The organism is Bacillus sp. HU-1818, from assembly GCF_022695965.1.
GTDB classification, from domain to species: domain Bacteria; phylum Bacillota; class Bacilli; order Bacillales; family Bacillaceae; genus Bacillus; species Bacillus atrophaeus.
Window position 1 is genome coordinate 461,374 of sequence record NZ_JAAPBE010000002.1, and the last position, 57,671, is coordinate 519,044.

55 protein-coding genes and 3 pseudogenes (1 of these 58 running past the window's edge) are annotated in these 57,671 nt (G+C 42.9%); 36 read left to right on the top strand and 22 right to left on the bottom strand.

What is annotated here, in order from left to right; genetic code table 11:
- The 4 genes from spoIIID to GXP75_RS07725 form a co-directional block, all read left to right on the top strand.
- A protein-coding gene (gene spoIIID, locus GXP75_RS07710; RefSeq protein ID WP_003221804.1) for a sporulation transcriptional regulator SpoIIID crosses the window boundary here: on the top strand, positions 1-115 show its 3' end. Its footprint begins 167 nt before the window's first position; only the last 115 of its 282 coding nucleotides appear in the window; its start codon lies off the left edge, out of view; the stop codon is at positions 113-115.
- A 179-nt stretch (positions 116-294) separates the two neighbouring features.
- On the top strand, positions 295-1,296 hold the full coding sequence (gene mbl / locus GXP75_RS07715) for a cell shape-determining protein Mbl (protein WP_003326608.1): 1,002 nt from the start codon (positions 295-297) through the stop codon (positions 1,294-1,296).
- Positions 1,297-1,453: 157 nt separating this feature from the next.
- Complete coding sequence (locus GXP75_RS07720; protein ID WP_242556508.1) at positions 1,454-2,269, top strand: flagellar hook-basal body complex protein FlhO; 816 nt, start codon at positions 1,454-1,456, stop codon at positions 2,267-2,269.
- A 32-nt stretch (positions 2,270-2,301) separates the two neighbouring features.
- Positions 2,302-3,126, top strand: a complete 825-nt coding sequence (locus GXP75_RS07725; protein ID WP_242556509.1) for a flagellar hook-basal body complex protein FlhP — start codon at positions 2,302-2,304, stop codon at positions 3,124-3,126.
- 26 nt (positions 3,127-3,152) lie between these two features.
- Here the strand turns inward: GXP75_RS07725 and rapD are convergent, their stop codons facing one another.
- Positions 3,153-4,217: an aspartate phosphatase RapD gene (rapD, locus tag GXP75_RS07730; RefSeq protein WP_061570886.1), complete on the bottom strand. Its 1,065-nt coding sequence runs from the start codon at positions 4,215-4,217 to the stop codon at positions 3,153-3,155.
- A gap of 191 nt (positions 4,218-4,408) precedes the next feature.
- Here rapD and fabZ point away from each other — a divergent pair, with 191 nt between their 5' ends.
- Together fabZ and mscL are read left to right on the top strand one after the other, a co-directional pair.
- A complete protein-coding gene (gene fabZ / locus GXP75_RS07735; protein ID WP_061570885.1) occupies positions 4,409-4,834 on the top strand; it encodes a 3-hydroxyacyl-ACP dehydratase FabZ in 426 nt (141 codons plus the stop codon).
- Positions 4,835-4,905: 71 nt separating this feature from the next.
- Positions 4,906-5,298 (top strand): large conductance mechanosensitive channel protein MscL, encoded by a 393-nt coding sequence (gene mscL / locus GXP75_RS07740; RefSeq protein WP_214916170.1) that lies wholly within the window; start codon positions 4,906-4,908, stop codon positions 5,296-5,298.
- Between the two features lie 60 nt (positions 5,299-5,358).
- Here the strand turns inward: mscL and GXP75_RS07745 are convergent, their stop codons facing one another.
- Complete coding sequence (locus tag GXP75_RS07745; RefSeq protein WP_313897118.1) at positions 5,359-6,441, bottom strand: response regulator; 1,083 nt, start codon at positions 6,439-6,441, stop codon at positions 5,359-5,361.
- A 120-nt stretch (positions 6,442-6,561) separates the two neighbouring features.
- A pseudogene (locus GXP75_RS07750) lies at positions 6,562-8,493 on the bottom strand (sensor histidine kinase); the annotation flags it as partial.
- 138 nt (positions 8,494-8,631) lie between these two features.
- On the opposite strand from GXP75_RS07750, the gene GXP75_RS07755 reads away from it, so the two are divergent.
- From GXP75_RS07755 to GXP75_RS07765, 3 genes are all read left to right on the top strand, one after another.
- Entirely contained in the window at positions 8,632-9,708 is a 1,077-nt protein-coding gene (locus tag GXP75_RS07755; RefSeq protein WP_106044685.1) for a response regulator, read from the top strand.
- A 369-nt stretch (positions 9,709-10,077) separates the two neighbouring features.
- Positions 10,078-16,053 carry a SpaA isopeptide-forming pilin-related protein gene (locus tag GXP75_RS07760; protein WP_242556510.1) on the top strand — a complete coding sequence of 1,992 codons (5,976 nt, stop codon included), beginning with the start codon at positions 10,078-10,080 and terminating at the stop codon, positions 16,051-16,053.
- Between the two features lie 83 nt (positions 16,054-16,136).
- Positions 16,137-16,796 carry a class A sortase gene (locus GXP75_RS07765; protein WP_242556511.1) on the top strand — a complete coding sequence of 220 codons (660 nt, stop codon included), beginning with the start codon at positions 16,137-16,139 and terminating at the stop codon, positions 16,794-16,796.
- A gap of 277 nt (positions 16,797-17,073) precedes the next feature.
- Here the strand turns inward: GXP75_RS07765 and GXP75_RS07770 are convergent, their stop codons facing one another.
- Positions 17,074-17,484: a YwpF-like family protein gene (locus GXP75_RS07770; protein ID WP_061570879.1), complete on the bottom strand. Its 411-nt coding sequence runs from the start codon at positions 17,482-17,484 to the stop codon at positions 17,074-17,076.
- Between the two features lie 174 nt (positions 17,485-17,658).
- Between GXP75_RS07770 and GXP75_RS07775 the strand changes: the two genes are divergently transcribed.
- The 4 genes from GXP75_RS07775 (at position 17,659) to GXP75_RS07790 (ending at position 20,327) form a co-directional block, all read left to right on the top strand.
- On the top strand, positions 17,659-18,042 hold the full coding sequence (locus GXP75_RS07775; RefSeq protein ID WP_214916181.1) for a hypothetical protein: 384 nt from the start codon (positions 17,659-17,661) through the stop codon (positions 18,040-18,042).
- A gap of 77 nt (positions 18,043-18,119) precedes the next feature.
- The gene (gene ssbB / locus GXP75_RS07780; protein ID WP_106044689.1) at positions 18,120-18,461 is read left to right on the top strand and encodes a single-stranded DNA-binding protein SsbB; all 342 of its coding nucleotides are present in this window, start codon (positions 18,120-18,122) and stop codon (positions 18,459-18,461) included.
- 226 nt (positions 18,462-18,687) lie between these two features.
- Complete coding sequence (locus GXP75_RS07785) at positions 18,688-19,464, top strand: transcriptional regulator GlcR (protein ID WP_061570962.1); 777 nt, start codon at positions 18,688-18,690, stop codon at positions 19,462-19,464.
- A gap of 5 nt (positions 19,465-19,469) precedes the next feature.
- A complete protein-coding gene (locus GXP75_RS07790; protein ID WP_242556512.1) occupies positions 19,470-20,327 on the top strand; it encodes a Cof-type HAD-IIB family hydrolase in 858 nt (285 codons plus the stop codon).
- 122 nt (positions 20,328-20,449) lie between these two features.
- On the opposite strand, the gene GXP75_RS07795 is transcribed toward GXP75_RS07790, so the two are convergent.
- Positions 20,450-23,224, bottom strand: coding sequence for a DEAD/DEAH box helicase (locus GXP75_RS07795; RefSeq protein WP_150224591.1), 2,775 nt, complete (start codon positions 23,222-23,224; stop codon positions 20,450-20,452).
- Positions 23,211-24,821, bottom strand: a complete 1,611-nt coding sequence (locus GXP75_RS07800; protein WP_242556513.1) for an SWIM zinc finger family protein — start codon at positions 24,819-24,821, stop codon at positions 23,211-23,213. Before GXP75_RS07800 ends, GXP75_RS07795 begins: the two co-directional genes overlap by 14 nt.
- Positions 24,822-25,026: 205 nt before the next feature.
- Between GXP75_RS07800 and GXP75_RS07805 the strand changes: the two genes are divergently transcribed.
- From GXP75_RS07805 to GXP75_RS07825, 5 genes are all read left to right on the top strand, one after another.
- Positions 25,027-25,170 carry a YwzD family small protein gene (locus GXP75_RS07805; protein ID WP_010790160.1) on the top strand — a complete coding sequence of 48 codons (144 nt, stop codon included), beginning with the start codon at positions 25,027-25,029 and terminating at the stop codon, positions 25,168-25,170.
- A 255-nt stretch (positions 25,171-25,425) separates the two neighbouring features.
- Positions 25,426-26,172 (top strand): protein-tyrosine kinase activator TkmA, encoded by a 747-nt coding sequence (gene tkmA, locus GXP75_RS07810; RefSeq protein WP_061570873.1) that lies wholly within the window; start codon positions 25,426-25,428, stop codon positions 26,170-26,172.
- Between the two features lie 19 nt (positions 26,173-26,191).
- On the top strand, positions 26,192-26,857 hold the full coding sequence (locus GXP75_RS07815; protein WP_034718218.1) for a CpsD/CapB family tyrosine-protein kinase: 666 nt from the start codon (positions 26,192-26,194) through the stop codon (positions 26,855-26,857).
- A gap of 97 nt (positions 26,858-26,954) precedes the next feature.
- Positions 26,955-27,725, top strand: coding sequence for a tyrosine-protein phosphatase (locus tag GXP75_RS07820; RefSeq protein WP_242556514.1), 771 nt, complete (start codon positions 26,955-26,957; stop codon positions 27,723-27,725).
- Between the two features lie 398 nt (positions 27,726-28,123).
- Positions 28,124-29,440, top strand: coding sequence for a UDP-glucose dehydrogenase family protein (locus GXP75_RS07825; RefSeq protein ID WP_242556515.1), 1,317 nt, complete (start codon positions 28,124-28,126; stop codon positions 29,438-29,440).
- A gap of 55 nt (positions 29,441-29,495) precedes the next feature.
- On the opposite strand, the gene GXP75_RS07830 is transcribed toward GXP75_RS07825, so the two are convergent.
- Complete coding sequence (locus GXP75_RS07830; RefSeq protein ID WP_242556516.1) at positions 29,496-29,714, bottom strand: hypothetical protein; 219 nt, start codon at positions 29,712-29,714, stop codon at positions 29,496-29,498.
- 368 nt (positions 29,715-30,082) lie between these two features.
- Between GXP75_RS07830 and GXP75_RS07835 the strand changes: the two genes are divergently transcribed.
- From GXP75_RS07835 to GXP75_RS07875, 10 genes and pseudogenes are all read left to right on the top strand, one after another.
- On the top strand, positions 30,083-30,505 hold the full coding sequence (locus tag GXP75_RS07835) for a YwqH-like family protein (RefSeq protein ID WP_242556517.1): 423 nt from the start codon (positions 30,083-30,085) through the stop codon (positions 30,503-30,505).
- A gap of 9 nt (positions 30,506-30,514) precedes the next feature.
- Positions 30,515-30,775, top strand: coding sequence for a YwqI/YxiC family protein (locus tag GXP75_RS07840; RefSeq protein ID WP_242556518.1), 261 nt, complete (start codon positions 30,515-30,517; stop codon positions 30,773-30,775).
- Between the two features lie 18 nt (positions 30,776-30,793).
- Positions 30,794-32,929, top strand: a complete 2,136-nt coding sequence (locus tag GXP75_RS21600) for a ribonuclease YeeF family protein (RefSeq protein ID WP_242556519.1) — start codon at positions 30,794-30,796, stop codon at positions 32,927-32,929.
- Positions 32,930-32,938: 9 nt separating this feature from the next.
- The gene (locus GXP75_RS07850) at positions 32,939-33,376 is read left to right on the top strand and encodes an SMI1/KNR4 family protein (RefSeq protein ID WP_239814085.1); all 438 of its coding nucleotides are present in this window, start codon (positions 32,939-32,941) and stop codon (positions 33,374-33,376) included.
- 119 nt (positions 33,377-33,495) lie between these two features.
- Positions 33,496-34,401 (top strand): annotated as a pseudogene (locus GXP75_RS07855) (pre-toxin TG domain-containing protein); the annotation flags it as partial.
- Between the two features lie 20 nt (positions 34,402-34,421).
- Positions 34,422-34,934: a hypothetical protein gene (locus GXP75_RS07860; RefSeq protein WP_242556520.1), complete on the top strand. Its 513-nt coding sequence runs from the start codon at positions 34,422-34,424 to the stop codon at positions 34,932-34,934.
- Positions 34,935-35,148: 214 nt separating this feature from the next.
- Positions 35,149-36,090: pseudogene (locus GXP75_RS21500) on the top strand (YwqJ-related putative deaminase); the annotation flags it as partial.
- Positions 36,077-36,553, top strand: a complete 477-nt coding sequence (locus tag GXP75_RS07870; protein ID WP_242556521.1) for a toxin-antitoxin system YwqK family antitoxin — start codon at positions 36,077-36,079, stop codon at positions 36,551-36,553. The pseudogene GXP75_RS21500 and the gene GXP75_RS07870, both read left to right, overlap by 14 nt.
- Positions 36,554-37,094: 541 nt before the next feature.
- The gene (locus GXP75_RS21410; RefSeq protein WP_268530870.1) at positions 37,095-37,223 is read left to right on the top strand and encodes a hypothetical protein; all 129 of its coding nucleotides are present in this window, start codon (positions 37,095-37,097) and stop codon (positions 37,221-37,223) included.
- 82 nt (positions 37,224-37,305) lie between these two features.
- Entirely contained in the window at positions 37,306-38,022 is a 717-nt protein-coding gene (locus GXP75_RS07875; protein WP_242556522.1) for an endonuclease V, read from the top strand.
- 66 nt (positions 38,023-38,088) lie between these two features.
- Here GXP75_RS07875 and GXP75_RS07880 read toward each other — a convergent pair whose 3' ends face one another.
- Entirely contained in the window at positions 38,089-38,325 is a 237-nt protein-coding gene (locus GXP75_RS07880; protein ID WP_242556523.1) for a helix-turn-helix domain-containing protein, read from the bottom strand.
- Between the two features lie 69 nt (positions 38,326-38,394).
- On the opposite strand from GXP75_RS07880, the gene GXP75_RS07885 reads away from it, so the two are divergent.
- Positions 38,395-39,054: a DUF6805 domain-containing protein gene (locus GXP75_RS07885; RefSeq protein ID WP_242556524.1), complete on the top strand. Its 660-nt coding sequence runs from the start codon at positions 38,395-38,397 to the stop codon at positions 39,052-39,054.
- A gap of 178 nt (positions 39,055-39,232) precedes the next feature.
- Here the strand turns inward: GXP75_RS07885 and GXP75_RS07890 are convergent, their stop codons facing one another.
- The gene (locus tag GXP75_RS07890; RefSeq protein ID WP_106044697.1) at positions 39,233-40,123 is read right to left on the bottom strand and encodes a LysR family transcriptional regulator; all 891 of its coding nucleotides are present in this window, start codon (positions 40,121-40,123) and stop codon (positions 39,233-39,235) included.
- A 122-nt stretch (positions 40,124-40,245) separates the two neighbouring features.
- Between GXP75_RS07890 and GXP75_RS07895 the strand changes: the two genes are divergently transcribed.
- The gene (locus GXP75_RS07895) at positions 40,246-40,791 is read left to right on the top strand and encodes a flavodoxin family protein (protein WP_150224583.1); all 546 of its coding nucleotides are present in this window, start codon (positions 40,246-40,248) and stop codon (positions 40,789-40,791) included.
- Positions 40,788-41,021 carry a hypothetical protein gene (locus GXP75_RS07900; RefSeq protein WP_242556525.1) on the top strand — a complete coding sequence of 78 codons (234 nt, stop codon included), beginning with the start codon at positions 40,788-40,790 and terminating at the stop codon, positions 41,019-41,021. Before GXP75_RS07895 ends, GXP75_RS07900 begins: the two co-directional genes overlap by 4 nt.
- Positions 41,022-41,045: 24 nt before the next feature.
- Here GXP75_RS07900 and chrA read toward each other — a convergent pair whose 3' ends face one another.
- Genes chrA through chrS form a run of 3 tightly spaced genes read right to left on the bottom strand, consistent with a single transcriptional unit; the run spans position 41,046 to position 42,662 of the window.
- A complete protein-coding gene (chrA, locus tag GXP75_RS07905) occupies positions 41,046-41,582 on the bottom strand; it encodes a chromate efflux transporter ChrA (protein WP_242556526.1) in 537 nt (178 codons plus the stop codon).
- A complete protein-coding gene (chrB, locus tag GXP75_RS07910) occupies positions 41,579-42,172 on the bottom strand; it encodes a chromate efflux transporter ChrB (protein ID WP_242556527.1) in 594 nt (197 codons plus the stop codon). The genes chrA and chrB overlap by 4 nt, the downstream gene beginning before the upstream one ends.
- Before the next feature lie 13 nt (positions 42,173-42,185).
- Positions 42,186-42,662: a chromate efflux transcriptional regulator ChrS gene (gene chrS / locus GXP75_RS07915; protein ID WP_214916222.1), complete on the bottom strand. Its 477-nt coding sequence runs from the start codon at positions 42,660-42,662 to the stop codon at positions 42,186-42,188.
- Positions 42,663-42,875: 213 nt separating this feature from the next.
- Between chrS and ggt the strand changes: the two genes are divergently transcribed.
- Entirely contained in the window at positions 42,876-44,453 is a 1,578-nt protein-coding gene (ggt, locus tag GXP75_RS07920) for a gamma-glutamyltransferase (RefSeq protein WP_214916224.1), read from the top strand.
- Between the two features lie 8 nt (positions 44,454-44,461).
- Here ggt and GXP75_RS07925 read toward each other — a convergent pair whose 3' ends face one another.
- The 7 genes from GXP75_RS07925 to GXP75_RS07955 all read right to left on the bottom strand — a co-directional run bounded on the left by GXP75_RS07925 (position 44,462) and on the right by GXP75_RS07955 (position 50,983).
- Positions 44,462-44,806, bottom strand: a complete 345-nt coding sequence (locus GXP75_RS07925; RefSeq protein WP_061570856.1) for a DUF4181 domain-containing protein — start codon at positions 44,804-44,806, stop codon at positions 44,462-44,464.
- A gap of 81 nt (positions 44,807-44,887) precedes the next feature.
- Positions 44,888-45,586, bottom strand: coding sequence for a D-allulose 6-phosphate 3-epimerase (alsE, locus tag GXP75_RS07930; protein ID WP_214916228.1), 699 nt, complete (start codon positions 45,584-45,586; stop codon positions 44,888-44,890).
- 15 nt (positions 45,587-45,601) lie between these two features.
- Complete coding sequence (locus GXP75_RS07935) at positions 45,602-46,864, bottom strand: PTS ascorbate transporter subunit IIC (protein ID WP_242556528.1); 1,263 nt, start codon at positions 46,862-46,864, stop codon at positions 45,602-45,604.
- Between the two features lie 32 nt (positions 46,865-46,896).
- Positions 46,897-47,163 carry a PTS sugar transporter subunit IIB gene (locus GXP75_RS07940; protein ID WP_063638109.1) on the bottom strand — a complete coding sequence of 89 codons (267 nt, stop codon included), beginning with the start codon at positions 47,161-47,163 and terminating at the stop codon, positions 46,897-46,899.
- A gap of 11 nt (positions 47,164-47,174) precedes the next feature.
- Positions 47,175-49,259, bottom strand: a complete 2,085-nt coding sequence (locus GXP75_RS07945) for a BglG family transcription antiterminator (RefSeq protein ID WP_242556529.1) — start codon at positions 49,257-49,259, stop codon at positions 47,175-47,177.
- Positions 49,260-49,519: 260 nt separating this feature from the next.
- Positions 49,520-50,140, bottom strand: coding sequence for a flavin reductase family protein (locus GXP75_RS07950; RefSeq protein ID WP_242556530.1), 621 nt, complete (start codon positions 50,138-50,140; stop codon positions 49,520-49,522).
- A 201-nt stretch (positions 50,141-50,341) separates the two neighbouring features.
- Positions 50,342-50,983 (bottom strand): CotG/ExsB N-terminal domain-containing protein, encoded by a 642-nt coding sequence (locus GXP75_RS07955; protein WP_242556531.1) that lies wholly within the window; start codon positions 50,981-50,983, stop codon positions 50,342-50,344.
- Positions 50,984-51,123: 140 nt separating this feature from the next.
- Here GXP75_RS07955 and cotH point away from each other — a divergent pair, with 140 nt between their 5' ends.
- Positions 51,124-52,215 (top strand): spore coat protein CotH, encoded by a 1,092-nt coding sequence (cotH, locus tag GXP75_RS07960; RefSeq protein WP_106044707.1) that lies wholly within the window; start codon positions 51,124-51,126, stop codon positions 52,213-52,215.
- 73 nt (positions 52,216-52,288) lie between these two features.
- Here cotH and alsR read toward each other — a convergent pair whose 3' ends face one another.
- Positions 52,289-53,185, bottom strand: coding sequence for an acetoin biosynthesis transcriptional regulator AlsR (gene alsR, locus GXP75_RS07965; RefSeq protein ID WP_214916242.1), 897 nt, complete (start codon positions 53,183-53,185; stop codon positions 52,289-52,291).
- A gap of 158 nt (positions 53,186-53,343) precedes the next feature.
- On the opposite strand from alsR, the gene alsS reads away from it, so the two are divergent.
- From alsS to GXP75_RS07980, 3 genes are all read left to right on the top strand, one after another.
- A complete protein-coding gene (alsS, locus tag GXP75_RS07970) occupies positions 53,344-55,056 on the top strand; it encodes an acetolactate synthase AlsS (protein WP_242556532.1) in 1,713 nt (570 codons plus the stop codon).
- A 64-nt stretch (positions 55,057-55,120) separates the two neighbouring features.
- Positions 55,121-55,888: an acetolactate decarboxylase gene (budA, locus tag GXP75_RS07975; RefSeq protein ID WP_214916247.1), complete on the top strand. Its 768-nt coding sequence runs from the start codon at positions 55,121-55,123 to the stop codon at positions 55,886-55,888.
- 95 nt (positions 55,889-55,983) lie between these two features.
- Positions 55,984-56,511: an NAD(P)H-dependent oxidoreductase gene (locus GXP75_RS07980; protein ID WP_214916249.1), complete on the top strand. Its 528-nt coding sequence runs from the start codon at positions 55,984-55,986 to the stop codon at positions 56,509-56,511.
- 39 nt (positions 56,512-56,550) lie between these two features.
- On the opposite strand, the gene GXP75_RS07985 is transcribed toward GXP75_RS07980, so the two are convergent.
- Both GXP75_RS07985 and GXP75_RS07990 read right to left on the bottom strand, forming a co-directional pair.
- Entirely contained in the window at positions 56,551-56,847 is a 297-nt protein-coding gene (locus tag GXP75_RS07985; RefSeq protein ID WP_150224571.1) for a DUF3892 domain-containing protein, read from the bottom strand.
- Between the two features lie 262 nt (positions 56,848-57,109).
- Positions 57,110-57,646 carry an SH3 domain-containing protein gene (locus tag GXP75_RS07990; protein WP_242556533.1) on the bottom strand — a complete coding sequence of 179 codons (537 nt, stop codon included), beginning with the start codon at positions 57,644-57,646 and terminating at the stop codon, positions 57,110-57,112.
- Positions 57,647-57,671 lie beyond the last annotated feature (25 nt).

Genomic DNA, 57,671 nt, shown 5'->3' on the forward strand with positions numbered 1-57,671 from the left:
GAAGGAAATACTCGATTATCATAAATCCATCAGGCACTTGCGGGGAGGAGAAGCAACAAAACTGAAATATAAAAAAGATGAAATTCTCGAAGGAGAGCCCGTTCAGCAATCGTAAAATATCCAGTGCTGATCAGCTTATGTTTGTCTTCCGACAATCTTCAGTGAAAATCCACAAAATTTTGTAAAGAACTTATGTTACTGCAACTTTTTTTCTAGAATTTATGATAATATATATAATTAGGGCACAATGTGGATATTTACTGTGAAACAGATTTTCAAGGAGGATATAAATAGATGTTTGCAAGGGATATTGGTATTGACCTCGGTACTGCAAATGTACTGATCCATGTAAAAGGTAAAGGAATAGTTTTGAATGAGCCATCCGTTGTCGCTCTCGACAAAAACAGCGGTAAAGTGCTGGCGGTTGGAGAAGAAGCAAGACGAATGGTTGGACGTACACCTGGGAATATTGTTGCGATTCGCCCGCTGAAAGACGGGGTTATCGCAGATTTTGAAGTAACTGAAGCGATGCTGAAACATTTTATCAACAAACTGAATGTGAAAGGCCTTTTCTCAAAGCCGCGCATGCTCATTTGCTGCCCGACAAACATTACGTCTGTTGAGCAAAAAGCAATTAAGGAAGCTGCTGAAAAAAGCGGCGGGAAGCATGTGTTTCTTGAAGAAGAACCCAAAGTTGCCGCTATCGGCGCGGGTATGGAAATATTCCAGCCAAGCGGTAACATGGTTGTAGACATCGGAGGCGGGACGACTGATATCGCAGTTATTTCAATGGGCGATATTGTCACCTCCTCTTCTATTAAAATGGCTGGGGACAAGTTTGACATGGAAATCTTAAATTATATCAAACGCGAGTACAAGCTGCTGATTGGCGAACGTACTGCTGAAGATATTAAGGTTAAAGTCGCAACGGTTTTCCCAGACGCACGTCAAGAGGAAATCTCCATTCGCGGTCGGGACATGGTTTCCGGTCTTCCAAGAACAATTACAGTAAACAGTAAAGAAGTTGAAGAAGCCCTTCGCGAATCTGTCGCTGTTATTGTGCAGGCAGCTAAACAAGTGCTTGAAAGAACACCGCCGGAACTTTCCGCAGACATTATTGACCGCGGCGTCATCATCACAGGTGGAGGCGCACTCTTAAACGGGCTTGATCAGCTGTTAGCCGAGGAGCTTAAAGTTCCCGTTCTTGTCGCTGAGAACCCGATGGATTGTGTGGCAGTGGGCACAGGTGTGATGCTTGATAATATGGACAAGCTTCCTAAACGCAAACTAAGCTGATGATCAACCTCATTCTGATAAAGAATGGGGTTTTTTTCTGAAAAGGCTTCACGATATCCTGATGCACGCCGATAATATTATAAAATAATGAAACTTATTATAGAACGAACGTTCCTATATGACAACTGGAAAAAATGTGATTTCTGAGGTGGGAAATTTGTTAAAAGGATTATATACCGCAACATCCGCAATGATCAGCCAGCAACGCCGGACGGAAATGCTTTCTAATAATATCGCGAATGCAAACACGTCGGGCTATAAAGAAGATCAAGGCTCTCTGCGCGCATTTCCTGACATGCTGCTAAGCAGAATAGAAGCAAAATCCCCGGGAGGAGTATCGAAGAAAGAAATCGGTTCTCTGAACACCGGCGTATATATGCAGGAGCTCAAGCCTCTTTTTACACAAGGAAGCCTTCAATCCACCGATCAGCCGACAGACATCGCGCTTGTGGAAAACCAGCTCCCTGTAAATGGAGAAACAAATGAAAACGCGGCTCTTTTTTACCCGGTAGAAACGGCGAACGGCGATGTGAGATATTCAAAAAGCAGCACATTTTCGTTAAATGAAAATAATCAGCTGACGATCAGCGGAAATCCTGTGTTATCAACTGACGGGCAGCCGATTACTGTGGATAATGAAAATTTCACTGTGTCCGAAAACGGCACGGTCACCACAAACGGAAGGACAGCCGGACAGATTGACATCAGAATGGAAGAGGATGTCCGCAATTTGAAAAGGGACGGCAATGATTTATACAGCACGGCTGTCGGCAATGATCTGCCAAGCGCAGCCGGCAATCCGGAAGTGTCTTATTCATTAAAGCAAGGCCTTTCCGAGCTTTCTAATGTAGATGTCACGAGCGCCTATACAGAAATGACCGAAGCGTACCGAACTTTTGAAGCGAACCAAAAGGTCATTCAGGCTTACGACAAAAGTATGGATAAAGCCGCAAATGAAATCGGTAAAATATAAGATAACGGAAGAAAAAACGGAGGGCTTCAACTATGCTCAGATCAATGCTCACGGCTTCAACGACGCTGAATCAACTGCAGCAGCAGATTGATACAATCAGCAGCAACCTTTCAAACAGCAGTACGACCGGCTATAAGGCGAAGAATACGAATTTTTCTGAGCTAGTCAGACAGCAGTTCGATCAGGTTGATGAAAAAAATGATAATGTGGCAAAAGCGCGGAAAACTCCGCCCGGACTGCGTCTTGGGGTAGGCGCCGCCATGAATGCGCGCCTTATATCCGATCAGGGGAGCATCGAGAAAACGGAACGTGATTTGGACATCGCGTTTACATCTCCTTATCAGTATCTTCAGGTGAATGTGAATGGAAATCGTCAGTATACAAGGGACGGGGCGCTTTATTTGACCCCTGCGGCCGGGAATGACAATCAGCTCCAACTGGTGACGGGGGATGGATATCCAGTTCTTGATGAAAACGGAAACCCAATCAACATTGATGATTCAATGAAACAGATCACTATCAGCGAAAACGGGACGCTGACGGCTTCAACCGGCAATGCTGGGGGTGCATCGCAGCAGTTTAATCTCGGTGTTGTCCAAGTGAATAATCCGCAAAAGTTGAAATCGGAAGGAAATAATCTTTTCTCCCTCAACGGGAATGCCGCAGCAGCCCTTGAAGAGCTGAACGGCGCAAACCGGCAAAGTATCGGGATTCAGCAGGGCGCGCTTGAAATGTCGAATGTGGATATTTCAAAACAAATGACAGATTTAATCAGCTCGCAGCGCTCCTATCAGCTGAACAGCCGGACGATTACAATGGGTGACCAAATGCTTGGTTTGGTTAACTCCGTCAGATAACCATAGAAAGACTCGGGCGTTTTCAATCAGCCGCGCATGATAAAAAATGCGGCTTTTTCGAAATCGCCCTTATTTTTGTAGTATCCAGCGATGTCTTCTAAAAGCACTTCCAAATCGACCCACGCTTCTATTTTTTCCAACTCGAAAACCAGCTCCTGCAAGGTGTCATACGGGTCTTCCTCACATGTGTAGAGAGCCTCCAGTATGTTCAGCTTCAATTTGATTGTTTCTATGTTCACTTTGTCAGATAATTCTTTCCCTTTTTGTAAAACGGATTTCCCTTCGCTTATGAGACCGGTTTTAAAAAAGGATCGAACTGATTCGTATATGCAGTGAAGATAGGATACAGGCGAATTCAGTTCAAATTCTCTGTTGTTCAGAACTTTTTTGAAATAAATCAAAGCTTCTTTGTCCTGTTTTTCGGTAGCCTTTAAAAATCCCAAGTTATAGTAAGCGTGGCACAGAAGATTATAATCATTCATTTCCGCGGTTTTCTTTATAATCTCTTTAAAGAGCTGTTCGGCTTCCTGATAGCGTAATTGGTCTATGTAGTTGACCGCGAGTAAAAGCTGGCAGCTTAATACTTTTTTGATATAACCGAATTGATGCTCATAGATCTGCATCGCTTTTGAAACATATTGAACAGAGAGCGGCGGCGATTTCATCAAATAATAAGCCCCGGCGGTTTTGTAATAAAATTCAGCGGCTTCAAACTTATTTTGGATGGCCGGCAGGTTTTTTTCAGCTTCTTTAAAATGAGAAACAGCGTTTTTGGGTGCGGCTTTCACCATTTCGTATAATCCAGAAAAAAAGTGTAAATAATATTTTAATTCATTGCTCATGTTGTCTTCTTGTTTTTTGAGATCATCAAATAATGCCTTCAGTCCGTCCCTGTTTTCAAAAAGAAGCTGAAAGCGCGACAAAAATAATTGGTAATGCATCCAAAGCTTTGTATTCTTTTTGATTTTGGGAAGGTTCTGATCGATTTTCTCTTTGAATGTGCAGGCGAGATCCAGCTGGCGTTTGCCCATTGATATATACCATTCATTTAACAGATTCTTTAGTCGTTTTTCAGTAAACTTCGAAATCATTTTCCTACCTCTTTACTTATGGTAAAATCTTTATTTATCATATCACAACTACAGACGGGTCTCATTACCAGCTGGTTACACTTGAACGCGGTTGAAAAAGAAATTGATTCATAATATACTTCCAAATGTACAGAATGGATCAGCTTATACTTTCTATACATACTATTGTCGATGAAGGAGATGTCAAGAGAATGCTTGATACTCAGCAAATTAAAGAAATTATTCCTCACCGTTATCCGTTTTTGCTTGTAGATAGAATTACGGAAGTGGAAGAAGGAAAACGGGCTGCAGGCTATAAAAACGTAACAGCTAATGAAGAGTTTTTTAATGGCCATTTTCCTGAATACCCGGTAATGCCCGGCGTATTAATCGTGGAGGCTCTTGCTCAGACCGGAGCTGTCGCTATGCTTATAAAAGAAGAAAACCGCGGCAGACTCGCATTTTTCGCTGGTATTGATAATTGCCGCTTTAAAAGACAAGTGAAGCCTGGCGATCAGCTTCAGCTGGAAGTTGATATTACTCGCGCGCGCGGTACAATCGGGCGCGGAAAAGGCGTTGCCAAAGTTGACGGAGAAGTGGTTTGCGAAGTTGAACTGACTTTTGCTCTCGGCGAATAAGTGAAAAAGGCAGGTGGGCTGCGGCACATTTGCCTTTTTTCTTTCAAAACATGAAATAAGCAGGTGATTGTATGTGGAAAGAGTTTAAGACCTTTGCTATGCGCGGGAATATTGTTGATCTTGCGATTGGTGTTGTGATAGGGGGCGCGTTCGGTAAGATCGTCACATCGCTTGTCAATGATATCATTATGCCTTTAGTTGGCTTGCTTCTAGGTGGGCTTGATTTTTCAGGGCTGTCATTTACATTCGGTGATGCGGTCGTCAAATACGGCAGCTTTATTCAAACCATTGTGAATTTCTTAATCATATCGTTCTCTATTTTTATTTTGATTCGGACTTTGAATCAATTGAGGCGCAAGAAAGAAGCGGAAGAAGAGGCCGAGGAGGAAGCGGCGGATGCGCAAGAAGAGTTATTGAAAGAAATCAGGGACTTGCTGAAGCAGCAGACAAGGTCTCCTGAATAAAAGAGACTGCCGCTGGAATGCGGCAGTCTTTTTTTATAGGTTATGGGATTCCCGTATTTCCTATTGTTTTGCATCCGGAGACGTGCTTAAGGGTTCAGGAGAATCTGTTGTTTCAGTAATGTGTATCACCATTGAGACAGCCGTGCCGGCATCCGGAGTGCTGCGGATGTTCAATTCACTGCCGCAGAAATGCTTGAGCCGCTGGTTAATATTTTTCAGCCCGACGCTGCAATCGAAGTCTTGAGACAGGATATCCTTTTGTTTTTCCGGGGCAATGCCAACCCCGTTATCTTCAACTTGGACGTAATATTCGTTTTTGCTTTGTTTTTTTGCTGTCAGCTTAACCCATCCCCCTCCTCTTTTTTTGCTGATGCCATGATGGACGGCATTTTCCACCAGAGGCTGAATCATTAAAGGCGGTAGTATAAAGTCAATGCCTTCATCAATATCGAAAAGGATGTTCAGCCGGTCGCCGAAGCGCGTCCTTTCTATAGAAAGATAGGAACTGATGATTGAAAGCTCATTTCTGAATGAACTGATGGCCGATGTGTTTCGGAAATCAAAACTCATGCGTAAGTAGTTGGTGAATTCAGCCGTTACTTCACGCGCTTTTTCAATATCCAAATGACTAAGAGCAATAATTGTGTTTAACACATTATAAAGAAAGTGTGGCTTGATTTGGGACTGCAGAAATGCCATCTCCATATTTGTCGCTTGATTTGCTGTATGTTTCATCATAATCAGGTTTTTAATACGCGCCATAAATTCAGAGTAATGATAAGGTTTTTGCAAGATGTCATTTGCTCCGGCATGAAAAGCTTTGTATTTGTCATGGCCGATAATGGCTGCTGTAATGATCAGGACAGGAAGGTCAACCATGCTGAATCTTTCCCGAATATTCATGCACACTTCGAAACCAGTCATATCAGGCATCATCAGATCCAATATAACCAAATCAAGCTTAGATCGGGAGACCACTTCTAATGCCTCTTTTCCGTTTTTTGCTGCAATTATGTTATAAGGAATACCTTGGAGCATATCGTTTAAAATTTTTAAGCTTTCGATATTATCATCTACAATCAATATCGTCGGAGCATCAATTTTCTCAGAAAAATAAGGCGTACTTAAGGAGATATTTGACATACCCCTTCCGGATTGCCATTCAGGCAGCCCATCTTTTACTTCAGGCACAACATCATCTTGAGCTGCAGGCAATGTGAAATGGAATGCCGATCCTTTCCCAACTTCTGATTCTACCCAAATGTCTCCGTTTTGGAGCTTAATCAGCTGTTTCACAATGCTTAAGCCCAGACCGGCCCCGTCGTCTTTATTCATTTCAGCCTGCTGAAAAGATTCAAATATGGATTGGCGATCGGTCTCTGGAATGCCGATTCCGGTATCCGCTACTGTAATCTTGATCGTCTTATCATTGAGCCTCACAGCAGAGAGAGTGATTTGTCCCTCAGGTGTATACTTTATGGCATTGTCTACAAGGTTGGTTAAGATTTGCCGAAAACGGTTTTCATCCGCAAGTACCATAGGAAGGCCGGATGGAATATGGTTCACAATGTTGAGGTTTTTATGTTTAGACAAAAGCCGGTAAAAGTTCATTTCGGAACAAATCACTGTATAAATGTCAACGGGAACCGGATGAATTTGCAGCATGTCTTGCTTTATTTTTTCTAGATCAAGGATGTCATTCACCAGATTGGACAGCCTGTAGCCCATGCGAATGACAAGCTGCATATTATCTTTCTCTTCTTCTATCGTTCTTTTTCTTCTGCCGGCCAGCAGGGTTTGGCATATATTAATAATGCTGTTCAGCGGCGTTTTAAATTCATGCGACGTTTTGGCAATGAACTCATCCTTTAGCCTGTCAATACTAAGTAATTTCCGCGTCAGGACTTCATTTTCGCGGAAAGCGCCGGCGAATTGCTGCGCCATCAATAGAACAATCGCCAGCAAAGCGATGACTGTTGGCAATGAATAAATCGAATTAAATGAAAAAGCCGTTTTGCCGCTGTAAGCGGAAATGGTGGTTAAAATGACAAAAGAGCTCATTGATATAGATGCAATTGTAAGATATAAGCTTCCTTCCATTTTGCGGATCGCAGCAATAGTAAAAATATACGTAATATAAATCAGAGTCGAAACGGCTAACACAGAATGTAATATGTATGAGACATGGTCTATAAAACGCCCGGATAAAAAATCTGTGGCCAGAATGATCCCAGAGACAACAGTCGCTGCGAGTATAAATCTTTTTGAAACAATCTCCCTGTAAGCAAAATAGAGGTAGAGAAAAACAGCAATGCTGACAAGCACCGTAGTGACTGCCGTCAAAGATTTATACAATACAAATGAAATTGAGGGGCAGAGAAGATAGATGACCCGTTCTTTTCCGATCAAAAGAATAATGAACGAAAAAAGAAGACACATCACAGCAAAAAACAATAAATGTTTATCCTTTTTTCTTTGCAGGAAAAAGCCGAGAAAATATAATCCAGTGATGAAAAAAGCCGTAATCATAACAGAATCATTAAGAAAGGAAATCTTATTTTCACGTAATATTTGCTCCTGGGTTCCAAAAGTGATCGGTTTTGCAATCCCCCATCCCGGCGATTTTCCGAAGTTTGAGTATTGTAAAATGAGTTCATTTTCGCCCTTATGAATCTTAAAATAGCTCGTATACGGTCTGTTTTGCGCCGTGAAATCTGGTTTGTTTGAAGGGCTGCCGCTTTGGCCGATTAACTCTCCATTAAGATAGATACGATTTGAACTGTAAATAAAAGAGGTGCTGATTCCGAACATCTGATTGTCTTGATTCGATCGGATGATCAGCTTATATGTGCCATAATCTACATTGATACCCTGTTTCACGATTTTTACATTGCTGGGGACATCGACAAATATTGAGTCCTTCCCTTTGACTGAATGGATATCTTTTGGTGACAGCAGCTGATTTGGATATAATGTCCACTTTCCGTTCAGATGCACGTTTCCATCCTTCTGAAAATCCCAATTCTCCAGATGAATAACCCCGTCTCTCGCTTCAGGAAGAGATGATCCAGACAGGTGATTCATCACTGTAAATAAAATAAAGAAAGCTGCATAACCGGAAATAATCGAAATAAAAATAAATGTCTTTTTCAATACCAAGTCTCCCTTATTAAATAGGATCGTTCTGATCCTCATTTTCTTGTAAATATTGTAATCTAAAGCTATCAAAAACTACAATAGAAAGAAAAATAATTCAAATAAAGGAGCTATTTGGCATGATATAATAGAATTATTTACTGATATCTTGATTTGAATATAGGGTGGGATGTTGTTTTGAACGCGTTAATTGTTGATGATGAGCATCTGGCATTGCTTCATTTTAAGAATATGCTTGAACGGACAAACGCCTTTCAATCCATTATGGCATTTCAAGATCCGATTGAAGCTCTGGAGCATGCGGCGATTCCTGCTGTAGATGCGGTGTTTCTTGATATTGAAATGCCCGGAATAAATGGCATTGAGCTTGCTGAAGCGATTCAAGCGCAGAATGAAAACGTCCAAGTCGTTTTTATCACGGCTTATAATGAGTTTGCTATCAAAGCGTTTGAGCTGAATGCCATTGATTACTTGCTGAAGCCTGTCATTTACAAGCGGCTTGAGACAACCGTTGGACGTATCAGAACGAATAACAAGCTCAGGGCACCTGCAGAAAATACCGAGGCGCATTTTTTCATTCAATGTTTTGGAAGCCTGCAGTTTCATCAAACCTTAAATAGTGTCAAGACAAACATACCGGTCAAGTGGAGAACGTCCAAGGCGCGTGAAATCTATGCTTTTTTACTTCATAATCAAGGACGTGTCGTTAGTAAAGACATGTTAATCGACCTATTTTGGCCCAATTATGATGTTTCAAAAGCAAGCACCCAGCTTTACTCAACCATTTATCAAATACGGAAATTAATCGGTCAGGTTCCTTTCAGCCAATCAATCGAGAAGACCGACACAGGATATACTCTTCGATTTTCAAACGTAAAAATTGATGTTGTTGAATGGGAAAGGTCACTGAAAGAGGCTCCGCCGCTTAATACATCTACGTTACATCAGCACATGGATATGTTAATGTCATACGAAAACCATTACTTTATGGAGCACGGCTACTTGTGGGCAGAACCGGAAAAAACGCGTCTTGCCCAACTGTGGATCGGCAAGGCTTATGAACTGATTGATTTTTTCATTCATGAAATGAACTACAGTCAAGCGATGGACATTTGCCTGCAGGTTGAGAAAATTGAACCTTTCGATCATAAAATTATGCAATACAAAATGCAGGTATTTAACAAAAACGGGAAGGTAGAAGAGGCGATAAAGGAATATCAGCGCTACAAACAAATGAAAGATCAGATCAATTGAAGAATAGATACAGGATGCTGGTCTCCCAGTGGTCAGCATACAGGAAAAATCAATCAGCAACCAGTGTGTTTCGAGATTTAATCGAGCACACTGGTTGTTTTTTTGCGTTTTTGCGCATTTGGATCTTCAAGAACTTGCCCTCATGCTAAGTCAGCTGAAGCATATTTATATGTACAGAAATTGTATAGTTCCATTTCATACAATATAGTTTGGTTCGAATGAACAGGATGTGACTCCATCCGGTCAATATTTCATGACTTTGAAAACTCATTCGACATTGCAGATGTTTTCGGGGGAAGAGGCAGTGAGACCCATCGTCTCGAGAATCTGCCGGAACGTAAAAATGAATAAAAGGGGAGGAATGAGATTTTGAGAGCGAGGAATTTTCCATCCGGCCTAAAGAAAAACAGAAGGCTAAAGACATTTTTGACGACATGCTTTGCGCTGCTTTTCTTCTTCAGTCAGGTTGTAAGCTATACTCCTATAGCAAAGGCTGCCGGTACGTCGACAAGTGTAAGCCCATTCTTTGATTCAGTGAAAGTCAAAGACGGCAATGATCAGGTTGTTGACGGGTCAACGGGCAACGAACCTGCGTTAACACAGGGAGATAAAGTGACACTGACATACGAATGGTCATTGAAAAACAACGAAGAAGCCGCAAGCGACCAAGACATCACCCTAGAGATACCTAAAAGTTTTGAATTTGATAAAGATGCCGAAGGTGAATTGAAGTCAGCTGAACAGGTTATCGGCAGCTATAAAGCGGCAGCAGGCGGCAGCACACTTACGGTGAAATTGAACAATTCAGCCGCAGGTTCCGCAAAAGGGGAAATGACACTGCCTGCAACGTTTATCGCCGATACGAAAAGCGTACATTCCGTAGAAACCCTTTTTCAACTGGGAGAAGGCAAGACTCAGCAGGTGATTATTCCTGTAAAGCACGATAAGACATCTGATTCTGACTCAGAAGAGCCAAAAGCGGATTCTTCAGAACCTAAAGATGATCAGGCAGGTGCAGATGACAAAACAGAATCTCCAGTCAGCGCTGATCAAAAAGAAGAGAAAACAAAGCCTTCCGCTGACTCTAAGAGCGATGATTCTAATAAGAGCAGCGATTCAAAAATCACATCCTCAAGCGAATCGGCATTCAGAAGTCTTGAAGCCGGTGATGGCCAAATTACCCAAAATATTTTGACCGGCGTGACATTGACAGATGAGAACGGAGAACCATTTGACAAAAGCAATCGTGCCAATACGAATTCTCCGGCGAAAATTTTAATTGACTGGGCCATTCCCGATGAGTTGGGAAAAACGGTAAAAAACGGCGATAAGTATGAATTTGATTTGCCTAAAGAATTTGTTATGCACAATGACATTGTGAACCAGCCGTTAAGCGCCGGCGGCAACACGTACGGCACTTTTTCAATTAATACAACCGGCCATGTGGTCATGACCTTTAACGGCGATGTAAAAACAGCTACAAATGTCAAAGGAACATTGTTCGTAAATACGCAATTTAATGAGAAAAAAATTAAAGGGTCTACAACACAAACCATTACATTCCCTGTTCATTCAGATACGCCGGAAGTAACGATTTATTTTAAACCGAAAGTGAGTAAAACCATTGATAAATCAGGAACTTTGGATAAAGGCATTAACCCGGGGAAAGTAACATGGACGGTTGATATCAATAAAAAATTAGATCGCGTAAAACATGCAAAACTCGCAGAAAGCCTACCAGAAGGATTGAACTACCGTTCGGTTAAGGTATATGAACTCGATGTGAACATTGATGGTTCGGTAACGAAGGGCAGCGAAGTATCTTCAGGCTACAGTGTAGATGCAAAAGGGAATGTCACGTTCGATGGGACAATTGATTCAGCCTACCGCCTTGTATACGAAACTGATATTGACAACAGTGCCAAGCCGAGCGAAGGCGGAAATGTGACGCTGACCAACAAGGCGGCATTCAGCGGTGACAATGTGGAACCAATTTCTGCAGAAGCTACAGTCACGGCCAAATATGGAAAAATGATTGAAAAATCTTCAACCGGCTACAATGGGGAATCTCAAACGTTCAGCTGGGCGATTCTCTACAATTACGGTGAGAAAAAGATAGACCAATCAAAAGCCAGCATCAAGGACACTTTTGGATCAGACGATTTGCATCTCGTTTCTGACTCATTGAAGGTCATTCCTGTTACATTTGGCCAAAACGGCAGCGAGCAAACCGGAGTCCCTTTAAAGGAAGGCACGGACTACACGCTGACCGACAATGGAAGCGGCTTTGACATCAAATTTAATCAAGCTGTTACCGGTGCTTACAAAATTACGTATCAAACACAGGTCAACAGCGGAGTGATCATTGATAAACCTACAAAATACACCAACACTGCGGTGACCGGTACGGGAGAAACGAAGGAAGATACTGGAACAGCCGATCAGCAGAATCTGGTCAAAGGTTATTCAAACGTTGATTATGAGAAGAAGAAAGTTGATTGGACGATCACAATTAATAAAAACCGCTATACAATGAACAATTGGACTTTAGATGATCAATTCGACAGCGGCGGACTGACGCTGGTTGACGAATCATTTAACATTCAAGACACGACGAATAACAAAACTTTGCAGGAAGGCAAAGATTACACGTGGACAAAAAAACCCGACCATAAAGGCTTTACATTGGCATTGATCGGGGATTACAAAAAAACAGACAGTCAGTTTAAGATCACTTACAAAACAACATTTAATGCTGATTATTCTAACGAAAGCGTCAAGAATACAGCACATTCAACATGGACTGATCAAAACGGCAATGACCGCACAAATAAGGTATCAAGCGGTTTTACACCGAATCATCAGACTTCAAATAATGGTTTCAAAAACGGATCATACAACGGGGTATCAAAGGAAATCACGTGGAAAGTCGGCATCAATTATAATGGCGAACCCACAAAAAATCCATATATAAAAGATGTTATAGCAGATCCTCAGCAATTTGTGCCGGGTTCTGTTGTGGTAAAGAGCTATACGATCAATAAAAACGGCTCCATCACAGAAGGAGACGCGCTTGACCCTTCCAAGTATGACGTGGAAGAGCCTTCAGCCGACAATAAACGTACGCTGACTGTACATCTTAAAACAGACGATTCTGTACCTTTTTTGATTGAGTTTAAAACATCGCTTAAAGGACAGGTGATTAAGCAAAGTCAGTACACAAATAAAGCAACGTACCATAATGACGGCTATTCAGACCGCACTTTGACTGGCTCCGTTTCGGTTGCGAACGGAGGAAACCTGATTTTCAAGGGCGGCAAACAGAATGGAAGCTATATTGATTGGAACATTAATGTCAACTCCAGCCAATCGACACTGAATGACGTCAAAGTCATGGACACTCCTGATGAAAATCAAATATTAGATGCAGATTCTTTTAAAGTGTATCAGGCAAAATATGATGAAAACGGTGTGATTAAGGACAGCAGCGGAAATCTTGTCGCAGATGATACCGAGCTTCAAAAAGACAAGGACTATACATTAGACATCAAAACCGACAATACAACGGGTGAACAATCATTTGTCCTTAAATTTACTGGAAGCTACAAGCAAATTGACCGCGCCTATGTCATCCAATACCGTTCGATGATTAATATAGCCGGCACCAGCGGCCACGTCAGCAATAAAGTGTCGATTTCAGGTGCGAATGTAGAAGAACAGACGCAGGAAAACAGCAGCTCGATCTATGTTGCAATTTCAAGCGGCGGCGGTTCCGGATCAGGAGAAAAAGGTAGTCTGACGATCTTTAAAACCGGAGAGGACGATACACCTCTAGACGGAGCTGAGTTTCAGTTATGGACCGAAGACGCCAAACAGCTTCTGCGTACAGGCACAACAGATGCCGATGGTAAGCTTACATTTGGAAATATTCGCTACGGCTCTTACGTATTAAAAGAAGTAAAAGCGCCGGACGGATATACCATCAGTAACGCTTATGTAAATGGAGTTTCTATTAAGATAGACAGCAATTCCTCCAAGGCAGGGGCGCTGCACAAAGTCGTAAATCAACAGAACAAGGTGACGCTTATCAAAAAAGACGAACAAAAAAATCCTTTAGCTGGTGCTGTTTTCAAGCTGGAGAAAAAGGCAAACAACGGCACCTATACCTTAATAGAAACGAATATCAAAAGCGATGAAAACGGAAAAATTGAAATGAATGGTTTGCCGGCGGGCTATTACCGCCTGACAGAAACGAAAGCTCCTGCTGGCTTTATCGTGAATACAAAAGCGATTCATTTCTCAATCGCAAAGAATGATAAGAATCAAGTGTCTGACGTAGAATTAGGAGAAATGGTCAATTATCAAGGAAGGGCCTATTTAACGAAGGAAGATGCCGCAGGGCACAAACTTGAAGGAGCCGTCTTCAAGATTATCGATGACAAAGGCCATACGGTTCAAGAAGAGCTGACTTCGGATAAAGACGGAAAAGTCGAGGCTTCGGGCCTTGCCCCGGGACGCTACGCTTTTGTCGAAACGAAAGCCCCGAACGGATATGTATTAAACATCGAGAAACAAGAGTTTACCATCTCTGAATCAGCAGAAGGAAAGCCGGAATCAACTAATGCTGGGATAGCCGTTAACTATAAAGGCTCCGTTCAGCTGGTGAAGGAAGATGCTGAAGGCCAGAAACTTGAAGGAGCCGTCTTCAAGATTGTCGATGACGAAGGCCATACGGTTCAAGAAGAGTTGACTTCGGATAAAGACGGAAAGATCACAGCTTCAGGCCTCGTACCTGGACGCTACGCTTTTGTTGAAACGAAAGCGCCTGAAGGATATGTGCTGAACACTGAGAGAAAAGAGTTCACCATCTCCGAATCAGCAGAAGGAAAGCCGGAATCAGCTGATGCCGGGATAGCCGTTAACTATAAAGGCTCCGTTCAGCTGGTGAAGGAAGATGCTGAAGGGCAGAAACTTGAAGGAGCCGTCTTCAAGATTGTTGATCATGAAGGCCATACAGTTCAAGAAGAGCTGACCTCTGATAAAGAAGGAAAAGTCACAGCTTCAGGTCTCGTACCTGGACGCTACGCCTTTGTCGAAACGAAAGCGCCTGAAGGATATGTGCTGAACACTGAGAGAAAAGAGTTCACCATCTCCGAATCAGCAGAAGGAAAACCGGAATCTACTGATGCCGGGATAGCCATTAACTATAAAGGCTCAGTTCAGTTAACGAAAGTAGACCAAGATGAAAAAGGATTAGCCGGTGCAATTTTCAAAATCGTTGACAACAATGGAAACACAGTAAGAGATGACCTTGTCTCAAAAGAAGGCGGCAAAATTGAGGTTGACGGTTTGGCTCCGGGAAGCTATCAATTTGTTGAAAAACAGGCGCCAGACGGATATCTCCTATCCGAAAGCCCGGTGCCGTTCACTATTAAGGCTGAACATGACGGCCAACCAGAACAAGTTGAAGTAACAGCTGTCAACACCGAGAACCGTGTCGTTCTCACAAAAGTGGATCAACATGATAAAGAGAAAGTTCTCCAAGGAGCAGAATTCAATCTGACAGATGCCAACGGCAAAGTTCTGAAATCCGGCCTGACAACTGATGACAAAGGACAGATTACCGTACACGGTCTCAAAGCGGGAGAATATCAGTTTATCGAAACAAAAGCGCCAGTGAATTACAGTTTGGATAAAACGCCAATATCGTTCAAGATCACCAATACTGAAACAAAGCCAGTCGAAATCAACGTAGAGAACATACTGACACCAGGCGACGTGAAACTGACAAAAGTGGATCAAGACGATAAAAAAGCCGTTTTGGAGGGTGCTGAATTCAAGTTATTGGATGCCAGCGGCAAGCCTGTAAAAACCGACGGCTATGGCAAAGGACTTCCGGAATTCTGGAAAACAAATCAAAATGGACAATTCACTATCAAAGGCCTTGCGCCGGGACGCTACCAGCTTATCGAAACGAAGGCGCCTGATGGCTATAAACTGGATGAAACACCAATTGTATTCACAATTGAAAAAGGACAGCCAAAACCTGTTGAGATTGTCGCTTCTAATCAAAAATTAAAAACGCCAACGCCGAGCAATGATACACCGGATAAAAATGTGAAGGGAGATGGACAGCATCCAAGAACCGATGGTACGGATGGTCATGTGAAAACAGACGACTCACATCCAAAAGCCGATGATACAGCTGGCCATACGAAAACACACAATTCCCTTCCGAAAACCGGTGATACAGACAGTACGGTGCCGGTTATGATCGGCATTCTGCTGCTCTTAGCAGGCGGAGCTATGGCTCATGTCTCAAGAAAGAAACAAAGAAAGGCATAAATGTGATGGCACCTGATCATTGAAGATTTGATCAGGTGCTTTTTTAAACACATAGCATGACACATTAGAAAGGAATGTACTGCATGTATAAAAAGATAATCATTGCGGTGTTTATTCTTTCCGGCCTGCTGCTTATCTTTTCTCCTTTCATAAAAGGAAGCCTCATCGCCTACTTTAGCAAAAACCAGTATGAGTCTGAATTGACTGTGGGCCAACTGCAAGAAAATAATGAGGAAGAAGCAGAATTTGATTTCGATTCCATTCAGCCGCCTACGCTAACGGAAGCTATAAAGGCGGGCTTCGATCAGGATGCGAAGGCAATAATCGGCAGGATCACCATTGAAAGTGTGGATCTGAAGCTCCCCATATTAAAAGGCACCACCAATGAAAACTTGCTTATCGGGGCGGCAACAATGCGTCCGGATCAGAAAATGGGCGAGGGAAACTATCCATTGGCAGGCCATCACCTGAAGCAGAAGAGTCTTTTATTCGGACCACTGGCCAACATAAAAAAAGGCGCCAAAATTGTGATCACAGATTTCAAAAAAGATTATATTTACTCTGTGACATCAATAAAAATGATTTCTGAAATAGATGCAGATGTGATTCAGGATACAACAGAAAAAGAAATTACATTAATCACATGCGACAAAGCTGTGGAAACCGAAGGACGTATCGCAGTGAAAGGAAAATTAATTGAAACTGTCGGTCATACAAATGACAGATCGATTAGCGGAATGTGAAGATGTGTGTGTGCCATTTATTTTCCAAAACCGCTTCAAATCGTTCTTTTAATTACAAGAAAATGAAAAAAGACTGTCTTGTGATAAAAGGCAGTCTTTTTTCTAATGCAGAATATATTTGTTTAATATGTCCATTGTTTCGCGCGTTGATCTTCGTAGACGAATGTTTTTTCGTTTTTTAGATCACGTAAGATATAAGTTCCGTCGTGATCAGAAAAACTCATCGACAGAATGGATCCAAATGTAAAATAAGAGAGGGGATGATTTCCACTCTCTTTTATATCTTCTGCTTAAACGCCTCAATCAAATTCGCTCCTGTATAGCCCTCTTCCACAAGAGATTCCAAAATGGTTGCAGTGCCTTGCTGTTTTCTTGTTACCATTTGTCCGTAAATTAAAACCGAAATGCTTTCTTCCAGTTCAGCAATGTTCTTCACAGCTGCAGTAAGCTGGGCGGGACGGTTGCTTTTTTTTGTAATCGTCACAAACACTTTGACTTCATCTTGTTTTTTTTGAAGCTGGTCAAAAAAAGACAGGTGCTCCTTCGGAACAAGCGCTTCAATCAGCCAGTGATTTTCGCCGTCTTCTTTATTTATAATCAGTCCGTCAATAAGGGGAAACTGTTCAATTGACTTTTCTTCCTTGTCCACTCGTTCCACGTTCAAGTCAACCAGTTTAAAGGTTTTCATTTTTATCTCACCCCATTTACTTACAAAGAATTCTTAAAATGAATTATAACACATATTCATTTTCCCGTGAAAACGCTGTAATGCAGGGGAAAGTTTTTTTGTACTGGTACAACATTTAATAATTTCTATTTTTTCATTATACTGTAACTGAATATGGATTACGGAGAGGTGTGTATGAATCGATTTCATTTAAAGGAAATTTATATTGACGGCACTCCGGCGGATCAGCGTTTGATTCAATGGAACGAAACTTATATGTTAAGCCGTAAAGATATTTTTGAGGTTCATCTATATAGAAAAGAGAGGATGACTTTTTTATACGAAACATATGATGGGATGGAACAGTACAAAATCCAGTTGTCGCTCCCGGAAAAGAAGCTCAGCTTTCAGTGGTTTGCATGGGACGGCTCTTCTTATGTCTGTATGAATACGCAGCATCGGTTGACATCTAATTTGTTTTTCCGGTTTTTAAAAAATACATATTTCTTTAGAGAGAAAAAACAAAAGCTGTTTTTAGCTGAGGGAAAAATGAAAACGAAAGATAAAAACAGAGGCTGAAATCAGATTTTAAGCGTTTTTCTTTTCTCGATGCACCGTCTACAATACATGTAACCGCAAGGAGAGGAGGAATCGCATTGTTCAATCAGGTCATGCTTGTCGGACGTTTAACAAAAGACCCTGAGCTTCGGTACACTTCCGCAGGCGCGGCAGTCACACACATTACAATCGCGGTAAACCGCAGCTTCAAAAATGCTTCAGGAGAAATTGAAGCGGATTACGTCAATTGCACGCTTTGGAGAAAAACGGCCGAAAACACGGCGTTATATTGCCAAAAAGGCTCTCTCGTCGGCATAAGCGGACGGATTCAGACAAGGAGCTATGAAAATGCGGAAGGTGCCAAAGTGTACGTAACTGAAGTGATGGCTGACACTGTTCGTTTTATGGATTCTAAAGCCCGGGAAAAAGCTGCCGATTGATATCCCCCGGCTCCTCCCGCTTTATATCCCATTCGCAATTACTTTTCTTCGCATCATCCCCTCTGTATTGACCAGTCGACCAGACTGGTTTTTTCTTTTTGTTTGATCTAGGAAAAACTGGTTCTTACGATGCATCTTTACTTAATTTCACTTGAAAATATTGATTGTTATTATATAAAAACTTATAATCGCTTAAGGATAACGTTATATGAAAAGGAATGAGGGTGTGTACCAAGAAGAAAGATTAGTAGCGATTGTGGATTATTTAAAAGAGCATAACCGCATTACAACAGAGCAGATCTGTACGCTCCTTCAAGTGTCCAGAGATACAGCAAGGCGGGATCTTGTGAAGCTGGAGGAACAGAATGCTATTATCCGCACAAGAGGCGGCGCCATTCTGCCGTCTGTGCATCAGAAAATCCAAGGGTATTCCGGCCGGCTGAAAACAGTGTCCGAGGAAAAAAACAAGATTGGCAAACTCGCAGCATCACTGATCCAAAATGGCGACCGGGTTATTTTAGACGCGTCTACAACCGTTCAGGCGTGCGCTAAGCACTTGAATGCAGACGACTGTACGGTTATCACCAACTCCATTAATCTCGCGGAAGTGCTCTCAGACAAAGACGGTATCGAGATCTATCTTCTCGGTGGCAAGCTTGAAAAGGAGCACCGTTTTTTGTACGGGGCCTCTGTGATTGAAAAGCTCTCAAGCTATCACGTCGATAAAGCGCTGATCGGTGTTGTCGGCATTTCTGAACATGGCATTACGATCGAGCATGAAGAAGATGGGCTGGTGAAACGAAAAATGATTCAGCAGGCGAAGCAGGTGATCGCTCTTGCGGATTATTCAAAGCTGGGAAGCACCGGTTTTTATCAGTATGCCGAGCTGAGTGAAATTGATCTCTTGATCACAGACCGGCTGCCGGATCGAGCGTTTTGCGACTTGCTTGACCTTAATGGCGTGGAACTTCTCGTGACAGACCAGGATGAAAGAAAGGGCTGATAAACATGAAATTGATTGCGATCGACTTAGACGGAACCTTGCTGAACAGTAAGCATCAAGTAAGCTCAGAAAATGAAAAAGCTCTGCGGCAGGCGCAGCGGGACGGGGTTGAGGTTGTTGTATCAACGGGGCGCGCTTATTTTGATGTCGTGTCAATTTTTGAACCGCTCGGGATCAAAACGTGGGTCATCAGTGCGAACGGCGCCGTCATTCACGACCCTGACGGCAGGCTTTACCATCAGGAAACAATCGATAAAAAACGGGCTTATGACATTCTCTCATGGCTCGAGTCAGAAAACTATTATTACGAGGTTTTTACAGACTCAGCCATTTATACGCCGCAAAACGGCAGGCAGCTCCTTGATGTTGAGCTTGACCGGGTCAAAAGTGCAAATCCAGAGGCTGACCTTTCCGTTCTTATGCAGGCAGCCGAGGTGCAATACAGTCAATCGGGCTTCGCTTATATCAACACGTTTCAAGAGCTCTTTGAGGAGGATAAACAGATTGATTTTTACAACATTCTTGGTTTTTCTTTCTTCAAAGAAAAGCTGGAGGCCGGGTGGCAGAGATACCAGTATGATAAAGATCTGACACTTGTCAGCTCTGCTGATCATAACTTTGAGCTTTCCTCCAAAAAGGCATCCAAGGGGCAGGCGCTTGAAAGGCTGGCAAAGCGGCTTAACATCCCAATGAATGAGACCGCAGCCGTGGGCGACAGCTTAAATGACAGATCCATGCTGGAGGCGGCCGGAAAAGGCATAGCGATGGGCAATGCGCGGGAGGACATCAAAGCGATAGCCGACGCTGTAACCCTGACCAATGATGAACACGGTATTGCCCATATGATTCGGCATTTGCTATAAGGTTTATTTATCGAAAAAAAGTGCATCCTGAACATAACCGGCGTAACGGATTCTGTGAAATTCGGCGTGACGGCTATGAACGGAAAAAAGCTGGCTCTTTTAAGGAGCCAGCTTTTTTGTGGTTATTGTGCCTGCGCTGAGGCGCTTAATGTGAATAATTCTTCGAGCTCATCTGTGGACAACTCGGTAATCCAGTTTTCGCTTTGGATAATTTGGTCATTCAGCGTTTGCTTCGTTTCAAGCATCATATCAATTTTTTCTTCAATTGTTCCCGTTGTAATCATTTTATGAACATGGACAAATCGCTCCTGCCCGATGCGGTATGCCCGGTCAGTGGCTTGGTTTTCAACAGCCGGATTCCACCATCTGTCATAATGAATGACGTGATTGGCGGCTGTCAGATTGAGCCCGGTGCCGCCCGCTTTCAGCGAAAGAATCAGAGTCGGATATTCTTTCTTTTGAAACTTTTCGACGAGAGAGTCGCGGTCTTGTTTGGACAAGCTTCCGTTTAGGAATTGAACTGGCTCACCGAAGGTTTTTTCAAGCAATCGCTTCATCATGTTCCCCATTTGAATATATTGCGTGAAAATTAAGCAGCTTTCGTTTTGATCGCGGATCGCGGTCATCAGCTCAAGCAATTTTTCCAGCTTGACCGATCTTCCCGCCAGCAGCTCCGTCTGGTCTTCTTTTAAGTAAAGCGCCGGGTGATCGCATATTTGCTTCAGCCGTCCGAGCATGCTGAGAATCAGTGCTTTACGCTGCATCCCGGTCAGTGACGACATATGTTCAAATGTATCTTTCACAAGCTGTTCATATAGGGACGCCTGTTCGGCTGACAGCGGAATAAACTCTTTTTGCTCGAGTTTGTCAGGAAGATTAAGCGCCACTTCTTCATCTCGTTTTGTACGCCGCAATAAAAACGGCCTGATTAACTGCTGAAGCTGTTCAATTCGTTTTTCGTCGCGGTCCTTCTCAATCGGGAGCACATAACGTTTATGAAAACCTGTCAAACTGCCGAGATAGCCTTTATTCATGAAATCAAAGATAGACCAGAGCTCAGTCAGGCGGTTCTCCATCGGTGTGCCGCTGAGGGCAATATGATGAAGCCCTTTGAGTTTTCTGATGGCCCTTGATTGTTTTGTGTGCGCGTTTTTAATATTTTGCGCTTCATCAAGACAAATCGTGCTCCATGTGACAGAGGACAATTCATCCGCGTCTGTGTGAGACAGGCCGTAAGAGGTAAGGACAACGTCAGCATCTTTGTAGTATTCGGCAAATCCTTCGCCTTTCTTGCGGCGCGGGCCGTAATGCAGCGCCACGGAAAGCTGGGGAGCGAAGGTTTGCAGCTCCCTCTGCCAGTTGCCGAGCACGGAAGTCGGCGCAATAATCAAAGACGGCGTCTGTTGCTGTCCGTTCTCTTTAATGTGAATGAAATAGGCAATCATTTGAATCGTTTTCCCTAATCCCATATCGTCGGCAAGGCAGGCGCCGAAGCCGCTTTCCCGCAGGAACAGCAGCCAATTCATGCCGTATGTTTGATAGGGGCGGAGCGTGCCCTGAAACGCGGGGCTGACCTCATGTTCAGGCAGATTTTCGGCGGCTGTGAGCTTACGAATCAATGATCTGAGCTGCTTAGACAGTTCGAATTGGATGCCGGCAAAAGCTGACGAATCAATTAGCTCAGCGTCTTCGGGGCCATGTTCCTGCTGGTCCATCAGCTCCCGCGACAGCACATCGGACATATGAAGGCCTTCTGATTCTGCCTGCTCCATCAGCCGTTTCATTTGTTTAATGAAGTTCGGATCAATCTTCACCCACTGTCCGCGAATATTAACAAGCCGTCTGTTGTTTGCGACAAGCTCGTTGAATTCATCTTCTGTCAGCTCAATCCCGTTTGTCGCAAACCGCCAGTTAAAGTCAAGCAATGCATTCATACCGACAAATGATTCGCCGCGCGGTGTAGAAGATACTTTAGCTTTCAGCATCATGTTGCTTTCTCTGACAATCTGCCACCATGACGGCAGAAGGATTTCAACGCCCATATCGACAAGCGTCTCACTTGCTTCAGATAAAAAAATCCAAGCCTCTTCCTCAGAGATAAGCGTGGTGCCTGAATCAAACGACAGCCAAGGGACTGTTTTATGAAAACGGTCCTGCTCCCGCGCGATTTTATCGCTGAACTGCTGCCAAGATTTTTTAAGGCTCTTCAGCCCGTCAAAAAACTGTATGCTGCCGTTTTTCTTATCACGCAAAAACATTTCAATTTTCCAATCATCTCCGTCAAATTCAGGTTCGTTCAGACGGAGGCCGACGGTAAACGGAGAAGGATCATCAGACCAGCCAATGCCCTCAAGAAAATCCTTTTCATCAAGAAAATGACCGCGGAAAGTGGTGACTGCCGGATATTGTGCTTCGATTTTCTGCCATTTCTCGTTTAATTCGTCATCATATCGGATGTAATCGTGAACCGCTGCTGAAAACCAGTCCGCTGTGAAGCCTTCAAGAATGCCATCCCGATCCTTCCATCGAAATACGCCCTTTGTCCAAGCTTCATAATCGGGAAGAAAATCGCCGTCAGCAATAAATTCATAAATCGTGGAGGCCGCTTCTATTAATGGCTCTGTTTCTTCAGTTAGCTGCACGGAGCTGAACGTGTTGAACGAGTTCTTACCGAGAAGCTCTACAGCCATCCATGGCGAAAGCAGCACAGCCGTTGTGCCGATGAAGCTGACATCTTCCAGAAACGTTCCGTAAAATGAAGACTCATGCCATTGGAACAGGTGCTTTTTCATTTGGCTGAGAGAAAGAGGCTGTTCTTTTTCATCAAAGCTTGACAGCGTAAAAGCCCAATCTTCCATTTGTTCGACATGAATAAGAATTTCATTAAGACTCGCCATCAATTAATTTTCCTTTCTGCAGTTCTTCTTGAAGGGCGCGCAGGCGCCTGTAATTTCCGCTTAACTGCTTGATATACCGATCCCATACTTTTTGTTTCTTAGCTTTTTTATATAAGGTGCGGAGCTTTTTCAAATGGCGTGCCGCTTCTTTATACGCGCTGCGGTTTTTCTGATCAATATAAAAGGCCACTTCGCGGTGGTAGGAAGGAATGAGCGCTTCGGGGTCGCTCGCTGAAATTTCCTTAATCATCTCTTTTTCCATTTCCCACACAGAAAATCCGACAAGGCTGTGAATCTCTATCCACTCGGCAAACCGCCGTTTTTCATACAAATAATGGCTGTATTCCGTGAAGGTATATGGAAGGCAGCCTGCGGCATAACGCTCAAACAGCGCATGGTCATTAGTTTGCTTCACATAGACATTCAAAACAAAGAACAGCTCGCTGATCACATCGCGGATTTCCTTAAAAGGTTTATCAAGCTTCGTATATCCGATGGCGATCGGTTCGATACGCTGATACCATGTTTTGAGGCGCTTCCAGTCCTTTTTCGCACTTATTTCACTCAGCCATTGGAATGTATAAGGCAGCGACTCGGGCGGAAAGTGTTCTGCCTCCCTGAAAATCACTTCATCATTTTTCTGTAAAAATTCAAGGTGCAGCTTGCCGAATTGCACCTCAGGAGAAAACCGTCTCCCTGCTTCTTTTGTTAAAACCTCATGCTCGCGCGCCACCCATTTTGGCCGGGACAACAGCGAGCTCCAGATTTCCCCAAACACACGCAGCCGTTCATACTGAAAGTAATCTTCTTTTAACAATAATCTGCGGACCACATCCGGTGTTTTTTCTAAAAAAGGATCAAGCGCAAAGGACAGGGCGTACGTTTTCAGTTTATCTATCGAATCGTATATCGTATCCATCAGCTGCTCTACGTAAGGGTTGAGAGAATAAAAATCCTTCTCAGGGTCAATCCTCCCTGATTCAATTAATGAGAACATGTGAAGCCATACGGCGAGCGCTGAATGGATTTGATATAAGCTTTTCAGCTCCGGTTTTTTCGGGGCATGTTTTTTCAGTGCCGACAAGTAGCCGTAGTACAGTCCCTGCATGGTTTGGCTTCCTTCAGGCGTCCGCGTTTCCCATAAGGAAAACTCCGCCTCGAAGAAAGCGAGCCAGCTGGAAAGGGAATTTTCATTAGGAAGAAGTTTTTCCTGGAACTGCCGCCGGACAAGCTCTTTGCTTTCCTCAAGCTTTTCCCTTTCCAGCCAATCATCAGTAAAGGTACCCACCCGTTCAAATGTTGCATATACATATAAAAAAGCAGCCAGCACATGGCGGCAGATTTTTTCAGAAGGACATGAACAGCCGCTTTTGACCATAAGGAACAAGTTCAGCGTGACCCGCACAGGCACAACATCCTGCACATAAGCAGATACTTCGGTCGGGCTTTCCGCTTTTACACGATAGACCGAATCCTGCCGATATAAAATAAGCGCCCTTTTCATCAGCTGAACGTTATCCTCGTCATAAGGAAGAAGCTGTCTGATCTGTTCAGCCGCTGCCAGCACATCGTCTTTAGAAATCATATCCTGAAGCATGATTATCGCTCCTAACCGAGTCACTTAATAAAAAGATTCCAATTCCTCTATTATATCGCAACACGTCGGCTCGAAAAAGTTTTTCCTAAAAAAGGACATAAAAAACTAGAACTGTCGAATGATGTATTAGACTATTGCAAAACAACAACCGACATCATATAATAATCCTGTTTTCAACTTAATGGAAGCTGAAAGGAACCGAACGATGAATAACAAGAAGTTAAATCAAGAAGAGTTTCTGAAAATTTTGATGCATGCGCATGACATGGGAGAACAATCAACCGAGATTACCACAAAGGAAATGCTTGAAAATTTAATTTCTTATATTAAAAAAGGATATGTGACGTAACTCCGTGAGAATCATCGCGGAGTTTTTTTATTTCAGCCGATTCTTCCAAAGGTAATACCGAGTATGCGCTTTGGCAGCACAGTAATTTAAGCGTTTACAAAAGGGGTGTAAAAATAACCAAATGTCATCTAATGTCGTTTTTTGTCATGTGAAATGATTAGAAATGCTGTACCAAAGTTGTATAATCATAGTTGGAAAAAAATAAATTGGCAGCAACAGAATTTCGAATCAATTATCAACTGATTTGGAGGTATCATGGGAGAAACTACTAGTTTAAAAGAAATATTCATAACCTTGAAAAAACGCATACTTTTCATCATCTCAATCACTGCAGCAGCAACAGTTTTGAGCGGAGTCATCAGCTTCTATGCCCTCACACCAGTCTACCAAAACTCAACTCAGATTCTGGTCAACCAATCAAACAGCGAACAAAAAGAGGTTCAATATAATGAAGTGCAGACAAATCTGCAATTGATTAACACGTACAATGTCATCATAAAAAGCCCGGTTATATTAGATGATGTGATTAAAGAGATGAATCTCTCAATGTCATCCGGAGAACTGAATGAAAAAATCACTGTTTCCAGTGAGCAGGATTCCCAGGTGGTTAATATTACAGTAAAGGACGAGAATGCTGAATTGGCCGCTGATATCGCCAATAATGTCGCTTCTGTCTTTAAGGATAAAGTCACTTCCATCATGAATGTGGACAATGTAAGCATTCTTTCCAAAGCGGAAGTTTCAGCCAATCCGTCTCCAGTGGAACCAAGGCCTATGCTGAACATCGCCATTGCGTTTGTTGTCGGGTTAATGGGAGGAATCGCACTTGCCTTCCTGCTGGAATACTTGGACAATACCATTAAATCAGAAGACCAGCTCGAATCTTTGCTGGACATTCCGATACTGGGCACCGTTTCAACCATAGAAAACAGGCTGAACGCAAACAAACATGTCAACGGGATCCAATCTGATAAAGGAGGGAGCGGACGTTTTGGCGCGTAAAAAAACAATACGTTCTCTGATGAGCATAAGAAATATCATTACGATGACAGAGCCAAAGTCGTTGAACTCAGAGCAGTACAGAACAATTCGAACAAATATTGAATATTCATCAATAGACAGCCAGGTGAAATCGCTGATCATCACATCAGCCGGTCCGGGAGAAGGAAAATCAACGACAGCTGCCAATCTCGCTGTTGTTTTCGCCCAACAGGGAAAAAAAGTTCTTTTAGTTGACGCAGATTTACGTAAACCGACCGTACATTTCACATTCAGGCTAGATAATGCGGATGGGTTAACATCTATTTTGTTAAAACAAATCTCATTTGAACAGGCTGTGCACCCTTCCGAAGAGAACAATCTGGATATATTGACGAGCGGCCCCATCCCGCCGAACCCGGCAGAGCTGCTGTCTTCAAAAGGAATGGAAGACCTGCTGGAAAACATATATGAATGCTATGACATGGTTATTTTTGATACACCGCCTCTATTAGCGGTGGCAGATCCGCAAATTTTAGGAAACTATGTCGATGGTTCAATCATGGTGGTTTCGAGCGGAAAAACTGATAAAGAAAAAGCGGCAAAAGCAAAAGAGGTGCTGGCAACATGCAAAAGCAAGCTGCTTGGAGCGGTGATGAACGGAAAGAAAATAACTAAGAATTCGTACTACGCCTACTATGGTAACTGATCATTCAGCATAAAGAATAAAAATAAATAGCGTGCGATGCCCGTTATTTATTTTTGGAATAACAGTAGGTCTATTATCCTATTAGGAGGACATTCGCATGATTGATATCCATTGTCACATCCTCCCGTCAATGGATGATGGGGCAAAGCAATATTCAGAAAGTTTAGAGATGGCGAGAGCGGCGTCCAGTCAAGGAATCGCCACGATCATTGCGACACCGCATCATAAAAATGGAAAATATGAAAACGATCCAAAGGCAGTCAGACAAGCAGTCGGGCATTTGAACAAGCTTTTAATAAGGGAACAAGTGCCGCTGAACGTCCTGCCGGGCCAAGAAATCAGATTGTACGGAGAGTTGGCGGAGGACATGACGGCACATCAGCTTCTTTCACTGAATGCTACGAAATATATTTTAATAGAGTTTCCATCAGAGCAAGTCCCCAGATATGCCGAACAGCTTTTTTATGATTTGCAGGTAAAGGGTTATATTCCTGTCATCGCCCACCCCGAACGAAATAGAGAGATTCACGAAAACCCGTCCTTGCTGCATAACCTTGTGAAAAAAGGCGCGGCAGCCCAAATTACAGCAGGCAGTCTTGCGGGGGCTTTTGGAAAACGGATAAAGAATTTCTCGCTACAGCTGGCAGAAGCACACTTGGTTCATTTTATAGCGTCAGATGCGCATAATTTGAAAGCCAGAGATTTTCGGTATCAGGACGGGCTCGATGTTCTTCGTAAAAAATTAGGCGCTGAGTACACATATATGATGACGGAAAACGCTGAGCTGCTGCTCCAAAACAAAACGATATACAAAGAAACCCCGGTACATGTTAAACGAAGGCATTTTTTAGGATTGTTTTCGTTGTGAAAAAGTGACACCGCGAGAAAAACAGGAGGGGGACACAGGCTGCATATTGCGGTAAAGGCTGTCGTGCCGTTAGCCGGACGATATTGGCTGATTGGGGTAATGGGCTCCGTTTTGGGTCTCGCTGTGCGTATTGTTTATCGCGGTGGTGATTTTAATTAAGCTGGAAGATCCGAAAGGGCCTGTTATTTTCACACAAGAACGAAGTGACTGGGGTCGGCGATCATGTGACCATCGCCAGCGGGGTGAATTTGATCACGCATGATGGAGGGCATGAATCCTCAGGGATTAATTTAAGAAACACCCATATTCTTATTCTTGTTGCGGAATTCATGATAGGATTTTTTCATAAGATAATAGCATAAGCTGCAAAACAGCAATTGAACTGGTGGAGGGAAACAATGAAGATAACAGTGATCGGCACAGGCTACGTCGGGCTTGTGACAGGTGTTTCTCTTTCTGAAATCGGCCACCAAGTGACGTGTATTGATATTGACACACGGAAGGTCGAGGAAATGAGGAAAGGAATTTCACCTATTTTTGAGCCCGGACTTGAAGAAATGATGAAAAAAAATATAGCAGAAAAACGGCTGAGCTTTGAAACAAGCTATAAAAAAGGACTGTCCCAGTCTGAAATCATATTTATAGCCGTCGGCACACCGCAAAAAATCGACGGTCATAGCAATCTTGAATATATTGAAAAAGCGGCCGCAAGTATTGCCGAGCATGTGAAACAAGATGCCATTGTGGTTACGAAAAGCACGGTGCCTGTCGGAACAAATGATGATATAAAGAAACAGATAGCGGAACACCTTGTATCCCCCGTGAATATTTCAATCGCTTCCAATCCGGAGTTTTTGCGCGAGGGCTCGGCGTTAAAAGATACATTCCACGGAGACCGTATCGTGGTCGGAGCTGACGATGATCAGACCGCTGAGACGCTGGAGCAGGTATTTCTCCCGTTTGGCGTTCCGATTTATAAAACGGATATCAGAAGTGCGGAAATGATTAAATATGCGTCTAATGCTTTCTTGGCAACGAAGATCAGCTTCATTAATGAAATATCAAATATTTGTGAGAAAGTTGGCGCTGATATTGAATCTGTCGCCTGCGGAATGGGCCAGGACAAACGAATCGGAAGCCAGTTTTTGAGAGCGGGCATTGGATATGGCGGTTCTTGTTTTCCGAAAGACACAAACGCTCTAGTTCAAATTGCCGGAAATGTAGAGCATGACTTTGAAATTCTGAAATCGGTCATCAAAGTCAACAACAACCAGCAGGAGATGCTTGTTGATAAGGTGCTGAACCGGCTCGGCGGGGTAACGGGCAAAACCATTGCTCTTTTAGGGCTTTCCTTTAAGCCGAATACGGATGATATGAGAGACGCACCGTCGATTGTTATTGCTAACCGATTGGCTGCGCTTGACGCCAATATCAAAGCATATGATCCGATTGCCGTCAGCCAGGCGAAACGGCTTCTTCCTGAGGCGGTGACCTATACGAAAACCATAGAAGAGGCTGTAAAAGACGCGGATGCTGTGATGATTTTAACGGATTGGCAAGAGATTAAGCAATTTTCTTTATCAACTTATAAGGATGTAATGAAAGAAGCAATTATATTTGACGGCCGGAATTGCCATGAGCTGGACGAAGCAGTCAAGGCCGGTGTGGAATATGTATCAGTGGGGAGAAAGACGGTTGTTCCCGGGACAAAGTGAAAGTGAGACTGGCAGCTTGCCGTCCCACTTTCTTTTTTTGCGGCTATGAATCGTTTTATATCAATGAGAATGCTGCTGCGATCCGGTTCATTCCGGAATCAGTTTGTAAATCAGCCAAGTAATCGCCCCGCAGATAAATGTAATAAAGGGAAAGATGATCAGCCAACTGATTAATTGAGAATCCCCCGACCCGGCGGTATACAATGGCGAAGAGAAATGGAAAAACAATGAAAAACATCATCATGGGACTGAATAGCTCATTCGTTGACCTCATTTCAATGAATGATATTCAATTATTATATGGAAATATCCATTTTTTCCAAATGGGTAAGAACTAATAGACAAAAGAGACTGGTCATTTCATGAGGCCTCTGTTTTTATTGTCAAGCGCCTTTTGTACCGTGACTTTCACCCTTTTACTAAATATTTTCTGCCTGTTTCGGGATATCAAGTGGAAAAACAAGTCTTTATACCTTATTTTTAGGCTATTTTTGAGCATATAAGCTGGGTAAAATAAGCATTTTACCCTATTTAAGCAGCCTTCTAACTATTTTAAAATATAATATATGGAAATAAAACGTGAAAAAGCCTATCATCACAAAGCATTCCGTAAGGCTTTTTGAGTATGAAGAGGTGATGCAGATGAGTTATGCAAGCTATTTAGCTGATATCAAAAGTTCGCTTAACGGAAAAATTTCCGACGTAGAAGACAAGATTGAAAAACTGAAAAAAGCAAAAAAGGATATAGACACGCTGCAAGAAGAAGCAATTACTGAAATTAAGGAAATTGTAAAACCGGAATTGGGACAGCACTGGAAAGGAACAAAAGCGGATGATTTTGATAAGGGAAGAGAAGATGCCGAGTCGGAAGCATCCAAGATTGTGAATGATAAATATAACGAGTATATGTCTTCCATACAGATGAAGGTTGTGGGACTTGAAGCGGATAAACTTCTTTATACCGGAGAATTGTACGCAGCAAACCTTGCTGGCGAAACGCTTGCTAAGGGAGAAGAGTTCTTAGATGAAGCAGCCAAACAAATAAATAAACTGAAATGGTGGTGATTCTTTCTCATGTCTGAAATTAAGCTGAAGTACGATACAGTGATCAAAACATTGGAGTCTGTCAAAGATGCGCTTGCCGATGTGACAATCGGTGCCGCCGGCTCCAATGGGAAAAACAAACTCGACTATACGTCAAAGTACAATGAACGAGAAGAAAACATCCGTACCATGCTCGGAGATTACAAGAAAGCGGTGCACAAAAACATCGAGGATACGAAAGACAATGTTGATTCACTCAAGGAACAAGACGAGGCGATAGCCGTAAAATAGCGTAGAAAGGGCAGTGCGATGAGCAAAGTATTTGAATCACAATCTTTAATAGATGAAGCGGAGAAGAGAAAAAAGCAATATGAAACGTTTGAAGAGCAGCTGAATACGCTGAAAAAAGCGTTTCAAGGCGTTGCTGATTTAGGTGATGATTTTAAAGGAAAAGGCGCAGACAATATTAAAGATTTCTTTCAAGGACAAGCGGAAATCGTTGACAGCTGGCTGACGCTTGTCTCCTCTCAAATTGCGTTTTTAAAAGGCATTTCAGGCGACATTAAAGATCAAGAACTCAGTGATTCTTATGTAGAGACTTCGTTTTTGGATCATGAGCTGCCTAACGGAGATCTAAAAGCGTCAGAGATTGTCTCCGCCCACAAAGCGGAAATCGATTCCATTTTGTCAGGCATCAGCGATATTATCGATCTGGACATGTATTCGCTTGATCATTACGCCGATAAGATGGACAATGCCCAGAAGATCAGACGGGATACGATTACGGCAGTCGATCAACTTGATGAATCACTGACAACTGAGTATCAAAATTTAGAATCTCTGGATAACGCAGTGCTCAGCAAGTATTCTGTTTTAATGCAGGCAACCAGCAACGGAAAAAGCGCAACCCCTATGTACTATGACAAAAAAGCCTTCCACAGCAATGAAGTCTATAAAAGCGTAATCGAAGTGGAGAAACAGGGAACCTCTTATATTGAGGCAAAAGAGCAGCAAGCCGAAGCAAGACGGCTTCAGGAAAAAGCAGAAGAAGAAGCGAACAAACCGTGGTATGAAAAAACATGGGACGGAATTTGCACCTTTACGGGTGAAGTCTCCGGCTATTATGATTATAAAAGAGCCACAGAAGGCGTCGATCCGGTCACTGGCGAAAAACTCTCCGCCGCAGAACGTGTGACAGCAGGAGCGATGGCCGCGGCTGGATTCATACCGGTCGTCGGTTGGGCAGGCCGCGCCTTCAAAGGCGGAAAAGCCATCTACAAAACCGGCAAAGCTGCAATCGCGGCAGAACACGCTTTGGACGCCTACAAAACAGGCAAATCCTTAGACATTCTCAAAATGTCAGAAATGGGCGCATACGGCCTTATTGCTTCAAACGGATTCTCAGAAGCTGTTACAGGACGGGATATGTTTGGGAATAAAGTGTCTGAGGAGAAACGGAAGCAAGGTACGCTGGAAGCTGTATTGGGAATGGTTGGTGCAGGCAGTCTGGCAAAATCCGTTGATCATAGTGTATCAATGTATCGGAATGTGGATAAAGGATCGACACTTAAAACGAAACTATCAGATATACGGCATGTTGTGAATCCAACCCATGTGAAAAAAGTAGCTCATCAAACATATCAATCAGTCAAAAAAAGATCTTTATCGGTGATAGAGTCAGCTGGTGAAACCGTACGTTTCGCAAAACAGCTGATGGGATCATCAAAGAACCAACTAGCATATGCCTATGCGAAAAGCGGCCATCATACTGAGAGTATGATAAATAAAGAGGCTGTAAAGAAAATCGCACAGTATCCAGTGAACTACCTTAAACAAGTGGCTGATGACCATATTCACTATATTACACAAACCGGGAAGGTATTCTATGATGCCACGTCGAAAGTGTTTCGCACAAGTGATGGAAAATTTGCGAAAAAACCGAAAACAGAGTATGTAGAAGAGTCTAAGGTGCGGAAAGTTGCAGACGTTCATAGTGAAAGTCCTAAAGCTACTGGTGAACTTAATAAGGACTTGGCGAAAGCTTATCTAAGAGATATAGAGGCTAAAACTGGGCGAAAGGTTTATAAAGAGCAGATTGACCATATAAAAGAAGCTTTGAGAAACAATAACTATGAAAAATTAACACCAAAAGAGACAGCTAAGCATAGGAGCAAATTTACATCGAGTTTGAAAGATAGATTGATTGCAGAATGGGAAGAAAAAACCGGTCAAAAGTGGCCTAGATATACAGAAGCGGTGTTTGATAAGAATGGAGAAATTGCCCGAAGTGTTGGTCAACCGTATGATGCTCATCATATCATAGAGAACAACTTTGGTGGCCCTCATGAGTGGTGGAATATTCATCCGGCAAAATACCCTGATGAACATCAAGCGGGTATACATGGAAAGGGAGCACCATCAGGAAAACTATTTCCAAGGAGGTAAAAATAGCATATGGCTGATTTTAAATTTATTAATGATTTAGAAAATAAAACCTATAAGGTACCTGAAGAGGATATATTAAAAGCTGAGCAAAGAATGAACGTGAATATTCCAAATGATTTAAAACAATTATATTTAGAAGTCGGTTATGGTTTTATTAAAGGTAGAAGTGATAATGCAATAAATAGGATATTGGGTCCAGGGGCGGTAGCTGACATTAGACTAAGAGAAGGTATTTTTGAGTTTGACCCAGATTTAGATGAACTCTATGATGATGAAAATAAACTTATTTTTTTTGAAGTAAACGAAGGTGTTTATATTTCTATAGACTTGCAATTGGTAAATAATCCAGTATTTTATTTTGATACTCAAATAGCTGAATCGTTAGAGGATTTTTTAAAAAAGTTTCTCAATGATAACGAATATTATATAGATTTAATTGAGGATTAGACTTATAAGTGGGAATGGTTAGAAGAATTAATTGACCTTGATTGGCTACTGAAGCCTTTCAAGGTTTTTTTATAAATGAATTGTTGTTTTCTGTTTTATAAAGTTTAAATAATCTGTTTACTTTAAGCTACGACCCTGTTACAGGAGAAAAACTCTCCACAGCCGAACGCGTCACAGCCGGCGACATGGCAGCCGCGGGGTCCATACCGGTCGTCGGCTGGGCAGGCCGCGCCTTCAAAGGCGGAAAAGCCATTTACAAAACCGGCAAAGCTGCGATCGCGGCAGAACATGCTTTGGACGCCTACAAAACAGGCAAATCCTTAGACATTCTCAAAATGTCAGAAATGGGCGCATATGGCCTTATTGCTTCAAACGGATTCTCAGAAGCTGTTACAGGACGGGATATGTTTGGAAACAAAGTGTCTGAGGAGAAACGGAAGCAAGGAGCGCTGGAAGCAGCTTTAAGCTTAGTTGGCGCAAGTGCATTGGCGAAACACATTGACAAAGGCATCCCGCTTGCAAAATCACCACAAGTGATAAAAGCTGCAAAAGGGAAAAGGATTCTTGACCAAGTAAAAGAATTCAAAGTGCCAACGAATGTGAAAATTCGCGTTCATAAGACAGTCACACCGGATGGGGCGATTTTCCCGATTGTTCATGCAGATGTGAAAACGAAAGCTGTTAAAGATCTTGGGATTGTGAAGATGGCGAGTAGTGGTGGCGGGAATAGCAAGAAACTTTTCGGTGAAAATGGAACCCAAATTGCAAGTAAGACAACATGGCAAAATGGAAAGACAGAAAGAATAGATATTGAAAACCCTAACCCAGGGCAAAGAGAAGGTCAAATTCACTATCATGAGCCCAATAATAAAAAATGGTATTTTGATGTTGAAACAAAGAGGTTTTTTGACCAAAAAACAGGTGAAGATGCACCTAGTAAAATTCAAAAAGTGCTTAAAGATAAAAACGTTCAGAAAGCTATAAATAAAGGATTGAAATTTTTAGGTGAGGGTCCTGTATTTTAGTTATAGGAGTGTAATTATACATGGAATATACAAATAAAAATATGAAAAGACTACAAGAACAACGCCTTAAAGATCTGAGCAATACAAAAAAAGTTGACTTATCTAATTTAAAGGATGTTATTTCTCCCAATATAGTTAAAGTAGACGATTGCTTTATTCTGGACCTAGAGTATGAGTTAACTGATAGTCCAACTATAAATTGGAATAGAATTTTGAAAATGTATGGTGATAAAACGGGGTATGAAGCATCCTGTAATGAGCTCCGCATAAACGATTATTTAGACTACAGTGATTTGTCCGATGAAGAGATTTTAATTTACGCGCTTCAGGTTATGGATGGCTGGGAACATCATTTAAATGAGAAATTTCCTGAGCATAAATTTGTTGTGGTATTAAGTATCGGTGAAGGTTTTGCGACACTTAGATTTTATAAATATAGAAAAGAGGAAAGCAGTTGGCTAAAGGAGGATATTGAAGAGTACGGAAACGAAGCTATCCTAGTAAAAGAAATTAACTGTCATAATGATATTTAACCGTAAAAGCCTTGGACAGGATTAGTATTCAAACTATTTCAAAACGGTAAGCTAATGTATTTTTGTTTCTAATAAGAATGAACGAAACGCATCGATTGGTTTTATTTTTCACCTTGATTGGCTACTGAAGCCTTTCAAGGTTTTTTATGTTTAGAATATTGTTTTCTGTTCTATAAAGCTTAAATACCTGCTGGGCTTAGGGCTACAACCAAGAGAAAAACTCTCCGCCGCAGAACGTGTGACAGCAGGAGCGATGGCCGCGGCTGGATTCATACCGGTCGTCGGCTGGGCAGGCCGCGCCTTCAAAGGCGGAAAAGCCATCTACAAAACAGGAAAAGCCGCCATCGCCGCAGAACACGCTTTGGACGCCTACAAAACCGGCAAATCCTTAGACATTCTCAAAATGTCAGAAATGGGCGCATACGGCCTTATTGCTTCAAACGGATTCTCAGAAGCTGTGACAGGACGGGATATGTTTGGGAATAAAGTGTCTGAGGAGAAACGGAAGCAAGGAGCGCTGGAAGCGGCTTTAAGCTTAGTTGGAATTAGTTCTGCTCGTTATGTTGATAAATTGCAAAGAGTAAATGCTCCATATAATAATGTATCAATGCCCATTACAAAAAATAAGGATATTCCACAAAGAAATAGTAGAATTGAATACTTGCGAAATAAATATGGAAAATTATCGAAAGAGGAAATCCATCAAAGAATTAATTTAAGAGGAGAAGTACATCAAGAGCTGAATAGATTGATTAGTAAAGGAATAGGTAAGAAGCAAAGAGGACCTGCTATTGCTGGCGTACTTGATAAAAAAACTGGTAAGTACTTTTTTGGTATCAATGAAGCTAAAGGATACTCTCCGGAAATACAACATGGAATTATAAGAAATAGAATAGAAAATATGCCAATTGATTTAAAAACAGGTTACGAAAAAACTTTAGGTGCGGGTTCTCATGCTGAAGTCTATGCTTTAAATGATGCTCTATTGTCAAGACCTGATGCAAAGTTAGATGAATTTATGGTATATGTAATAAGTGCAAGGAAGATTAATAAGTTCATGCCACAAGGGTCGCCGATGCCAAGATGTCCGCACTGCGAATACATTACGGATAAGGCTCATTATATACCAGAGGTGCTTAATTATGGAAGAAAATGATAAATACACTAAAGACTTTGTTATTAAAAATGGTGTTAACTTTGATGATTTATGGTATACATCATACAGTGATGAGGTTCTGGATAATCCAGAAGATGAAGGGGGAAAACCTTTTACGGGATTAGCATACGAATTGTTCGGGAATGGTAGTCTAATGTATTTTTGTCACTATAAAGATGGTTTAGCTCATGGCTTAAATCGTGAGTTTTATAAAAGCGGTAATTTAAAGTGTGAAGAACATTTAAAGTATGGGTTAGTTAATGGTAAGAGTGTTTGCTGGCACGAGAATGGGAATATTAAATCAATAAGTGAAGTTGAACTTTCAGTTAATTTAGTTTATAAAGAATGGGATGAAAACGGAAAACTTCTAAATGAAAAAATATTAGAGCAAGATAAAAATAATGCTCAATATGTGACGTTATTAAAAAGAAGAGAAATTAATCGAAGTTTAGGAAGATCTTAAGATATTTAATAGTCTATACTAAACTATTTAGAAAAAGTTTAGCCTTTTAACAGGGTGATAATTGTAATTAATATAAATTTGTTTAAACTTGCCGAGATTAAATCGGCAAGTTTTTTAAATAATGATGCATAATAATGGACTGATTTCTATTAAAAAGCTGATAATTTGAAGTGTGGTGGAGAAGCAGATATTGCACAGTGATCAAATATCTAATTTACGTCCAATAAAGATCTTTGATCGCTGGGCAGGGGTGGAAAATCATTTAAAGCTAGAAAGCCAATTGAAAGAAGGGTGTGCTTTACTAATAAAAAGATTTAGTGGCTTCAATAGAGTCTAATTTGGCAATTGTAAGCGACAGCCTCGAACAATTGGAACCTTTTGTTCAAGATGTGCTGAATATATTTAGGCTATAGGTGCCGGCGTGCTAGACTATTGACTATCATACATAAAAGGATACAAATCCAAGAACTTTGGGGAAAAAAGACGATACATGGCTATTTGTTTTTAGCCAGGATATTCTTCAGGATTTTCATAAAACAAAATGTTAGTTATTAGATGTTGGCTGGTATCCAGACGGGGAGCGGCAGGAAACTACGGAATAGAGCTGATTCAAAACGGAGACTGCGAGAATTCTTTGGAAGAATTGGGTGTGGTGAGCCGAATGAATTAATGGAAAAGTTACATTTGATTTTGAAAAGGTGTTGCATATTCAATATGAAAAAATGTAACGTAATGAGAGGAGGGGAACTTTAATGCATGTTGAACAATTACATGATTTTAACCTAAACAATAAAGATCAGTTTATTGAAATTCAACAGTCACTTAAACATAAAATCAACATATCAAATCACATCGCTATAGACTCCATCAAAACCTGCGCAGGCGTTGATCTCGCCTATTGGGAGCAAGACGGCGAGCCATATGGGGTGTGCAGTATAATCGTCATTGACGCCGATACAAAAGAAATCATCGAAAAAGTCCACAGCATAGGCAAAATCAGTGTGCCGTATGTCGCGGGTTTTCTTGCGTTTCGTGAGCTGCCGCTGATCATTGAAGCGGCCAAAAAGCTGGAGATTGAGCCTGATGTGTTTCTTTTCGACGGGAATGGCTATCTGCATTATAATCAAATGGGCGTTGCCACACACGCGGCTTTTTTCCTCAACAAGCCGACAATAGGCATTGCCAAAACCTACCTCAAAATCAAAGACTGTAATTTCGTAATGCCTGTAAATGAAGTCGGCGCTTATACTGACATTGTCATTGACGGCGAGGTGTACGGCCGGGCGCTGCGTACTAGACAGGATGTAAAGCCTATTTTTCTGTCATGTGGAAACAATATCGATTTAGACAGCAGTTATCAAATTACAAAGAGCCTGATTAATCAAGAAAGCAGGCTGCCGATACCGGTTCGTCTGGCTGATCTTGAAACACATATCTTGCGAACGTTTTATCAGGAGAATCAGGTCTAAACATTTGCTGGCTAAGCTGCAAGTGTTTTTTACATGGAGAGAATATGATCTACCTCCGTCTTCAGATTAATTCCTGTATATCTGGCTTAAGTATACAGACGGGGACACTCCAGTGACTCTTTTGAACACTCTGCTAAAATGGTACGGATTAGAAAATCCTAACTTGTTGCTTACTTCCGTTATGTTTTTATTACTTTTTTTGAAAATATCAATCGCCTGTTCAATCAGCAGTTCATTTTTGTATGCTGTGATGCTTTTTCCGGTTTGTTTTCTGAAAAGGGAGGAAAGGTAGGCATAGTTCATGCCTAAAGCACTTTCAATATCTTTGCTGGCCAGCTTTTTATTTTTGTCCTGATGGAGTAATTCAATGATTTGGCTAATAATTCGGGAGGATCGCGAACAGACGATACGTCACTCGTCTTTCAAACGGAGCCGATTGGCCAGCCGAATCATGCAGAGATCACGCTTGTGCCGTTTTATGAGCTCCATCATCAGCGTTACTCCATCTACTGGTATCTCATGAATGAAGAGGAATATCTCCATTTTAAAGATGAAGAAAAAGAAAAACAGGAGAAGCTCAGAAGAATTACAGTTGATGAAGTGCAGCCAAATGAACAACAGCCGGAGGTCGAGTATCATTTGAAAAAAGAGAATTCATATTCCGGTTATTTAAATACTGTCCATAGCGGCTGGAGAGGCAGCAGAGGGGACGGGTTTTTGAAAACAGATCCGCAAAAAACGATGTGCCTGCTTGTCACTTATTTTGGGAGTGATGATACGCTGCTTGTGGATGAAAAGAGCTATGAACGTGATTTTGACATCATGATAGATCATCAAGGGATAGCCAGACAGCAGTTGAAATCAAATAAACCCGGCCAGCTTTTTGATGTGTGTTATGAAATCCCCTTTGAATTAACACAAGACAAGGAAAACGTAACGGTGACATTTAAGTCTCGTGAAGGAACGGCAGCCGGTGGAGTATATGGCGTAAGGATCATCAATGAAAGCGACTTTTCATTAGACACTTTATAAACCGAATATACAGGCAAGAGACTTATGGAAGAGGGAACAGTTAGCTGAAATAAAAGAGGAGATAACTGTCACAAAGCCTCATGCCGCAATTTTTTAAAGCTTTTACAGACTTGCTGATTTTGAATCACAGTCCAATACAAAAAACTTGCTGACCCGGGTCGCAAGTTTTTTTTGTGTGTTATTGATTTGTTTCAAATGTTTTCCGTGTCAGCCGAATAAAAGCCTCCAGCGGAGCGGACATCCACTTGTCCTTATGCCACGCCATTTGAGTAAAAACGGGGCATTCATTTTTCCACATCAGTTCCTTCATCCGGCCTGTTTCAATTTCTGTTTTCACTGTCATTGCAGGCAGTATAGCGATGCCGAGCCCTGCCATCACGCATTGTTTGATCGCTTCAATGCTGACAAATTCTAATTTGTTCGGGTATACACACGCTTCATTTAAAGTTTCCTCAAAGAGTGTGCGGTAGGAACAGCCGTTTTCCGTCAGTAAAAGGGTTTCATTTTGAAGATCCTGCGGTGATACTGGTGAGTCAGCGGAAAAGGGATGATCGATCGCCGCTACCATTTTAATCTCATCCGGGATCAGTGACTCGATGTGAAGTGCTTCATCCGGACGGTTTACATCCATCATAAAGGTCGCATCCAGCAAGCCCTGAAGGAGCTGTTCTTTCGCTTGCTCGTTGGAAATATAGGGTTTGAATATGAGTTTTACCTGCGGGAAAGCTTGTTTGAATTCTTTTATGATTGATGGAAGACGGTAGGTGCACTGGCTTTCTGTAGCTCCTATTTTTAATGTTCCTGTTGCTTCTTTTACTTTGTTTGCCGCCATTTTTGCTTCCTCGGTTAAAGTGATGATCTGCTCGGCGTAGCACTTAAACGTTCTGCCGGCTTCAGTTAACACGAGCCGCTTGCCAAGCCGTTCAAACAAGGGGGTTCCGATTTCTGCTTCAAGCGATTTAATCTGAGACGTGACACTGGATTGAGCGTAATTCAGCATCTTAGCGGTGAGGGTGAAATTCATCTGTTCTGCGGCCGTTTTAAAGGTGATCAGCTGTTTTAATTCCACCTGTCATCTTCCTTTCTAAATCGATTATACCGATTGATGTAATCGAAATAATCATCTGTATCGATTGATGAGTTCATTATAAGATAAAGAAAACCATTCGTAAATAAAGGAGCCGATGAATCATGAATATTGCAGTGATTAATGGAGGAACAAGGCCGGGCGGAAATACAGAGCTTCTCACGGAGAAAGCTGTTCAAGGGTCGGCTGCGGATAAAATCAATTTGCGTGATTACCGAATTGAGCCTATTGAGGATTTGCGCCACACTCAAGGCGGGTTTCAGGCAGTAGCAGATGACTATGATTCAATCATTGAACGTATCTTGCCGAACGACATTCTTATATTTGCTACGCCTATTTATTGGTACGGCATGTCAGGAACGTTGAAAAATTTTGTTGATCGGTGGTCACAGACCATGAGAGATCCGAAATACTGTGATTTTAAAACGAGCATGTCCGCCAAAAAGGCATATGTGATTGCAGTCGGAGGAGATGAACCCGCGAGAAAAGGACTGCCTTTGATTCAGCAGTTTGAATATATTTTCGATTTTATGGGGATTTCTTTTGGCGGTTATGTATTGGGAGAAGGCAACCGGCCCGGCGATATTTTACACGATCAACATTCATTGTCTGCTGCCAGCCAGTTATTGAAAAGAAGTGATTTTATATGAAAATTCTAATAGCTATACTCATTGGAATGCTGACTGTGGGATTATACTTATCTTTGAAATTTCAATCATCTGCAGAATGGACATATGTTAAAACAGAACCGCACAACGGTAATACAAATAAGCAATTTGTCCGAATGGCAGGGGGCACCTTACAAATAAAGTATAAAGTCACAAACGATGAAGATGAAGAAATGGTCTGCATGACAAACGGGATCTCCGGACCAAAATAAAAAAGCACCTGCACAGGTGCTTTTTCACAAATAAGGAACCACAAGCCCGCCGTATAAAAACGCCGCAATAATAAGAAAAGCGGGATGCAGCTTAAATTTTGTAAGGGCGAGGAGTGAAATACCCGCGATCACAAGAGATTGAATCCATCCGATGGCTTTGATGCCGTCTGCGCCAATTTGCCATGTGAGGATGAGCATCATCACGGCAATGACGGGCTGGACGGCCAGGGTCATGCCTTTGATCACCGGCGATTGACGGAAGCGCTGAATGATACGTAAAAGGACAATCAGTGCGAGAGCGGACGGCACAACAGTTGCGATCAGCGCAATCAGAAATCCGAGCCATCCGCCTGCGCTGTAGCCGACATAGGCCGCGATCTTCGTTGCGATCGGACCGGGCAGTGCGTTTGCGAGTGCGAGCATGTTTGAGAATTGGTCGTTTGACAGCCAGCTGTATCTGTTCACGACTTCTTCAAACATAAGCGGAATAGACGCAGGGCCGCCGCCGTATCCCAGAACATTTGCGATAAAAAACGCCAGAAATACATATAAAAAGATCATGAGGCGGACATTCCTTTGTCTTTATTATTTTTATTGGATATTTTGTTTTTCAGTTTAAAGTGAAATGCCCCGTATGCTAAGAAAATGATAATGACGATGCCAGGATTGATTTGCAGAAATTGAAGGCCGGTAAAAGCGATCATAAAAAACAGGATGCCGGTGACCCAGCCGAAACCTTTGAGCGCTTTTTGTCCAAACTCGTAAGCCATGATTCCGAGCATCACCGCGATAACAGGCGTCACAGCGCCGATCATACCTGCGACAACAGCCGAATGGCTTAAGACGTTAACGGCCGCAAACAAGGCAACCATGGCGAGACAGGTCGGCAGAATATGCGCGGCTGTCGCGATAATTGCACCCCATGTTCCCTTCAGTTTATAGCCTAAGTATGCCGCCATTTTTGTCGCGATCGGTCCGGGCAGCGCGTTGGCGATTGCCAGTATCTCTCCGAATTCATTATCATCAATCCACTTATATTTCGTAACGGCTTCATGGCGGATCAGCGGAATGACGGATGGTCCGCCGCCGAATCCCAATATTCCGGTACGCACCATGGCAGCCGTCATATCCCGATAAACATGGTTTTTCATCAGTTTCTCCCCTTTACAGCTTCATTCCCATACGGCTTTTATATCGTTTGATCAGCATCTGGCAATCGACACTGACAACTCCCTGCAGCGGATACAGCCGTTTTGTCAGAAATTGTTCCATTTCTTGGTCATTTGCAAATATTCCGTGCATGTGCAGTTTACTCGGCCCTGTCATGTGATAAAGGCTTGTGACCGCGGGTTCTTCCTCAAGCTGTAAGGCAACTTCCTCTAAGTACTGCGGTTCCACCTCGACATTAAAAAACACGGAGACGTGAATCCCGATTTTAGCGGGATTGATCACGGCGGTGAATTTTTCGATGACGCCGGTTTCGATGAGCTGATTAATCCGTGACTGAACGGCGACGCGTGATAAACCGACCCTTTTCCCAAGATCGGTATAGGAAATCCTGCCTTCCTCATGCAAAATGGTCAGAATTTGTTTATCTATATCATCAACAACGAGATTAGGAATTTGATATTCATTTGCCATTTGCTCCACCTGCTTTCTTTAACCTTTTAGAAAACATTTTATCACATAAAATTCGTTTCGCATGAAGAAATTTCACTTTGTTTTCATAAAGAATGCAAATTGGTTATTTTATTTTCGAAAAGTAAATAGTTCGTCAGTTTTTCTTCCTCATTAATAGATGGCAGAAAGGAAGCTCCTTATACTAAAGAAAATTTCTCAAAAAGGGGCCTTGGCATGAACAAATCAATCATCGGAACAAAGCAAATGGTCGTCAGTCCGCATTATCTCGCATCGCAAGCGGGAAACCGCATCCTTGAAAAAGGAGGAAACGCATTTGACGCCGCCGTGGCGGTGAGTGCTTGTCTTGCTGTTGTGTACCCGCATATGACAGGGCTTGGCGGTGATTCCTTTTGGCTGACCTTTCATCATGAAACGGGCGACATGAGAGCATATAATGGAAGCGGCCGTTCAGGCAAAAACGTGACGAGAGAGGTGTATAAGGGAAAAAAGGCGATTCCGCTTCGGGGGATCGAGAGCGCCATTACAGTTCCGGGAATGGTTGACAGCTGGGATGCCGTGCTGAAGGAGTATGGAAGCATGTCACTGGCGGATGTGCTGGAGCCCGCGCTTGAGTATGCTGTGAATGGGTTTCCTGTATCTGCTGATCAATGCCGTCATACAAATCGCAACCTTGAGCTGCTGGCGTCTATGCCTTATACGGCTGATATTTTCACGAGAGTTGGCAAAGCGCCTGTGCCGGGAGAGCGGTTTAAGCAAAAAGAGCTTGCGGACAGCTTGAAAATGATTGCTGAAAAAGGGCGAAGCGCATTTTATGAGGGAGATGTCGCCCAAATGATTGTTGCGTATTTGCAAAATAACGGAAGCTTTTTGACGTTTGCTGATTTTAAGGAGCACCGGGGCGAGTGGGCGGAGCCTGTGTCAACAGATTACCGCGGGTACAGCGTGTATCAGGCACCGCCGAATTCTCAAGGCTTTACGGGGCTGATGACACTGAATATGTTGGAAAACTATGATTTCAGCCAAATTGAGCACGGTTCTTTTGAATACTATCATGTACTTGTAGAAGCGCTGAAAAAAAGCTTTCTGGATCGAAATGCCGTGCTGACCGATCCTGCGTTTTCTGACATTCCGCTTGAGAAACTTTTGGATAAGAGCTATGCGAAGCAGCTGGCGGCGGAGATCGGCTATACCGCTGAAGCAGCAGAAAGCAGGCCTGTGGGGAGCGACACTGCATATGCGGCGGTTATTGATACGGACGGCAACGCGGTGTCATTTATTCAAAGCCTGTATTTTGAGTTCGGATCAGCTGTAACAGCCGGAGAGACCGGCATTCTGCTGCAAAACCGCGGCTCATTTTTCTCATTGGATGAACTTCATGTTAATACCCTTGAGCCTAAAAAGCGCACCTTCCATACGCTGATGCCGGCGATGGTGTGCAAGGACGGAAAACCGAAGATTCTGTACGGCACGCAAGGCGGTGAAGGCCAGCCGCAGACTCAGACGGCCATCATCACCCGGATGCTCGATTACGGAATGCATCCTCAGCAGGCGATCAACGAGCCGCGCTGGGTATGGGGCCGGACGTGGGGAGAGGATTATGAAGGGCTCAGGATGGAAGGCAGGATAGAACCGGAAACGATAGAAAAGCTCAGAGAAAGCGGCCATGTAGTGGAGGTCGTCAGTAATTTTGACAGGCTGATGGGACACGCCGGAGCTATTTTGATAGATGATGAGCATTTTCTCCAAGGCGGCGCCGATCCGCGGGGAGACGGGGCTGCGGTTGGGATCTGAGGAAACGTTTAGAAGAAAATGCACATATAAATAAAGATCACTAGAAACAAACACGTGCCAAACAGATTGTAGATATATTGTTTTTCTTCCGGTTCATACTTCCATTCCATAAAGGTGCGAAATGAGCTAAGCAAGAGAAAGAATAAGATAAGCATATACTCTGTGGGAAAATAGATGAGCGCAATGAGATAACTAATGAGCAGAACAATCTCCAGCCATCTCTGTGTGCTGTTTACAGGCTTATAACGCCAGCCCGGCTTATGTATGCCGAGTTTTTTCTTAGCATAGAAATGAAAGGCTGTACTGAAAGCCGCGGCGATCAGCATTAAAATAATAAAGTGCAGCGTACTCATATAAAAACCCCCAACGATTAAGTCTTCATTTTTTATACGAAGCGGCGGGGCAGAAGTTTCATAGAAAAAAACACCCGGAAGTTACTCCGGGTGTCCTATATCAGCGGTGTTTGTCTGCTGTTGAAAGATGTTCTTCATTTTATCCCAGGCGATTTCTGTATTTTCATCGAGATCAAATAAGCCCGAGTTGCCGATGATGAAAATATCATTTCCCGCTTCTGCAAGCGTGCGGAAGGTTTTTTCATTACAAGAGCCGTCTACTTCAATACCATACGTATAGTGGTTCGTCTCTCTCCATTTTTTTGCGGCACGGATTTTTTCTGTCATTTCTGCGATAAACGGCTGTCCGGCAAAGCCCGGATCGACCGTCATAATCGTGAGCTTATCAATCAGATGCACGTACGGGCTGATCCAATCAAGCGGTGTGGCAGGGTTCAGCACGATCCCGACCTTTGCGCCATAATCCTTGATTTTTCTGATCAGCCGGAATGCATTCCGGTTAATGGTCTCGGCGTGCACGCTGATATAATCTGCGCCTGCCTCAGCCGTCATGTCTATGAAATCTTCAGGCTTTTCGACCATCAGGTGCGCGTCAATAGGGAGGTCCGTCATCATTCTAAGCTGGCTGATGAAAAACGGAGACAGCGTGATGTTTTTCACGAAATGGCCGTCCATGATATCAACATGGTACATATCGGCCCGGCTGTTTAAAATCGAAATCTGCTCGGTGAATTTCGTTAAATCCATACACATTAAAGAAGGCGAAAATTGGTATTTCATCATGTATACCCCGCTTTAGTTGAATAGTTGAATGATCCAGCCAAGGATAATGCCGATAATGCCAAAGTCTGAATCACCGTATGTGGTTCCTTCAAACCCGAGGGAACCGAGAACCGGCAAGAGAAGCGCCGGCAGAAAAGAAATAAGGAGACCATTGGCAAACGCTCCGATCACGGATCCGCGAACTCCGCCGGTCGCGTTGCCATAAACCCCGGCCGCCGCTCCTGTGAAAAAATGAGGGACAAGTCCGGGAACAATGACACTGAGGCTGAAGATCGGAAGAAGGAAAATCGAGACAACCCCCGCCAGAAAACTGGATAGAAATCCGATAATTACGGCGTTTGGCGCAAAAGGAAAGACCGTCGGACAGTCGAGAGCGGGCTTGGCGCCTTTTACAAGTTTTTCAGCGATGCCTTTAAAGGCAGGCACAATTTCCGCGATCACCATCCTTACGCCGGCTAAAATGATATACACACCGGCAGCGAAGGTAATGGCCTGCATGAAGGAATAAACAAGATAATGGCTGCCGCCGCTTAACGATGATTCAATGTAACCCTTCCCTGCAAAAGGGGCGACAATAAAGAAAAGAAGGGCCATCGTTAATGAAATCGAGACTGACGTATCACGCAGAAACCCTAATGATTTTGGGACTTTAATGTCCTCTGTCGAATGGGCAGTATTGCCGACACGCTTGCCGAGAAAACCGGCGATAAAGTAGCCGACAGAGCCGAAATGCCCGAGGGCAAGATCGTCACTTCCGGTGATTTTCTTTGTATAAGGCTGAAGAATCGCAGGTGATAGAACCATAAGCCCCCCTAGAATAATGGCCCCGGCTGCAATGAGCGGAACGCCGCTGACGCCGCCGGTGATCAGCACGGCAGAGATCAGCGAAGCCATGTAGAGAATGTGATGGCCGGTCAAGAAAATATATTTGAACGGTGTCAGCCGCGCCAGCAGAATGTTAACAATCATGCCGAAAATCATAATTAATGCCGTTTCTGTTCCAAATGTTTTTTGGGCAATCGCTGAAATTGCATCGGTATTCGGAACGATGCCTTTAATATGGAATGCCTTTTCGAACATGCTGCTGAATACGGCGAGGGAATCGGAGACAATGGCGGCCCCGGCGCTGAGAATGACAAAGCCCATGGCTGTTTTCAGTGTGCCTGACACGGTATCAGCCGCGTTTTTCTTTTGCAGGAGAAGACCGGCTAAGGCGAAAAGTCCGATTAAAATTGCCGGAGTTCCGAGGAAATCGTTTATTAGAAAATCAATCATACGTTGCACCCCCGTTGTCTGTCTTTTTTTGTTTACAAGTTATTCAGGATGGCTTCTTTGATTTCATTTTGATCGAGCAGGTTTTTGAGACCGGCTACCGTACGGGTGCCGTCATCAAGGCTCGACACGATGTCCGTTGAGCCGAGGTACAGATCCGCTGTCTCTGTTTTGCTTGAAGTGAGATCTGTATGGGAAACTTCTGCTTCAATGTTCAGTTCCTCAATTATTTTTTTCACATTCATTTCAACAATAAAGCTTGAACCGAGTCCGTTTCCGCAAACGATCAATATTTTTTTCATCTGAATCTCTCCTATATTGAGTATTTTTTAATCAGCGTCAGCACTTGTTCCGTCGATTCTGCGTTTATTAAATATTGAATGTTTTCCGGATCTCCCAGCATATTTGTCAGCTGGGAAAGCGCTTTTAAATGGGTTTCATTGTCGATCGCCGCAAGTACGATGATCAGCTGGGCTGTATGCTCGGGCTGATCTGAAAACGAAACGCCTTCTTTCAGTCTCAAAAAGCTCATTCCGATTTTGTTGACGCCATCCTCAGGCCTCGCGTGGGGAATGGCTACCTTTGGCGTAATGACAATATAGGGGCCGAGCGTTTTGATCGTGTTGATCATGGCCTCAATGTATTGAGGGGTGATAGAGCCGTCATCCAAAAGCGGTTTTGCTGCCAGGCGGATAGCTTCCTCCCAGTTGCGGGCAGAGTGGGTCATTGTGATGTTTTGGTGTGTCATTAATTCAGCAAGCATTGGTTTATCATTCGCCTCCTTTTTGTGTTTGTACGGCTGTCCTAAGTATTCGGCAACTTCTTGTAACAGCTCATTTTTATGGAATACATCTGCATGTTTTTCGATGATTGTCATCAAATCGCGGGCGCATGGGTGGAAACGGGAAGCTGCGCCTGAAAGAGTGTCCACTTTTTTCAGCAGGCTGATTTTTTCCTGGCTATTTAATATCGGATTGACAATAAATACAGGGATGCCTCTGTCAGGAAGCGGTGCGGTTGAAATCAGAAAGTCTGCATCAAGCGCCATCGTTTCATAGACCCGGCTTGAGATTGTGCGTAAAATATCGACATTCGGCAAAAGATCCTCAATCTGGCTTTGCAAAATCTTTGAAGTACCGATCCCGCCGGGGCAGACAATGACGGTTGTTTTTCTGCTGGAGGGAACCACACCTTCACGTTTCATCCATCCGCCGAAATGCATGGCGATAAACGCTGTTTCTTCACTGCTGATGGTGTGTCTGACCTCTTTTTCGAGATGATGAACAACCTTTTTGGTCAAATTGTATATGTCGCTGTATTTCGTCTGAATGGAGGCCGCCACATCACTTTCATTGTTGGAGATGTCGTATTTGATTCTGTAATACGCAGATCTCAAGTGAAGCGTCAGGTGTTTCCTCAGGCTTTCAGGATCTTGAAAAAGCACGCAGGCATAGCGCTGAAAATCCACGACCATTTTGTCAGCAATGTCATGAATGTCCAGCTCGCCCGCTGTCAGACAGGATGCGGGAAACTGGCTGATCTTTGCCCCTAACAGGTGAGTCGTAAAGTAACACAGTTCTTGCTCAGGAATAAAAGCTTCCTCAGGCAGAGCGGTTTCAAATGCTTGGTTGGCTGCCTTGTACTCCTTCGTTTGCCGGATGGCGTACTGTTCCGCTTGGTCCAATTCAATTTCCTTTCCCGCTTTTATTCTGATAAGAAATAGGGTGAAGTGAACGCTTAAGCTGTTCAGCACGTAATCGGCATATTTGATTTGAAGCAGGCCTTCGCAATTCAGCAGAATGGAACGCATCTTCCGGATAAGCGGCTCACAGGCGGTTCCGTCGGGACAAAGGTCAGCAGTTATGGATTTGCTGCCGTTTTTTTGCATCAGTTTATTCGTGTATTCCGCCAGCAGCTTGCGTTTTTGCTGTTCAAGCCCAGACATAAAATAGCCTTTTTCCTTATTGAAAGAAAGTACGATGCTGAAGGTCTTCAGTTTTTCACGGATTTGCTTCATGTCCTGTATGGCAGTATTGCGGCTGACTCTGTTCAAAATGATAAAGTCTTGCAGGAGATGACGGCTGCTCCTTATTAAAAGGCGAACGATGACTCTTGCCTGACGTTCGGAGGGAGAAAATTCATAGCTGTTATGTGTGAACGTTTTCATTTCTGATAAAAGGGATTTTTTTGTGTTGTCTTCCAAATAGAAACCTAAGGAACGCATCCTTTTAATCGGTGATAATCCCGTCTCCTTCAGCCAGCCGTTAATTTTTTCAATGTCATAATACAGCGTTCTTCGAGAAATCTTTAAATGCTCGGTCAACTCGCTGCCAGTAACATAAGAGTTGGTGTTCATGACCAGATTAAGAATTGCTGAACTTCTTTGGTCCAAAGGCATGATGATCAGCTCCTTATGTCCACATAATATCGGTCTGCCGTCCTTCATCCGGCTCGTGCTTAATTAAATTGTAACGGGGAGGGCCGGAATTTATAAGACCAAATCAGTGCAATCGGTTTGTGCAAACATAAAGACGGTTAAACATATACCTTTGTCATTTAGAATTTCAGCCGGTTGAAGAGATATAAGTAAGCTAAACAAAAAGACCTCCATTAGGAGGTCTTTTTGACTAGTTCTTTCTATTATAATAGTTTCATTTGTTAAGTAGGACGGATCAGTGTAAATTCCTCTCCGAGCTTGGAATATTGATTTCCCGCCAGTCTTGCGACAGCCTTTAATTCCTCGGTGATAACGTACCCTTTCTCCTTGTCATATACACGTTCATCTAAATGAAAACAGACAACTCTTCCAATCAGCAGATCTGTCGTAACCGAGCCTTTATCATTTTCAAATGTGATATGCCGCTCTAATTTGCATTCAAAGCGAATGCGTGCTTCTTTAATGCCGGGAACTGACACACAGGCGCTTTCTGCTATATGCAGGGCGGTTTGCTCAACTTCGCTTTCCTCAGGGCTCAATCTTGCAGCGGTTTTATTAATTTCTTCAATGATATCCTCATCACTGACATGTACGACAAATTCACCGCTGTATATTGCGTTTCTTGCTGTATCTTTTTGAATGCCTTCTGCCCTGGCGACGGAAATGCCGAGAAGCGGCGGATTGGAGCTGATGACGTTAAAGAAACTGAATGGCGCTGCATTGACAGCTTTGTTTGTGGAAGAAAGCGTTGTGACAAAAGCGACGGGTCTTGGGATAACAGCTCCAGACAGTAATTTGTAAGTGTCTTTTGCACTGAGCTGCTCCGCTCGAAATGTGTACATAATATCAGCCACCTTATGTGTTAGTATGTGTTGATTATATAACCAAACCCGTTAAAGTAAAACAATTGAAGGAGGGTTGCATATTCTAAGTCGTGACATATATCTGATATGGGGGAGAAACAAAACATTCGAGCCGGAAAATGAAAAATAGGCTTCCGTATGCCGGCAGCCTATTGGTAACGTATTCAGTTCAGGGCAAAGTTATTTATATTTCTTTTTCACTGTCCAAACATTGCCGTCTTTCCAGAACTCTTTTTTGCTGTGGTAATAGTCTTTTTTGTAGCTGCGTGAACGTTTAGAGCAGAAGTGTTTGTGTGAGCGATATGATTTCTTATGGCTGCGGGATTTTTTCTTGTGAGAACAGAATGATTTTTTATGGCTGCGAGATTTTTTCTTGTGAGAACAGAATGATTTTTTGTAGCTGCGAGATTTTTTCTTGTGAGAACAGAATGATTTTTTGTAGCTGCGAGATTTTTTCTTGTGTGAACGGTATGACTTTTTGTAGCTGCGAGATTTCTTGTGAGAACAGAATGACTTTTTGTGGCTGCGAGATTTCTTGTGAGAACAGAATGACTTTTTGTGGCTGCGAGATTTCTTGTGAGAACAGTACGACTTTTTGTGGCTGCGAGATTTCTTGTGAGAACAGTACGACTTTTTGTGGCTGCGAGATTTCTTGTGAGAACAGTACGACTTTTTGTGGCTGCGAGATTTCTTGTGAGAACAGTACGACTTTTTATGGCTGCGTTTTTTTCCATGTGGCTCTTGGTATAAATAATCCTTTAAACCTTCTTTTTTTGCAGATTTCACCGCTTTTTGAATATCAGAATGGGAATAGTGGCCCATTTTGAAACCCTCCTTTTTATCATTTGCTTAAGGATTAATATCCTTACTAACCTCATAGTACGCAGTGATGTAAAAAGTGTATAAGTGTTCCGCTGAGTTCTGAAAAATAATAGTGCCTAAATATGGGAGGAGGACTCCTGATGGAAAAACAATCGACATTACCGCTTTATCAGCTGTTTATTCATCCTAAAGATTTACGGGAGCTTAAAAAAGATATTTGGGACGATGATCCTGTCCCGGGTGTGATGAAAGTGAATCATAAAAGGCTTGATATTGACATTGCTTATCGAGGGTCGCATATCAGAGATTTCAAGAAAAAATCATACCATATCGAGTTTTTTCAGCCTAAAATATTCCGCGGCGCACATGAAATTCACTTGAATGCCGAGTATAAAGATCCCTCACTTATGAGAAATAAACTCTCCTTGGATTTTTTCTCAGAGCTGGGGACTTTATCGCCTAAAGCGAATTATGTATATGTGAAAATAAATGGGAAAAATGAAGGGATCTATCTTGAGCTTGAGTCAGTGGATGAGCATTTTTTAGCGAAGCGTAAAGAAGCGAAGGGCGCCATTTTTTATGCGGTTGATGATGACGCTAATTTCTCTTTGATGAGTGATCTGGAAAAAGAAACGAAAACATCTCTTGAACTTGGGTATGAAAAGAAGACGGGGACCGAGCAGGATGACTTCTATTTGCAGGACATGATTTTTAAAATTAATACAGTGCCTAAAGCCCAATTTAAAGAAGAGATTACAAAGCATATAGATGTGGATAAATATTTGCGCTGGCTTGCGGGCATTGTGTTCACATCAAATTATGATGGGTTTGTTCATAACTATGCGCTGTACCGGAGCAGTGAAACCGGCCTGTTTGAGGTCATTCCCTGGGACTATGATGCGACTTGGGGAAGAGATATACACGGGGAGCGGATGGCTGCCGATTATGTAAGGATTCAAGGGTTTAATACACTAACAGCCAGAATTCTCGATGAATCTCATTTCCGCAAGGCATATCAGCAGCTTTTAGAAAAAACGCTTCAAACGCATTTTACAATTGATTATATGAAACCGAAAGTCATGGCGCTGCATGAAGGAATCAGGCCTTTTGTCCTGACTGATCCATACAAAAAGGATGATATCGAGCGTTTTGACCGGGAGCCTGATGTCATTTGCCAGTACATTAAAGAGCGTGCGAAGTTTATCAAAAGCGAATTATATCGTTTATCATGATGTTGAAAAAACGGGGCGGCTTCCAGAAGATGGAGCGCCTTTTTTCGTTTTTCTGATGTAACAGATAAGTTGGTTACATACTTCCGGAGACTTCTTTGACTGCCTTCGATATATCAACAAATTGTCTCAGCACGGGATTCTGGCTGTCTTTTCTGTATGCAATGATCCATTCCGCTTTGAGCTGAAAATCATTAACGCTTCGGTAAGTTACATCGAGATTAAACAGCCTTCTGGCAGAGGAAGGGACAATGGTAATGCCGATGCCCGCTGTCACAAGTCCGATCACCATCTGGTATTCGGTTGCCTCCTGCACAATGTTCGGAACAAATCCGGCCTCTTCGCAAAGCTTTATAAAATCCGTATACAAAGTGGGCCACGCTTCTTTTGCCAAGGTTATGATAGGCTCATTGGCCAAATCTTTGACGCTGATAGATGTTTTTAATGCGAGCGGATGCTGTTTTGGCAATGCCAATATGCATGGGCTGCTTTTCGTTGTTTCGGTATGTAATTCCGGATGAACCAATGGCGGGTGAAGAATGCCGATGTCAATATTCCCCTTTAACAGTTCCTCCTCCTGCCTGTGTGAAGAGATTTCTTGAAGTTCGATTTTGACGGAGGGGAACGTTTTCCGATATTCCCGAATGATCGGCGGCAGAAATTCATAGGTGGCTGAGCCGACAAATCCGATGACAAGGTGTCCGTGTTCTCCCCGCGCGGTTCGCTGCGCCATTTCAATCGCCTGATCAATTTGGGTCAGCGCCATCCGGCATTGTTTTAAAAAAATTTCCCCGGCTGCTGTCAGCTGTACAATTCTCTTTGTCCGCTTCAGTAACGTAACCCCCAGCTCCTTCTCAAGCTGTTTGATCTGCTGGCTGAGCGGGGGCTGCGTCATATTCAGGCGCAGAGCCGCTTTACCGAAATGAAGCTCTTCAGCGACTGCGATAAAGTATTGAAGGTGGCGAAGCTCCATAGATTATGCATTCCTTTCTCTGGTAATTAATTCGTAAAACATATTAATCATAAGTCGAATTGATATTGGAGGTCAATTTCCAAAGGGTGTATAGTGAATCATATCACAAGATTTATTTAAAATTTTATATTTAATCTGCATAATAAGGAGTGAGGGTGTTGACCAAAGCAACAAAAGAACAAAAATCCCCTATCAAAAATCGGGGGGCGGAGCTTGTTGTTGATTGCTTAGTGGAGCAAGGTGTCACACATGTTTTTGGCATTCCGGGTGCAAAAATTGATGCGGTTTTTGATGCTTTACAGGATAAAGGGCCGGAGCTGATTGTATGCCGGCATGAGCAAAATGCGGCGTTTATGGCAGCCGCTGTCGGGCGTTTAACCGGAAAACCGGGCGTCTGCCTTGTCACGTCCGGTCCCGGCGCATCCAATTTAGCGACAGGCCTGTTAACAGCAAATACAGAAGGTGATCCGGTCGTTGCGCTCGCGGGAAATGTCATACGGGCAGATCGGTTAAAACGGACACATCAATCATTGGATAACGCGGCTTTATTTCAATCCATTACAAAATATAGTGTAGAAGTCCAGGATACAGGGAATATACCAGAAGCAGTCACAAATGCGTTCAGGGAAGCATCAGCAGGTCAGGCGGGTGCAGCTTTTGTAAGCTTTCCGCAAGATGTTGTGAATGAAGTCACAAACATTAAAAACGTTCGCGGGATCCCAACGCCGAAACAAGGGCCGGCACCGGACGAATTGATCAGCGCGGCCATTGCAAAAATCCAAACGGCGAAACTTCCCGTAATATTGGTAGGAATGAAGGGCGGAAGACCGGAAGCGGTAAAAGCCATCCGCAAACTGCTGGAAAAGGTCAAACTTCCTTTTGTTGAAACATACCAAGCTGCGGGTACATTATCGAGAGAGCTTGAAGACCAATATTTCGGCCGTATCGGGCTATTCCGCAATCAGCCGGGCGACCTTTTGCTTGAGCAGGCGGATGTCGTGCTGACGATCGGTTATGATCCGATTGAGTACGATCCGAAATTCTGGAATGTAAAAGGAGACCGGACGATCATCCATCTTGACGAAATTCAGGCTGATATTGATCATGCTTACCAGCCGGAGCTTGAATTAATCGGTGATATCGCGTCAACTGTTCACCATATTGAACATGATGCCCTGAAGGTTGATATAGAGAAACGGGACCAAATGATGCTGAGCGAGTTGAAGGACATGCTGAATGAGAGCGAACAGGCCCCGGCAGAACAGAAGAAGGACCGGGTGCATCCTCTTCATATCATCAAAGAATTGCGCAGCGCAATAGATGATAACGTGACTGTCACTTGTGACATCGGATCACACGGCATTTGGATGTCCCGGTATTTCCGCGCGTATGAACCGCTTAAACTTTTGATCAGCAACGGCATGCAGACGCTTGGAGTCGCGCTTCCGTGGGCGATCGCGGCAGCATTGGTCAATCCAGGAGAAAAAGTGGTATCTGTCTCAGGTGACGGCGGTTTTCTTTTCTCAGCGATGGAATTAGAAACGGCGGTTCGCCTTAAGACGCCTATCGTTCACCTCGTTTGGAATGACAGCACATATGACATGGTGGCATTTCAGCAAATGAAAAAATACAACCGCAAATCAGGCGTCGATTTCGGCAATGTTGATATTGTGAAGTATGCGGAAAGCTTCGGCGCAACCGGTTTGCGTGTTGAATCTCCGGATCAACTGTCGGATGTCCTTCAAAAGGGTTTAAATACAGACGGCCCGGTCATTATCGATATCCCGGTTGATTACAGCGACAATGTTCATTTAGCGAGCGACATGATTCCGAAGAAATTTGAAGAACATATGAAAACAAAAGCTCTCTAGCACTCTGCGCAACAGGAACCTGTTTTCTTATGAACAGAACAATAATTAAAGGAGTGAAGGGAATATGAAAAATGCAAGCGATGTGCAAGTATTAAGCCGCGGCCGGAAAGGCCAGCCGGCAAGCCAGGTGTACCAAGTATCAACCATGACATCTTTATTGGACGGAGTATACGACGGCGATTTTGAAATGAGAGACATTCCGAAATACGGTGATTTCGGAATCGGAACTTTTAATCAGCTTGACGGAGAGCTGATTGGTTTTGACGGAGAGTTTTACCGTCTTCGTTCAGACGGAAAAGCGACACCTGTCCAAGACGGAGACCGTTCTCCGTTTTGTTCATTTACTTTCTTTAAGCCCGACATCACACATAAGATTGATGCCAAAATGACACGGGAAGAATTCGAAGAAGAAATCATCAGTCTTCTGCCAAGCAAAAACTTGTTTTACGCGATCCGTTTAGACGGCGTATTTAAAAAGGTGAAGACAAGAACAGTGGAATTGCAGGAAAAACCATATGTGCCGATGGTTGAAGCGGTGAAAACGCAGCCCGTTTTTAACTTTGATAATATCAGAGGAACAATTGCCGGCTTTTGGACGCCGGGTTATGCAAATGGAATTGCTGTATCAGGCTATCACCTGCATTTCATAGATGAAGGCCGCAATACAGGAGGTCACGTGTTTGACTATGTCATTGAAGAATGCACAGTCACCATTTCACAAAAAATGAATATGAATCTGAGACTTCCGAATACATCAGACTTTTTCAATGCAAATTTAGATAACCCTGATTTTGCGAAAGATATTGAAACGACAGAAGGAAATCCTGAATAAAAAAAGAAAGCCCGCAAACGCAGGGCTTTCTTTTTGTTTGGCTATTTAAATGTTTTTAGATAAAATACAATCAAAACAGTAAAGGTGTGGATTCAATGAAAATATTGGTTTTGGCTGTTCATCCTCATATGGAAACATCTGTCGTCAATAAGGCATGGGTTGAAGAATTGAAAAAACATGATCAAATCAGGGTTCGTGAACTTTACAAGGAGTACCCGGATGAAGCGATTGACGTAGTGAAAGAGCAGCAGCTGTGCGAGCAATATGACCGGATCGTTTTTCAATTCCCTCTATATTGGTATAGCTCTCCGCCCCTTTTGAAAAAATGGCTTGACCTAGTGCTGACATATGGCTGGGCCTATGGTTCTGAAGGAAAAGCTCTGCACGGCAAGGAGTTGATGCTGGCCGTTTCCACAGGGAGCGAGGCAGAAAAATACCAGGCGGGCGGAAGCAACCATTATTCGTTAAGCGAGCTGCTCAAGCCGTTTCAAGCGACTAGCAATTTGATCGGCATGACGTACCTGCCGCCATATGTTTTTTATGGAGTAAAATATGCAAATGCCGATGACATTGCGATCAGCGCAAAACGTTTAACAGATCATATCCTGAATTCATTCTCTTAAAACAAAGTCCTGGCACATATGTGCCAAGGGCTTTTTAAATTAAAATTCGGGTAATTCTGATAGGTTATTTTCTTTTGTGCCATCCGGTTCACTGCGTAAGATGTCGCGTCCGTATTTATGGAAGACATCCGTGTGAGCCAGATTCCCTGCTTTCGCTTCTGCCAGGGCAGCGGGGTAATCAAGCTCCCTGCCCGTGTTTGTTTTAACCGCAATAATATTTTCCTCATCATTCCTTCGTACTGCGATAATTTCTTCTTTTCCCGATGTATCTGTTGTCTGATCATTGTTTGTTTGCCTGGATTTATAATCCTCATACGCAGCTTCAAACTTATCCATCTTACACCACCTCCATTGTTTAACGTAAACAATTGTTCTCCATATCATGTATTTTCTTAAAATTAAATTGACTTAGGTGAAATAAAAACGCAATTAAAGCGCAAATGATGTACGGTCAAGAAAATAATAGCTTGGTCAAGACAGCAGAAAAAACCGGCATACGACAATATTTCCTGAGAAATATTTTGGAAATGCGACAATACGATTCATCATTAGAGAAAATAAAAGGGATTCCGCGTTATTAAACGGAATCCCTTTTCTGTTATTTTGACATTTGTAAGTCTTTTGTTTTGATATAACCTGTTTTACCGCCATAATCGACAAATACCCAATCATAATCAAATCCGCCATTTTTCGTCTTATTCCAGCCTAAAAAGGAGACACTGGTGTTGGCTGGAAGAGAAGCTGTGCTTTTTCCGGCAGCAGAAGCATAAACATTGGTTTTTGTTGTGGTTTTCACTGTCGTTGCTTCTTTTACAATATAATGAGTAGAAACAAATCCTGTCTTACCGTTTTTATAATGAACCTTTGCCCAATCAGCATTTGAAAGTGAAATCATTTTTAAGCTGTCGCCCAGATGAAGCGTGTCAGCTTTTGCGCTGGATGCCGAAGCTTTTGTTCTGACATTCAGTGCTTCTGCAGAAACCAAATATGAATCAATAGGGTAGCTGTATAGATCGTCAATGCTCACTGCCTCCATTGGCTGTTTTGCCTGCAAAGGGCTTGCGCCAAGTGCGGAGGCGGCTGTCACTCCGGCTGCGAGTGTAAGTACTGACAAAGTTTTTGCCGTTCTCTTCATCTTGTCCCTCTCCTTTACTAAGAGA

What these genes read in the sequence shown, in the direction of transcription:
- rapD (WP_061570886.1), bottom strand. Translation starts at nt 4,217, where the DNA reads ATGATTTCGAAGTTTACTGAAAAACGACTAAAGAATCTGTTAAATGAA.
- GXP75_RS07840 (WP_242556518.1), top strand. Translation starts at nt 30,515, where the DNA reads ATGTCTGAAATTAAGCTGAAGTACGATACAGTGATCAAAACATTGGAG.
- GXP75_RS21600 (WP_242556519.1), top strand. Translation starts at nt 30,794, where the DNA reads ATGAGCAAAGTATTTGAATCACAATCTTTAATAGATGAAGCGGAGAAG.
- cotH (WP_106044707.1), top strand. Translation starts at nt 51,124, where the DNA reads ATGGAAAAACAATCGACATTACCGCTTTATCAGCTGTTTATTCATCCT.
- GXP75_RS07875 (WP_242556522.1), top strand. Translation starts at nt 37,306, where the DNA reads ATGCATGTTGAACAATTACATGATTTTAACCTAAACAATAAAGATCAG.
- GXP75_RS07775 (WP_214916181.1), top strand. Translation starts at nt 17,659, where the DNA reads ATGAATCGATTTCATTTAAAGGAAATTTATATTGACGGCACTCCGGCG.
- tkmA (WP_061570873.1), top strand. Translation starts at nt 25,426, where the DNA reads ATGGGAGAAACTACTAGTTTAAAAGAAATATTCATAACCTTGAAAAAA.
- chrB (WP_242556527.1), bottom strand. Translation starts at nt 42,172, where the DNA reads ATGAAAAACCATGTTTATCGGGATATGACGGCTGCCATGGTGCGTACC.
- GXP75_RS07870 (WP_242556521.1), top strand. Translation starts at nt 36,077, where the DNA reads ATGGAAGAAAATGATAAATACACTAAAGACTTTGTTATTAAAAATGGT.
- GXP75_RS07980 (WP_214916249.1), top strand. Translation starts at nt 55,984, where the DNA reads ATGAAAATATTGGTTTTGGCTGTTCATCCTCATATGGAAACATCTGTC.
- GXP75_RS07950 (WP_242556530.1), bottom strand. Translation starts at nt 50,140, where the DNA reads ATGTACACATTTCGAGCGGAGCAGCTCAGTGCAAAAGACACTTACAAA.
- GXP75_RS07880 (WP_242556523.1), bottom strand. Translation starts at nt 38,325, where the DNA reads ATGAACTATGCCTACCTTTCCTCCCTTTTCAGAAAACAAACCGGAAAA.
- mscL (WP_214916170.1), top strand. Translation starts at nt 4,906, where the DNA reads ATGTGGAAAGAGTTTAAGACCTTTGCTATGCGCGGGAATATTGTTGAT.
- GXP75_RS07805 (WP_010790160.1), top strand. Translation starts at nt 25,027, where the DNA reads ATGAATAACAAGAAGTTAAATCAAGAAGAGTTTCTGAAAATTTTGATG.
- GXP75_RS07985 (WP_150224571.1), bottom strand. Translation starts at nt 56,847, where the DNA reads ATGGATAAGTTTGAAGCTGCGTATGAGGATTATAAATCCAGGCAAACA.
- GXP75_RS07895 (WP_150224583.1), top strand. Translation starts at nt 40,246, where the DNA reads ATGAATATTGCAGTGATTAATGGAGGAACAAGGCCGGGCGGAAATACA.
- fabZ (WP_061570885.1), top strand. Translation starts at nt 4,409, where the DNA reads ATGCTTGATACTCAGCAAATTAAAGAAATTATTCCTCACCGTTATCCG.
- GXP75_RS07820 (WP_242556514.1), top strand. Translation starts at nt 26,955, where the DNA reads ATGATTGATATCCATTGTCACATCCTCCCGTCAATGGATGATGGGGCA.
- GXP75_RS07830 (WP_242556516.1), bottom strand. Translation starts at nt 29,714, where the DNA reads ATGAGGTCAACGAATGAGCTATTCAGTCCCATGATGATGTTTTTCATT.
- GXP75_RS07935 (WP_242556528.1), bottom strand. Translation starts at nt 46,864, where the DNA reads ATGATTGATTTTCTAATAAACGATTTCCTCGGAACTCCGGCAATTTTA.
- chrS (WP_214916222.1), bottom strand. Translation starts at nt 42,662, where the DNA reads ATGGCAAATGAATATCAAATTCCTAATCTCGTTGTTGATGATATAGAT.
- GXP75_RS07955 (WP_242556531.1), bottom strand. Translation starts at nt 50,983, where the DNA reads ATGGGCCACTATTCCCATTCTGATATTCAAAAAGCGGTGAAATCTGCA.
- GXP75_RS07990 (WP_242556533.1), bottom strand. Translation starts at nt 57,646, where the DNA reads ATGAAGAGAACGGCAAAAACTTTGTCAGTACTTACACTCGCAGCCGGA.
- chrA (WP_242556526.1), bottom strand. Translation starts at nt 41,582, where the DNA reads ATGATCTTTTTATATGTATTTCTGGCGTTTTTTATCGCAAATGTTCTG.
- GXP75_RS07925 (WP_061570856.1), bottom strand. Translation starts at nt 44,806, where the DNA reads ATGAGTACGCTGCACTTTATTATTTTAATGCTGATCGCCGCGGCTTTC.
- GXP75_RS07800 (WP_242556513.1), bottom strand. Translation starts at nt 24,821, where the DNA reads ATGCTTCAGGATATGATTTCTAAAGACGATGTGCTGGCAGCGGCTGAA.
- GXP75_RS07945 (WP_242556529.1), bottom strand. Translation starts at nt 49,259, where the DNA reads ATGCCTTTGGACCAAAGAAGTTCAGCAATTCTTAATCTGGTCATGAAC.
- GXP75_RS07850 (WP_239814085.1), top strand. Translation starts at nt 32,939, where the DNA reads ATGGCTGATTTTAAATTTATTAATGATTTAGAAAATAAAACCTATAAG.
- GXP75_RS07745 (WP_313897118.1), bottom strand. Translation starts at nt 6,441, where the DNA reads ATGTCAAATATCTCCTTAAGTACGCCTTATTTTTCTGAGAAAATTGAT.
- GXP75_RS07770 (WP_061570879.1), bottom strand. Translation starts at nt 17,484, where the DNA reads ATGAAAACCTTTAAACTGGTTGACTTGAACGTGGAACGAGTGGACAAG.
- GXP75_RS07940 (WP_063638109.1), bottom strand. Translation starts at nt 47,163, where the DNA reads ATGAAAAAAATATTGATCGTTTGCGGAAACGGACTCGGTTCAAGCTTT.
- GXP75_RS07815 (WP_034718218.1), top strand. Translation starts at nt 26,192, where the DNA reads ATGAGCATAAGAAATATCATTACGATGACAGAGCCAAAGTCGTTGAAC.
- alsR (WP_214916242.1), bottom strand. Translation starts at nt 53,185, where the DNA reads ATGGAGCTTCGCCACCTTCAATACTTTATCGCAGTCGCTGAAGAGCTT.
- GXP75_RS07725 (WP_242556509.1), top strand. Translation starts at nt 2,302, where the DNA reads ATGCTCAGATCAATGCTCACGGCTTCAACGACGCTGAATCAACTGCAG.
- GXP75_RS07765 (WP_242556511.1), top strand. Translation starts at nt 16,137, where the DNA reads ATGTATAAAAAGATAATCATTGCGGTGTTTATTCTTTCCGGCCTGCTG.
- GXP75_RS07790 (WP_242556512.1), top strand. Translation starts at nt 19,470, where the DNA reads ATGAAATTGATTGCGATCGACTTAGACGGAACCTTGCTGAACAGTAAG.
- GXP75_RS21410 (WP_268530870.1), top strand. Translation starts at nt 37,095, where the DNA reads ATGTTAGTTATTAGATGTTGGCTGGTATCCAGACGGGGAGCGGCAGGA.
- ggt (WP_214916224.1), top strand. Translation starts at nt 42,876, where the DNA reads ATGAACAAATCAATCATCGGAACAAAGCAAATGGTCGTCAGTCCGCAT.
- GXP75_RS07900 (WP_242556525.1), top strand. Translation starts at nt 40,788, where the DNA reads ATGAAAATTCTAATAGCTATACTCATTGGAATGCTGACTGTGGGATTA.
- alsE (WP_214916228.1), bottom strand. Translation starts at nt 45,586, where the DNA reads ATGAAATACCAATTTTCGCCTTCTTTAATGTGTATGGATTTAACGAAA.
- budA (WP_214916247.1), top strand. Translation starts at nt 55,121, where the DNA reads ATGAAAAATGCAAGCGATGTGCAAGTATTAAGCCGCGGCCGGAAAGGC.
- mbl (WP_003326608.1), top strand. Translation starts at nt 295, where the DNA reads ATGTTTGCAAGGGATATTGGTATTGACCTCGGTACTGCAAATGTACTG.
- GXP75_RS07825 (WP_242556515.1), top strand. Translation starts at nt 28,124, where the DNA reads ATGAAGATAACAGTGATCGGCACAGGCTACGTCGGGCTTGTGACAGGT.
- GXP75_RS07860 (WP_242556520.1), top strand. Translation starts at nt 34,422, where the DNA reads ATGGAATATACAAATAAAAATATGAAAAGACTACAAGAACAACGCCTT.
- GXP75_RS07795 (WP_150224591.1), bottom strand. Translation starts at nt 23,224, where the DNA reads ATGGCGAGTCTTAATGAAATTCTTATTCATGTCGAACAAATGGAAGAT.
- GXP75_RS07835 (WP_242556517.1), top strand. Translation starts at nt 30,083, where the DNA reads ATGAGTTATGCAAGCTATTTAGCTGATATCAAAAGTTCGCTTAACGGA.